This window comes from Acidovorax sp. Q11 (genome assembly GCF_054950075.1).
Genome location: NZ_JBUDZG010000025.1, coordinates 1 through 55365, shown reverse-complemented (window position 1 = coordinate 55365; position 55365 = coordinate 1). Strand labels below are relative to the sequence as shown.

The 55365-nt window shown below is 64.6% G+C and carries 56 protein-coding genes and 1 tRNA gene (1 of these 57 only partly in view); 15 read left to right on the top strand and 42 right to left on the bottom strand.

Features of this window, described 5'->3' with window-relative positions; all coding sequences use genetic code 11:
• From ACYZGB_RS17585 to ACYZGB_RS17515, 15 genes are all read right to left on the bottom strand, one after another.
• Positions 1-411, bottom strand: the 5' portion of a protein-coding gene (locus ACYZGB_RS17585) for a GNAT family N-acetyltransferase (RefSeq protein ID WP_462390138.1). The gene continues 54 nt to the left of window position 1, outside the view; only the first 411 of its 465 coding nucleotides appear in the window; the start codon lies at positions 409-411; its stop codon lies off the left edge, out of view.
• Positions 411-1427: an NADP-dependent oxidoreductase gene (locus tag ACYZGB_RS17580; protein ID WP_462390136.1), complete on the bottom strand. Its 1017-nt coding sequence runs from the start codon at positions 1425-1427 to the stop codon at positions 411-413. The genes ACYZGB_RS17585 and ACYZGB_RS17580 overlap by 1 nt, the downstream gene beginning before the upstream one ends.
• Before the next feature lie 96 nt (positions 1428-1523).
• Entirely contained in the window at positions 1524-1955 is a 432-nt protein-coding gene (locus ACYZGB_RS17575) for a PaaI family thioesterase (protein WP_108617928.1), read from the bottom strand.
• A gap of 151 nt (positions 1956-2106) precedes the next feature.
• The gene (locus ACYZGB_RS17570; protein WP_462390135.1) at positions 2107-2898 is read right to left on the bottom strand and encodes an SDR family oxidoreductase; all 792 of its coding nucleotides are present in this window, start codon (positions 2896-2898) and stop codon (positions 2107-2109) included.
• A 159-nt stretch (positions 2899-3057) separates the two neighbouring features.
• Positions 3058-3258 carry a hypothetical protein gene (locus ACYZGB_RS17565; protein WP_462390133.1) on the bottom strand — a complete coding sequence of 67 codons (201 nt, stop codon included), beginning with the start codon at positions 3256-3258 and terminating at the stop codon, positions 3058-3060.
• Between the two features lie 2 nt (positions 3259-3260).
• A complete protein-coding gene (locus ACYZGB_RS17560) occupies positions 3261-5120 on the bottom strand; it encodes an acyl-CoA dehydrogenase (RefSeq protein WP_462390132.1) in 1860 nt (619 codons plus the stop codon).
• A 51-nt stretch (positions 5121-5171) separates the two neighbouring features.
• Complete coding sequence (locus ACYZGB_RS17555; protein ID WP_462390130.1) at positions 5172-5645, bottom strand: hypothetical protein; 474 nt, start codon at positions 5643-5645, stop codon at positions 5172-5174.
• 307 nt (positions 5646-5952) lie between these two features.
• Complete coding sequence (locus ACYZGB_RS17550) at positions 5953-7128, bottom strand: acetyl-CoA C-acyltransferase (protein ID WP_063460505.1); 1176 nt, start codon at positions 7126-7128, stop codon at positions 5953-5955.
• A gap of 40 nt (positions 7129-7168) precedes the next feature.
• On the bottom strand, positions 7169-9268 hold the full coding sequence (locus ACYZGB_RS17545) for a 3-hydroxyacyl-CoA dehydrogenase NAD-binding domain-containing protein (RefSeq protein WP_462390129.1): 2100 nt from the start codon (positions 9266-9268) through the stop codon (positions 7169-7171).
• 333 nt (positions 9269-9601) lie between these two features.
• On the bottom strand, positions 9602-10297 hold the full coding sequence (locus ACYZGB_RS17540; RefSeq protein WP_462390128.1) for an ABC transporter ATP-binding protein: 696 nt from the start codon (positions 10295-10297) through the stop codon (positions 9602-9604).
• Position 10298: 1 nt separating this feature from the next.
• Complete coding sequence (locus ACYZGB_RS17535) at positions 10299-11084, bottom strand: ABC transporter ATP-binding protein (RefSeq protein ID WP_063460508.1); 786 nt, start codon at positions 11082-11084, stop codon at positions 10299-10301.
• Between the two features lie 2 nt (positions 11085-11086).
• Positions 11087-12409 (bottom strand): branched-chain amino acid ABC transporter permease, encoded by a 1323-nt coding sequence (locus ACYZGB_RS17530; RefSeq protein ID WP_462390125.1) that lies wholly within the window; start codon positions 12407-12409, stop codon positions 11087-11089.
• Between the two features lie 4 nt (positions 12410-12413).
• Entirely contained in the window at positions 12414-13367 is a 954-nt protein-coding gene (locus ACYZGB_RS17525) for a branched-chain amino acid ABC transporter permease (RefSeq protein ID WP_063460510.1), read from the bottom strand.
• A gap of 70 nt (positions 13368-13437) precedes the next feature.
• Positions 13438-14670, bottom strand: a complete 1233-nt coding sequence (locus tag ACYZGB_RS17520; RefSeq protein ID WP_462390123.1) for a branched-chain amino acid ABC transporter substrate-binding protein — start codon at positions 14668-14670, stop codon at positions 13438-13440.
• Positions 14671-14936: 266 nt separating this feature from the next.
• Entirely contained in the window at positions 14937-16580 is a 1644-nt protein-coding gene (locus tag ACYZGB_RS17515; protein ID WP_462390122.1) for a 3-(methylthio)propionyl-CoA ligase, read from the bottom strand.
• 276 nt (positions 16581-16856) lie between these two features.
• Between ACYZGB_RS17515 and ACYZGB_RS17510 the strand changes: the two genes are divergently transcribed.
• Positions 16857-17543, top strand: coding sequence for a Crp/Fnr family transcriptional regulator (locus ACYZGB_RS17510; protein WP_462390120.1), 687 nt, complete (start codon positions 16857-16859; stop codon positions 17541-17543).
• A 34-nt stretch (positions 17544-17577) separates the two neighbouring features.
• Here the strand turns inward: ACYZGB_RS17510 and ACYZGB_RS17505 are convergent, their stop codons facing one another.
• Positions 17578-19257 carry a carboxylesterase/lipase family protein gene (locus tag ACYZGB_RS17505; protein WP_462390119.1) on the bottom strand — a complete coding sequence of 560 codons (1680 nt, stop codon included), beginning with the start codon at positions 19255-19257 and terminating at the stop codon, positions 17578-17580.
• Between the two features lie 217 nt (positions 19258-19474).
• Between ACYZGB_RS17505 and ACYZGB_RS17500 the strand changes: the two genes are divergently transcribed.
• From ACYZGB_RS17500 to ACYZGB_RS17475, 6 genes are all read left to right on the top strand, one after another.
• Complete coding sequence (locus tag ACYZGB_RS17500) at positions 19475-20515, top strand: AraC family transcriptional regulator (RefSeq protein WP_462390118.1); 1041 nt, start codon at positions 19475-19477, stop codon at positions 20513-20515.
• Positions 20516-20585: 70 nt separating this feature from the next.
• Positions 20586-22070: a protein adenylyltransferase SelO gene (locus ACYZGB_RS17495; protein ID WP_462390116.1), complete on the top strand. Its 1485-nt coding sequence runs from the start codon at positions 20586-20588 to the stop codon at positions 22068-22070.
• Positions 22067-22480, top strand: a complete 414-nt coding sequence (gene msrB / locus ACYZGB_RS17490) for a peptide-methionine (R)-S-oxide reductase MsrB (RefSeq protein ID WP_462390114.1) — start codon at positions 22067-22069, stop codon at positions 22478-22480. Before ACYZGB_RS17495 ends, msrB begins: the two co-directional genes overlap by 4 nt.
• Before the next feature lie 23 nt (positions 22481-22503).
• Positions 22504-23043 carry a septation protein A gene (locus ACYZGB_RS17485; RefSeq protein ID WP_462390113.1) on the top strand — a complete coding sequence of 180 codons (540 nt, stop codon included), beginning with the start codon at positions 22504-22506 and terminating at the stop codon, positions 23041-23043.
• A gap of 15 nt (positions 23044-23058) precedes the next feature.
• Complete coding sequence (locus ACYZGB_RS17480) at positions 23059-23325, top strand: BolA family protein (RefSeq protein ID WP_462390111.1); 267 nt, start codon at positions 23059-23061, stop codon at positions 23323-23325.
• 68 nt (positions 23326-23393) lie between these two features.
• On the top strand, positions 23394-24179 hold the full coding sequence (locus ACYZGB_RS17475) for a foldase protein PrsA (RefSeq protein WP_462390109.1): 786 nt from the start codon (positions 23394-23396) through the stop codon (positions 24177-24179).
• 140 nt (positions 24180-24319) lie between these two features.
• Here the strand turns inward: ACYZGB_RS17475 and ACYZGB_RS17470 are convergent, their stop codons facing one another.
• The 4 genes from ACYZGB_RS17470 to ACYZGB_RS17455 form a co-directional block, all read right to left on the bottom strand.
• Positions 24320-25132 (bottom strand): DUF1624 domain-containing protein, encoded by an 813-nt coding sequence (locus tag ACYZGB_RS17470; RefSeq protein WP_462390107.1) that lies wholly within the window; start codon positions 25130-25132, stop codon positions 24320-24322.
• 163 nt (positions 25133-25295) lie between these two features.
• Positions 25296-25372 (bottom strand) — tRNA-Pro (locus tag ACYZGB_RS17465).
• Positions 25373-25580: 208 nt separating this feature from the next.
• Positions 25581-25829: a translation initiation factor IF-1 gene (infA, locus tag ACYZGB_RS17460; RefSeq protein ID WP_063460522.1), complete on the bottom strand. Its 249-nt coding sequence runs from the start codon at positions 25827-25829 to the stop codon at positions 25581-25583.
• A 230-nt stretch (positions 25830-26059) separates the two neighbouring features.
• Positions 26060-27256, bottom strand: a complete 1197-nt coding sequence (locus tag ACYZGB_RS17455; RefSeq protein WP_462390105.1) for an HPP family protein — start codon at positions 27254-27256, stop codon at positions 26060-26062.
• A gap of 470 nt (positions 27257-27726) precedes the next feature.
• Between ACYZGB_RS17455 and ACYZGB_RS17450 the strand changes: the two genes are divergently transcribed.
• The 6 genes from ACYZGB_RS17450 (at position 27727) to asd (ending at position 33378) form a co-directional block, all read left to right on the top strand.
• The gene (locus ACYZGB_RS17450; protein WP_462390103.1) at positions 27727-28914 is read left to right on the top strand and encodes an ABC transporter substrate-binding protein; all 1188 of its coding nucleotides are present in this window, start codon (positions 27727-27729) and stop codon (positions 28912-28914) included.
• A 114-nt stretch (positions 28915-29028) separates the two neighbouring features.
• Positions 29029-29892: a branched-chain amino acid ABC transporter permease gene (locus ACYZGB_RS17445; protein WP_462390101.1), complete on the top strand. Its 864-nt coding sequence runs from the start codon at positions 29029-29031 to the stop codon at positions 29890-29892.
• An 82-nt stretch (positions 29893-29974) separates the two neighbouring features.
• Positions 29975-30973, top strand: coding sequence for a branched-chain amino acid ABC transporter permease (locus ACYZGB_RS17440; RefSeq protein WP_462390099.1), 999 nt, complete (start codon positions 29975-29977; stop codon positions 30971-30973).
• A complete protein-coding gene (locus ACYZGB_RS17435; RefSeq protein ID WP_462390097.1) occupies positions 30966-31739 on the top strand; it encodes an ABC transporter ATP-binding protein in 774 nt (257 codons plus the stop codon). Before ACYZGB_RS17440 ends, ACYZGB_RS17435 begins: the two co-directional genes overlap by 8 nt.
• A gap of 1 nt (position 31740) precedes the next feature.
• Complete coding sequence (locus ACYZGB_RS17430) at positions 31741-32454, top strand: ABC transporter ATP-binding protein (RefSeq protein WP_462390095.1); 714 nt, start codon at positions 31741-31743, stop codon at positions 32452-32454.
• A 72-nt stretch (positions 32455-32526) separates the two neighbouring features.
• A complete protein-coding gene (gene asd, locus ACYZGB_RS17425) occupies positions 32527-33378 on the top strand; it encodes an archaetidylserine decarboxylase (RefSeq protein WP_462390093.1) in 852 nt (283 codons plus the stop codon).
• Between the two features lie 47 nt (positions 33379-33425).
• On the opposite strand, the gene ACYZGB_RS17420 is transcribed toward asd, so the two are convergent.
• The 22 genes from ACYZGB_RS17420 to ACYZGB_RS17315 all read right to left on the bottom strand — a co-directional run bounded on the left by ACYZGB_RS17420 (position 33426) and on the right by ACYZGB_RS17315 (position 53026).
• On the bottom strand, positions 33426-33629 hold the full coding sequence (locus ACYZGB_RS17420) for a hypothetical protein (protein WP_462390091.1): 204 nt from the start codon (positions 33627-33629) through the stop codon (positions 33426-33428).
• A gap of 134 nt (positions 33630-33763) precedes the next feature.
• Positions 33764-34582 (bottom strand): N-formylglutamate deformylase, encoded by an 819-nt coding sequence (hutG, locus tag ACYZGB_RS17415; RefSeq protein ID WP_462390090.1) that lies wholly within the window; start codon positions 34580-34582, stop codon positions 33764-33766.
• A gap of 54 nt (positions 34583-34636) precedes the next feature.
• Positions 34637-36031, bottom strand: a complete 1395-nt coding sequence (locus ACYZGB_RS17410) for a formimidoylglutamate deiminase (RefSeq protein ID WP_462390088.1) — start codon at positions 36029-36031, stop codon at positions 34637-34639.
• Positions 36028-37305, bottom strand: coding sequence for an imidazolonepropionase (hutI, locus tag ACYZGB_RS17405; protein WP_462390087.1), 1278 nt, complete (start codon positions 37303-37305; stop codon positions 36028-36030). The genes ACYZGB_RS17410 and hutI overlap by 4 nt, the downstream gene beginning before the upstream one ends.
• Positions 37306-37394: 89 nt before the next feature.
• A complete protein-coding gene (locus ACYZGB_RS17400) occupies positions 37395-38003 on the bottom strand; it encodes a HutD/Ves family protein (protein ID WP_462390154.1) in 609 nt (202 codons plus the stop codon).
• A gap of 39 nt (positions 38004-38042) precedes the next feature.
• Positions 38043-38933: a phytanoyl-CoA dioxygenase family protein gene (locus ACYZGB_RS17395; RefSeq protein ID WP_462390085.1), complete on the bottom strand. Its 891-nt coding sequence runs from the start codon at positions 38931-38933 to the stop codon at positions 38043-38045.
• Positions 38934-38994: 61 nt separating this feature from the next.
• Positions 38995-39771, bottom strand: a complete 777-nt coding sequence (locus tag ACYZGB_RS17390) for an amino acid ABC transporter ATP-binding protein (protein WP_462390083.1) — start codon at positions 39769-39771, stop codon at positions 38995-38997.
• 14 nt (positions 39772-39785) lie between these two features.
• A complete protein-coding gene (locus ACYZGB_RS17385; protein ID WP_010465675.1) occupies positions 39786-40454 on the bottom strand; it encodes an amino acid ABC transporter permease in 669 nt (222 codons plus the stop codon).
• Between the two features lie 29 nt (positions 40455-40483).
• Complete coding sequence (locus ACYZGB_RS17380; RefSeq protein WP_063460536.1) at positions 40484-41233, bottom strand: glutamine ABC transporter substrate-binding protein; 750 nt, start codon at positions 41231-41233, stop codon at positions 40484-40486.
• A 31-nt stretch (positions 41234-41264) separates the two neighbouring features.
• Positions 41265-42011 carry an IclR family transcriptional regulator gene (locus ACYZGB_RS17375; protein ID WP_462390081.1) on the bottom strand — a complete coding sequence of 249 codons (747 nt, stop codon included), beginning with the start codon at positions 42009-42011 and terminating at the stop codon, positions 41265-41267.
• A gap of 104 nt (positions 42012-42115) precedes the next feature.
• A complete protein-coding gene (gene hutU / locus ACYZGB_RS17370; RefSeq protein ID WP_462390079.1) occupies positions 42116-43840 on the bottom strand; it encodes a urocanate hydratase in 1725 nt (574 codons plus the stop codon).
• A 39-nt stretch (positions 43841-43879) separates the two neighbouring features.
• The gene (hutH, locus tag ACYZGB_RS17365) at positions 43880-45418 is read right to left on the bottom strand and encodes a histidine ammonia-lyase (RefSeq protein ID WP_462390077.1); all 1539 of its coding nucleotides are present in this window, start codon (positions 45416-45418) and stop codon (positions 43880-43882) included.
• A 65-nt stretch (positions 45419-45483) separates the two neighbouring features.
• Complete coding sequence (hutC, locus tag ACYZGB_RS17360) at positions 45484-46296, bottom strand: histidine utilization repressor (RefSeq protein WP_462390076.1); 813 nt, start codon at positions 46294-46296, stop codon at positions 45484-45486.
• Between the two features lie 28 nt (positions 46297-46324).
• Positions 46325-47104: an ABC transporter ATP-binding protein gene (locus tag ACYZGB_RS17355; protein WP_462390075.1), complete on the bottom strand. Its 780-nt coding sequence runs from the start codon at positions 47102-47104 to the stop codon at positions 46325-46327.
• Positions 47101-47937 (bottom strand): ABC transporter permease, encoded by an 837-nt coding sequence (locus tag ACYZGB_RS17350; RefSeq protein WP_462390073.1) that lies wholly within the window; start codon positions 47935-47937, stop codon positions 47101-47103. The genes ACYZGB_RS17355 and ACYZGB_RS17350 overlap by 4 nt, the downstream gene beginning before the upstream one ends.
• Before the next feature lie 23 nt (positions 47938-47960).
• Entirely contained in the window at positions 47961-48926 is a 966-nt protein-coding gene (locus tag ACYZGB_RS17345) for an ABC transporter substrate-binding protein (RefSeq protein WP_462390072.1), read from the bottom strand.
• Positions 48927-49309: 383 nt separating this feature from the next.
• Positions 49310-50701 carry a sensor histidine kinase gene (locus ACYZGB_RS17340; protein WP_462390070.1) on the bottom strand — a complete coding sequence of 464 codons (1392 nt, stop codon included), beginning with the start codon at positions 50699-50701 and terminating at the stop codon, positions 49310-49312.
• The gene (locus ACYZGB_RS17335) at positions 50698-51384 is read right to left on the bottom strand and encodes a response regulator transcription factor (protein WP_462390068.1); all 687 of its coding nucleotides are present in this window, start codon (positions 51382-51384) and stop codon (positions 50698-50700) included. The genes ACYZGB_RS17340 and ACYZGB_RS17335 overlap by 4 nt, the downstream gene beginning before the upstream one ends.
• A 17-nt stretch (positions 51385-51401) precedes the next feature.
• A complete protein-coding gene (locus ACYZGB_RS17330) occupies positions 51402-51737 on the bottom strand; it encodes a hypothetical protein (protein ID WP_462390066.1) in 336 nt (111 codons plus the stop codon).
• A 17-nt stretch (positions 51738-51754) separates the two neighbouring features.
• Positions 51755-52222 carry a Spy/CpxP family protein refolding chaperone gene (locus ACYZGB_RS17325; RefSeq protein WP_462390064.1) on the bottom strand — a complete coding sequence of 156 codons (468 nt, stop codon included), beginning with the start codon at positions 52220-52222 and terminating at the stop codon, positions 51755-51757.
• 145 nt (positions 52223-52367) lie between these two features.
• Positions 52368-52646 carry a hypothetical protein gene (locus tag ACYZGB_RS17320; protein WP_462390062.1) on the bottom strand — a complete coding sequence of 93 codons (279 nt, stop codon included), beginning with the start codon at positions 52644-52646 and terminating at the stop codon, positions 52368-52370.
• Positions 52647-52765: 119 nt separating this feature from the next.
• Complete coding sequence (locus ACYZGB_RS17315) at positions 52766-53026, bottom strand: hypothetical protein (RefSeq protein WP_199865945.1); 261 nt, start codon at positions 53024-53026, stop codon at positions 52766-52768.
• 653 nt (positions 53027-53679) lie between these two features.
• Between ACYZGB_RS17315 and ACYZGB_RS17310 the strand changes: the two genes are divergently transcribed.
• Both ACYZGB_RS17310 and ACYZGB_RS17305 read left to right on the top strand, forming a co-directional pair.
• Positions 53680-54888, top strand: a complete 1209-nt coding sequence (locus ACYZGB_RS17310) for a tyrosine-type recombinase/integrase (protein WP_462390060.1) — start codon at positions 53680-53682, stop codon at positions 54886-54888.
• Between the two features lie 2 nt (positions 54889-54890).
• Complete coding sequence (locus ACYZGB_RS17305) at positions 54891-55154, top strand: ogr/Delta-like zinc finger family protein (protein WP_462390058.1); 264 nt, start codon at positions 54891-54893, stop codon at positions 55152-55154.
• Positions 55155-55365: the final 211 nt, after the last annotated feature.

Here is a 55365-nt window from a genome sequence, read left to right as displayed (position 1 = left end):
TTCCAGGTATTCGTCGGACACGGCCTCAAAGCCCAGGCTGCCGTAGAAGCCCTGCAGATGGGCCTGCGCGCTGATGCGGATGCCCCGGCCGGGCCAGGCCTGGGCGCAGCGGGCAATGCCCTCTTGCATCAACGCCCTGCCCGTGCCGTTGCCTCGCGCTTCCTTGGCGGTGACGACGCGGCCAATGGAGGGCTCGGGGTAGTTCACGCCCGGGTCCACCACGCGCAGACAGGCCTGCGCCACCCCGGCCTCGTCGTATCCCAGCAGGTGGTAGGACTGCTTGTCCGCCCCGTCCGGGTCCTGGTAGGGGCCCTGCTCCAGGATGAACACCTTGCAGCGCAGCGCCAGCGCATCGTGCAGGGCGTGCACGCCCAGGTCTTCAAAGCGGGCCCAGGTCCACGTCAGCATCATCAGATCAGCTTGACCAGTTGCTTGCCAAAGTTCTTGCCCTTGAGCAGGCCCAGGAAGGCTTCGGGCGCGGCGGCAATGCCATGGGCAACCGTTTCGCGCGGGCGCAGCTTGCCGGTGCCCACCAGGGTGCCCAGCTCCTTCAGCGCCTCGGGCCAGACTTCCATGTGTTCGCTGACGATGAAGCCTTCGATCTTCATGCGGTTGATGAGCATGAGCGCAGGGTTGGCCATGGGCAGCGGTGCACCGTCGTAGCCCGCGATCATCCCGCACAGGGCCACGCGGCTGAAGGCGTTCATGCGCAGCATCACGGCGTCCATGATCCAGCCGCCCACGTTCTCGAAGTAGCCGTCGATGCCGTTGGGGCAGGCTTCCTTCAAGGCCTTGGACATGGCTTTGACATCGCTGTGTTCCTTGTAGTCGATGCAGGCGTCAAAGCCCAGTTCGTCCACGGCGTATTTGCACTTGTCGGCCCCACCCGCAATGCCCACCGCGCGGCAACCCCGGGCCTTGGCCAAGGCGGCAAAGGCGCTGCCCACGGCGCCGGTGGCAGCGCTCACCACCACGGTGTCACCCGCCTTGGGGGCAATGATCTTGACCAGGCCGTACCAGGCCGTCACGCCCGGCATGCCCACGGCGCCCAGGTAGTGCGACAGCGGCACATGGGTCGTATCGACCTTGCGCAGCGCGCCGGGCTGCTCGGCATTGACCACGCTGTACTCCTGCCAGCCGCCCATGCCCACCACCTTGTCGCCCACGGCGTACTTGGGGTGCTTGCTTTCGGCCACCTCGCCCACGGTGCCGCCGATCATGACTTCGCCCAGCGCCTGCGACGCCGCATAGCTCTTGCTCTCGTTCATGCGGCCGCGCATGTACGGGTCCAGGCTCAGGAAGTGGTGGCGCACCAGCACTTCACCGTCCTTGAGTTCGGGGGTATCCACCGCCACCAGCTTGAAGTTGCTGGCCACGGCCTCGCCGTGGGGGCGGTTGTCGAGAACGATTTGTTGGTTGCGTGGCATGAGAGGCTCCTTCAGAGTGAAATTACTATCAATTTAATAGCTACAAGCGCTTATCCATTGCGCGGAAACGGCCATTTTTATTCAAAAATGGAGGACTCAATCGGTGGAAATCACCTTGAGCCCATTGGTGCTGCGGTTGTCCACCGGCAAGCGCCGCACGTACTTGAACGTGCCCGTGGCATGGCTGCAGATGCGGCCCTGCGCGTCGTACACCGTTCCCTCGGTAAACGCCATGGTGGCCGTGCGGTGGATGAGCCGCCCCTTGGCCACGAGCGGTCCACGCGCGGGTTGCATGAAGCTGGTCTTCATCTCGATGGTGACCACGCCCATGTCCGGCGTCTCGCTGCGCGCGGCCGTGGCCATGGTCACATCCAGCAAGGTCATCGACGCACCGCCATGGGTCACGTCAAACGAGTTCAGGTGCTCGGGTTTGGCTTCGTAGCGCAGCTCGGACTCGCCACCTTCCATGCGGTGCAGCGTGAAGCCGAGGTGGCTGACAAAAGGGATTTCGACACCAAAACTTTTCACGGCATGTCCTCAGTACACAAACTCAAAACTGGCGCGGCCCCACCAGGGCAGCCTAGCAAGGGCCGCCCCGCAGCGAGGGCTGCGTCCCCCTTCCCGAAACGCGCAGCGATTCGAGAGAAGGGGGAAGGCGCAAAGCGCCTCAGGGGGATGATCATCCTCCCGTAACGATGCTCACGCCCCCATCCACCGCCAGCCACTGGCCGGTGATGTGTTTGCCCGCGTCGGATGCGTACAGCGCGCACAGGCCCTTCAAGTCCTCGTCATCGCCCAGGCGGCCCAGCGGAGCGTGCGCAGCCAGCGCTTCCTCGCCCATCGCCTTGAGCGTCCCCACCGTCATCTTGCTCGGGAAGAAGCCCGGGCAGATCGCATTGACGCGGATGTTGTACGCGCCCCATTCGGCGGCCAGCGCGCGCGTGAAGTTGATCACTGCGCCCTTGGAGGTGTTGTAGGCAATGGTGTTCATGCCCTTGGGGTTGCCGCCCAGGCCGGCGATGGACGCCACGTTGATGATGCTGCCGCTGCGGCGGCCAATCATGCTGTGCTTGGCGATGTGCTGGCTGAGGATGAAGTAGCCGCGCACGTTCAGGTTCATCACCTTGTCCCAGGCTTCCACCGGGTGGTCTTCAGCGGGCGCGCCCCAGGCGGCACCCGCGTTGTTGATGAGGATGTCCACATGGCCCAGGCGCTCCAGGGTTTCATCGGCCAGGCGGCGGATGTCGGCTTCGTTCGCGCAGTCGGCGGCGATCCAGCGGGCGTCGATGCCTGCGGCCTGCAACTCGGCGGTGGCTTCTTCCAGGTCGGACGCCTTGCGCGAGCTGAGCATGATCTTGGCGCCTGCTTCGCCCAGCGCATGCGCCAGTTGCAGGCCCAGGCCGCGCGAGCCACCGGTCACAAGGGCGGTCTTGCCGGTCAGGTCAAACAGTTGTTGGATGGTGCGTGTCATGGTGTCTCGTCTCCTTGGGTTTATCGGAACATTCTCGGCGCCGATCGTCAACCGGGCCGGTGTTTGCAGCAGCCATTGTGCGGCGCAACGCGGGGCCATTGTGTCGCCCCGGTGTCGGCGCCACTTTGGCACAGCTTCGGCGCCACTTCGGCAGCAAGCTCAGTCTGTTTTCAGGCGCGAGCGCACGGCAATCAGCACCACGCCCGCGGCGGCCGCCAGGCCACCGCCCAGCACCAGGCTCCAGCCCAGGGCGGCATCGCTGCGCTCCGTGGCCAGGCCCAGCACCAGCGTAAGCAGGCCGCCGTAGATGAGCACCCAGATCAGCTTGTGCAGTCGCTGCAATGTATGGGGCGCAGCCATGGTCAGAAAGCGTCCTCGGGAAAGCTCGCGCAGGTGGCATCGCGCGTGCTCACCACCTGCAGCCAGGCGCCGATTTTGGGCAGCTCGTAGTGGAAGAAGTAGCGCATGGAGCCCATGCGGCCCACACTGGCGGGCTGCGCCAGTGCGGCATCATCTGCCAGCGTGGCCAAGGCCAGGTCCAGCCACACCCAGGCCAGCACCGTATGGCCAAAGGCCTGCATGTAGGGCACGGCATTGGCCAGTGCATCGGCGGGCTGGCCCGTGGCCCAGGCGGCCTTGGTGGCCGCGCCCACCTGCTGCAGCGCCGCGCCCAGTGCGTTGGCATGGGCCGCCAGTGCGGGCACCTGGATCGCACGTTCGATGGTGGCGTTGATGCGCCCGGCCAGCAGTTGCAGGCCGCGCCCGCCTTCCATCAGCACCTTGCGGCCCAGCAGGTCCATGGCCTGGATGCCATGCGTGCCCTCGTGGATCATGTTCAGGCGGTTGTCGCGCCAGTACTGCTCCACCGGGAAGTCGCGCGTATAGCCGTAGCCACCGTGGATCTGGATGGCCAGTGAATTGGCCTCCAGGCAGAACTCGCTGGGCCAGCTCTTGGCGATGGGCGTGAGCACTTCGAGCAGCAGGCGCGCTTCATCGGCGGCTGCAGCGTCGCCCGTGTGCTGCTCGTCCACCAGCTTGGCGCAAAACAGGTTGAGCGCCAGCGCACCTTCGCCATACGACTTCTGGGCCAGCAGCATGCGCTTCACATCCGCGTGTTCGATGATGCGCACCTGGGGTTGGGCAGCGTCCTTGACCACGGCCGCAGCGCCCGCCGCATCCTTGGGGCCCTGCACCGGGCGGCCCTGCGGCCGGTTCTTCGCGTAGTCCAGGCTGGCGTAGTAACCCGCCAGGCCGAGCATGGTGGCCGCCATGCCGATGCCGATGCGCGCCTCATTCATCATGTGGAACATGCAGTGCAGGCCCTTGCCGGGCTGGCCCACCAGGTAGCCCACGGCACCTGCCTGGCCGTCCACCGGAAACTTGCCTTCCCCAAAGTTGAGCAAGGTGTTGGTGGTGCCACGCCAGCCCAGCTTGTGGTTCAGGCCCGCCAGCGCCACATCGTTGCGCGCGCCGGTGAGCTGGCCCTGGGAATCCACCATCTTCTTGGGCACGATGAACAGCGAGATGCCCTTGGTGCCGGGCACCAGCTTGCCGTCAGGCCCGGGGATCTTGGCCAGCACCAGGTGCACGATGTTCTCGGTGAGCTCGTGGTCGCCCGAGCTGATCCACATCTTGTTGCCCGTGAGGCGGTAGCGCGGGCCCAGCGGGTCGGATTCGAAACCAGCCCCGTCGGGCACTGCCCGCGTGGCAACGTCCGACAGCGACGAGCCCGCCTGGGGTTCGGACAAACACATGGTGCCCGACCAGCGGCCATTGAATTCATTGAGTGCAAACACCTCTTTCTGCAGCGCCGTGCCATGCGCCATCAGCAGGTTGGCATTGCCCGAGGTGAGCAGGTTGGAGCCGATGCTGATGGAGGCCACCGCAAAGAAGCTGTTGGCCGCCGCCTCCACCGTGTAGGGCAGCTGCATACCGCCAATCTCGTAGTCCTGCGCGGCTGACAGCAGGCCGGATTCTGCGTAGGCCTTGCGGGCCTCATACGTCGCCTGGGGCAGGATGACCTTTTCGCCGTCGAAATGCGGCTCTTCGGTGTCTACCGTGCGGTTGAAGGGGGCGTATTTCTCGCGGGCGATGCGCTCGCAGGTGTCGAGCACCGCATCGAAGGTTTCACGCGAATGGTCGGCAAAGCGCGTGCGGGCCGGAAGGGCCTCGGCACCCAGCCAGTCATAGAGCAGGAAATCGAGCGTGGAACGCAAGGTCATGGGGTCTCCTTGTTGCTGGCATGCCCGGGCTCCTCCTGCTCTGCGCGAGGATCAGCGTGCGGGCAGCACGATGTTCTTGAAACACCAGAACTCCATGTCCAAATCGGGCCTGGGCTGGCAGCTGGCCTCTCCCAGTTGCAGGCGCGTGGCACCTGCGGGGAGCGGCGGGAAAGTGATCTTCAGAAACTTGCTGCGGCCGGGTTTGACCACATCCATCTTCACATTGCACAGCGTCAGCCCCCCAATGGACTGCTGCTGCAGCACCGTGCCACTGCCCAGGTCCTTGAGGGTGAAGGCGTCCGGCGAGCCCGTGGGCTGCGCGCAGGCCTCGAAGGCCTCGTTGGTGCTGTTCTTCACCAGCAGCGTGACGCGGGTCTGCTTGGCATCGGCCACCACCTCCTGCAGCACCACGTCCGGGTCGGACTCCAGCGGCAGCTGAAGCTTGAAGCTCTGGGCATGGGCACTGCATGCCACAGCGAGGGCGGACAGTGCAGTAACAAGGCGAAGGGAGGACGTGCAACGCATGGGAGGTACCGTGTGGGGAAAGAAGGGAATGGAGCCGTGGACCGGGCACCGCGCTGGGCGGCGACCGCGCCGGATTCTGCCCGCGCAACCACTGCCCACAGGCACTGACCGAATTCCACAAGGCAACAATTTGTAGCCTGTTGTCCTTCCCCCTCCCCTCATGGCCCCTGGCCGCAGTCACCCGGCCACCAGGGGCCTCACACCCAAAAAGGGCAGACCGCGAACATCCGGTACAGAACACCACCTGCGCGCACCGGACAGACCTCGGGCGAGGCCCTGCCGGTGGCGAGCCCGGGTGCCGCCGGGGTCAGAACACCTCGAAAATGCCCGCAGCGCCCATGCCGCCGCCGATGCACATGGTCACGCACACGCGCTTGGCGCCACGGCGCTTGCCTTCGATGAGCGCATGGCCCGTGAGGCGCTGGCCCGACACACCATAGGGGTGGCCCAGGGCGATGGCGCCGCCGTTCACGTTCAGGCGGTCAGCCGGAATGCCCAGCTTGTCGCGGCAGTACAGCACCTGCACGGCAAAGGCTTCGTTCAGCTCCCACAGGTCGATGTCTTCCACCTTCAGGCCCAGCTTCTTCAGCACCTTTGGCACGGCGAACACGGGGCCAATGCCCATTTCATCGGGCTCGCAACCGGCCACCGCAAAGCCGAGGAAACGGCCCAGGGGCTTGAGGCCCTTCTTGCTGGCGTAGTCTTCGCTGGTCAGCACGCAGGCACCGGCGCCGTCTGAGAACTGGCTGGCGTTGCCGGCCGAGATCAGGCCGCCAGGCAGCGCCGAGCGCAGGCCACTGATGGCCTCCACCGTCGTGCCTTCGCGCGTGCCTTCGTCCTTGCTCACCGTCACTTGCTTGGTGATCAGGCCCAGCGTCTTGTCGGCCACACCGGCCGTCACCGTGATGGGGGCGATTTCTGCGTCAAACAGGCCGTTGGCCTGCGCAGCGCAGGCCTTTTGCTGGCTGCCCGCGCCATATTCGTCCATGGCTTCGCGGCCGATGTTGTAGCGCTTGGCCACCTGCTCGGCGGTCTGCAGCATGCTCCAGTAGATCTCGGGCTTTTGCTTGGCCAGGGCCAGGTCCTGGATCATGTGCAGGTTCATCTCCTGCTGCACGCAGGAGATGCTCTCGACACCACCGGCCACGAACACATCGGCTTCGCCAGCGATGATGCGCTGGGCGGCCATGGCAATGGTCTGCAGGCCTGAGGAGCAGAAGCGGTTGACGGTAACGCCGGAAGCCGTGATGGGCAGGCCTGCCTTCAGAGCGATCTGGCGCGCGATGTTGCTGCCGGTGGCGCCTTCGGGCGTGGCACAACCCATGATGACGTCGTCTACGTCAGCGCCATCGATACCAGCGCGCTGTACGGCGTGCTGCACGGCATGGCCGCCCAGGGTGGCGCCATGCGTCATGTTGAACGAACCCTTCCAGCTCTTGGCGAGCGGCGTGCGGGCGGTGGAAACAATCACTGCGGAGGTCATGTGAATTCCTTTGATTCTGTAGAGGGGTGCACGCGGCTATTTACTGGAAGGCCTTGCCTTCGGCGGCCAGCTTGGCCAGCAGCGGAGCGGGCTTCCAGAACGCTGCGTCATCCAGCGGGTTCTTGGCAAAACGGTCCATGGCCTGCACCACGTTGAACAGACCCACTTCGCTGGCGTAGTGCATGGGGCCGCCACGGTGGATGGGGAAGCCGTAGCCGGTCAGGTACACCATGTCGATGTCGCCGGACTTGCTGGCAATGCCGTCTTCCAGGATGTGCGCGCCTTCGTTGACCAGTGCGAACACCAGGCGCTGCACGATTTCTTCGTCCGAAATCTTGCGCGGCGTGATGCCCAGCTCCTTGCGATGGTCTTCGATCATCTTGTTGACCAGGTCGCTCGGGATCGCGTCGCGCTTGCCGGCCTGGTAGTCGTACCAGCCTGCGCCGGTCTTCTGGCCGAAGCGGCCCAGTTCACACAGCTTATCGGCGGTGCGGCTGTACTTCATGTCGGCACGTTCGACGGAGCGGCGCTTGCGGATGGCCCAGCCAATGTCGTTGCCCGCCAGGTCGCCCATGCGGAACGGGCCCATGGCGAAACCGAACTTCTCGACAGCCTTGTCCACCTGCTGGGGGGTGCAGCCTTCGTCCAGCAGGAAGCCAGCCTGGCGGCTGTATTGCTCGATCATGCGGTTGCCGATAAAGCCATCGCACACGCCAGAGACCACCGAGGTCTTCTTGATCTTCTTGCCGATGGCCATCACCGTGGCCAGCACGTCCTTGGCGGTCTCCTTGCCACGCACCACTTCCAGCAACTTCATCACGTTGGCGGGGCTGAAGAAGTGCATGCCCACCACGTCCTGCGGGCGCTTGGTAAACGCTGCGATCTTGTCCACGTCCAGCGTGGAGGTGTTAGAAGCCAGAATGGCGCCGGGCTTGGCCACAGCGTCGAGTTGCTTGAACACGGCTTCCTTGACGCCCATTTCTTCAAACACGGCTTCGATGATGAGGTCGCAGTCCTTGAAGTCGTCGTAGCTCAGCGTGGTGCTCAACAGGGCCATGCGCTGCTCGTACTTGTCTTGCTTGAGCTTGCCCTTCTTGACCTGGGCTTCGTAGTTCTTCTTGATCGTGGCCACGCCGCGATCCAGGGCTTCCTGCTTCATCTCCAGAATCTTGACGGGGATGCCTGCGTTCAGGAAGTTCATGGAAATGCCGCCGCCCATGGTGCCCGCGCCAATCACACCGACCAGCTTGATGTCGCGCTTGGGGGTGTCGGATGCGACATCAGGGATTTTGCTCGCCGCACGCTCGGCCATGAACAGGTGGCGCAATGCACGCGACTCGGGCGTCCACATCAGGTTGATGAAGATCTCGCGCTCGACCAGCATGCCTTCGGCAAACTTCTTCTTGGTGGCCGCTTCGACCGCGTCCACGCACTTGGCGGGCGCGGGGAAATTCTTGGCCATGCCCTTGACCATGTTGCGCGCGAACTGGAAGTACGCGTCGCCTTCGGGGTGCTTGCAGGGGAAGTTGCGCACCAGGGGCAGCGGGCGGGCATCGGCCACGCTCTGGGCAAACGCCAGGGCTTCTGCGCCCAGCGACTCGGCCGAAGCGGCCATCTTGTCAAACAGCTTCTGGCCGGGCACGGCACCGATCATTTCGCTCTTGACCGGCTCGCCGCTCACGATGAGGTTGAGCGCAGCTTCGACACCAATCACGCGTGGCAGGCGCTGCGTGCCGCCCGCGCCGGGGATCAGGCCCAGCTTGACTTCTGGCAGTGCAATCGAGCAGCCAGGCGCCGCAATGCGGTAGTGGCAGCCCAGGGCCAGCTCCAGCCCGCCGCCCATGGCGACGCTGTGCATGGCAGCCACGACGGGCTTGGCCGAGTTTTCAATGGCGGCAATCACCGACAGCAGATTGGGTTCTTGCAGCGACTTGTCGGTGCCGAACTCCTTGATGTCGGCGCCGCCAGAGAACGCACCACCGGCACCGGTGATCACGATGGACGTGACCGCTGCATCGGCATTGGCACGGCCAAGGCCGTCCACGATGCCCTGGCGGGTCGCCAGACCGAGTCCGTTGACGGGAGGGTTGGCCATGGTGATCACGGCAACGGAGCCGTGGACTTTGTATTCAGCGGTCATGGTGCTGTTGTTCCTTGGAAAGTGAAAAAGAACGATCGTGCGTTTTTATTGTAGAGACTTCAAACCAGTTTGGCGTGTCAATTTGTCCCGGGCGGGACAAGGGGGTTTCAGACATTCGCTGAAGAGCACACTCCGACAGGCAAAAAAAAGAGGCACCACCGAAGACAGGGCACCTCTGCAGATCGACGTGGGAGCAGCTTCTCAGGCTTCACCATGACCGCAGTCGGTGAAACTGGCGCGCCGCAGGTCAGCGCCCCCGCGCAAGTGCCGCCCCGCCGCGCTGGGGCGTCCCCCCCATGGGGGGAAGGCGCCGCCAGGCGACTCAGGGGGGCTTCACACCTCAAGCCATTCCTTGCGGATGTAGTTGTCGGCCCGCAGGCTGTCCGGCGTGCCCTGGAACACGATGGAGCCGTGGCCCATCACCAGTGCGCGGTCTGAGATCTTCATCGCGATGGTCAGCTTCTGCTCGATCAGCAACACGGAAATGCCGCGCGACTTGATGGTCTGCAGGTACTGCCCCACCAGCTCCACGATCTTGGGAGCCAGACCCTCGGTGGGCTCGTCGATGATGATGAGGTCAGGGTCACCCATGAGCGTGCGGCAAAGGGTCAGCATCTGCTGCTCGCCACCCGACATCACGCCCGCCTCGGTGTGCTGGCGCTCTTTAAGGCGCGGGAACATCTCGTACATGTCGTCAAACGACCAGCGGCTGTTCTTGCCGCTGCCCTTCTGGCCCAACATCAGATTCTGGTGCACCGTGAGGTTGGGGAACACGTCGCGGCTTTCCGGCACGTAGCCCACCCCCAGGTGGGCGATCTCGTAGGCCTTCTTGCCGTTGAGGGCCTGCCCCTTCCAGTTCAGTGTGCCCTCCCAGTCCACCAGGCCCATGATGGCCTTGGCTGTGGTGGAGCGGCCCGAGCCGTTGCGCCCCAGCAGGGCCACGATTTCACCGGGTTGCACGTCAAAGGTCACGCCATGCAGCACATGGCTTTTGCCGTAGTAGGCGTGGAGATTCTCGATTTTCAGCATGTCAGTGTCCCGCCCCTTGCTCGTCTGCAACGACCGAGCCCAGATAGGCCTCCTGCACGCGCTGGTTGGCGCGCACTTTTTCGGGTGTATCGAAAGCAATCACTTCGCCATACACCACCACGGCAATCTTGTCGGCCAGGCCAAACACCACGCCCATGTCGTGCTCCACCGTGAGCAGCGTGCGGCCCTCGGTCACCTCCTTGATGAGGTGGATGAAGCGGGTGGTTTCGGTCTTACTCATGCCGGCTGTGGGTTCGTCCAGCAGGATCACGTTGGCCCCGCCCGCGATGGTGATGCCGATCTCCAGCGCGCGCTGCTCGGCGTAGGTGAGATTCATCGCCAGCGTGTCGCGCTTCTTGTCGAGCTTGATCATCTCCATGAGCTGCTTGGCGCGCTCGTTGGCATCGTGCAGGTTCGACAGGAAACGCAGGAACGTGTACTTGTAGCCCATGCTCCAGAGCACGCCACAGCGCAGGTTCTCGAACACGCTCAGCTTGGGGAAGATGTTCGTGATCTGGAAGCTGCGAGACAACCCCCGGCGATTGATCTCGTACGGCGCCATGCCATTGATGCGCTGGCCGTTCAGGATCACGTCTCCGCTGGTGGGCGCAAAGCGTCCGCTGATCAGATTGAACAGCGTGGACTTGCCAGCACCATTGGGGCCGATGATGGCCACCCGCTCGCCAGGGGCCACCGCGAGGTTGGCACCACGGATGATCTCCGTCTTGCCAAAACTCTTGCGCAGGTCGCGCAGTTCGAGCGCGTATGTTGCGTTGTCAGCCGCCATGGTTACACCGCCTCCCCGCGCTTGATTTCATGTTCTATTTCTTCCTGGATCTTGCCCCACTGGTGCACAAACTGGCGGCGGCAAAGCTCGAAGAGGCCAAAGCCCGTCACCATCACGAAGATGGCACCAAACCAGCTGGCAAAGCCCTTGGCATTGAGCGTTGCGCCCAGGAACGTCAGCTCGGAGCCCAGCGCTGCATTGAGCTGCAGGTGGTAAGTCATCTCGATCATGCAGGCCGCGCCCAGCACCCCCACCAAGGCAGTACCGCCCAGGCCCAGGTACGACGTCCAGAGCTGGCGCAGCTTGCCAAACTTGGCCAGGCGCAGGTTCATCATGATCAGGCTGGCCACGCCGCCGGGCGCATACATCACCATGAACAGGAACACCAGGCCCAGGTACAGCAGCCAGGCCTTGGACAGCTCGGACAGCAGCACAGAAGCCAGCACCAGCAGCACGGCACCAATGATGGGACCGAAGAAGAAGGTGGCACCGCCCAGGAAGGTGAACAGCAGGTAGCCACCCGAGCGCACCACGTTCAGGCTGTCGGCACCCGTCACGATCTCGAAATTGATCGTGGCCAGGCCACCGCCGACGCCCGCGAAGAAGCCCGCAATGATGAATGCAAAGTAGCGCACGCGCTGCGTGTTGTAGCCGATGAACTCCACGCGCTCGGGGTTGTCGCGCACGGCATTCAGGATGCGGCCCAGCGGGGTGCCGGTGAACGCAAACATCGCTGCCGTGCAAACGAAGCAGTACACGGCAATCAGGTAGTACACCTGGATTGCTGGCCCGAAGCTGATGCCGAAGAACGACTGGCCGTAGACACGATCGGTGGTGATGCCGCCTTCGCCCCCGAAGAACTCGGGGAACATCAGCGCCATCGAAGCCACAAGCTCGCCAATACCCAGCGTGATCATGGCAAACGTGGTGCCCGACTTCTTGGTAGTGACAAAACCCAGCAGGATGGCAAAAAACGCCCCGGCCAGGCCACCCACGATGGGGATGAGCACCAGCGGAATGTTGAAGCTGCCCTTGCCCGCCATGTTCATCGCATGTATGGCGATGAACGAACCGAGCCCGGTGTAGACCGCATGGCCGAAGCTCAGCATGCCCCCTTGCCCCAGCAGCATGTTGTAGGACAGGCAGATGATGATGAGGTAGCCGATCTGCGAAAGCATGGTCAGCGCCAGGCTGCTGCGAAACAGCATGGGCGCAACGATCAAGGCAATCGCAAACAGCGACCAGATGACGATCCGCCCGACATTCCAGGGCTTGAACCGGTAGTGCGCCGTGGCGCTTGAAGCAGTGTTGGTCATCGAATTCATGGCATCAGTCCTCCCGGGTGCCCAGCAGGCCCTTGGGGCGGAAGATCAGGATCAGCACGAGGAACAGGTAAGGCAGGATGGGTGCGACCTGGGAAATCGTGAGCTTGAGCAATGGGTAGCCAAAGGTCTGGTCGGTGACCGCCACGCCCACTGCCTTGAAGACGTGGATCAGCGAGTAGTCGAGCGCCACCGCAAAGGTCTGCACCACACCGATCAGCAGCGAGGCGATGAAAGCCCCTGCCAGCGAACCCATGCCCCCCACAACCACCACCACGAAGATGATGGAGCCGACGGACGCCGCCATGGCGGGCTCGGTCACATAGGTGTTGCCACCGATCACGCCTGCCAGCCCCGCCAGCGCAGCGCCACCGCCGAACACCAGCATGAAAACGCGCGGCACGTTGTGGCCCAGCGCTTCCACCATCTCGGGGTACTTGAGAGCGGCCTGGATCACCAGACCAATGCGTGTGCGCGTCAGCAGCAGCCACACGGACACCAGCATCAGCAGGGCCACCAGCATCACAAACGACCGCGACTTGGGGAACTGCGTGCCATACAACGAGAACAGCGGGCCTTGCAGCTGTTCAGGCAGGCCATAAGGCACCGTGGAGCGGCCCCAGACCAGTTGCACTACTTCCAGGATCAGGTAAGAGAGCCCGAAGGTGACCAGCAGCTCTGGCACATGGCCAAACTTGTGCACGCGGCGCAGTGCGTAACGCTCGAACGCGGCCCCGAGCACAAACACCGCCAGCGGCGCCAGCACCAGCGCAGGCCAGAAGCCCACCACCCCGGAGATGGTGAAGGCGAAATAGGCACCCAGCATGTAGAAGCTGGTGTGTGCGAAGTTGAGCACGCCCATCATGCTGAAGATCAGCGTGAGGCCGGAACTCAGCATGAACAGCAGGAGCCCGTAGCTCACGCCGTTCAGCAAAGAGATCACGAAAAACTCAGGATTCATTGGAATTTTTCACTGCAGGGGTAAAAAAAAGGCCCGAGCCAGGTCGGGCCTCGAAGCGGTCACGCAGGACTTACGGACGCTTCATCTGGCACGACGTGGGCGTGCTGGCCACATAGGGCTCGTAGTACTTCACGGGCACAAAGGTGTAGCCAGTGTTTTCAGAGTCGATAGGGAACTTGCCACCGGCCTTCTCCCACTTCGAGATGAACAGACCTTGCTGCAGTTGGTGGTCGGTCTTGCGCATCTCGACCTCGCCGTTGAAGCTCTTGAACTTCATGCCTTCAAAGACGGCCGCCACCTTCACAGGGTCGGTGGACTTGGCCTTGGCAAAACCCTCCGACAGCATCGTGAACGCGTGGTACACGGCGCCTGTGTACATGTCGTCGTTGAACTTCTTCTTGTAGTCCACCACGATCTTGTTCAGCTCGCCCGGCAGGTTCATGTGGGCGTAAGCCACCATGTAGACGCGGCCTGACGCAGCGGCGCCCATGGCCGTGGGGCTGCCCGTGACGGAGCCGTAGTAGGTGTAGAAATTGACGTTGTTCAGGCCCGCGTCGTTGGCCGCCTTGATCAGCAGCGCGAGGTCCGAACCCCAGTTGCCAGTGATCACGCTGTCGGCACCCGAAGCCTTGATCTTGGCGATGTAGGGCGCAAAGTCGCGCACCTGGGCCAGGGGGTGCAGGTCGTCGCCGACGAACTGCACGTCGGGGCGCTTGCGCTGCATCATTTCCTTGGCGAACTTCGAGACCTGGTGACCGTGCGAATAGTTCTGGTTGATCAGGTAGACCTTCTTGACCTCGGGCAGGTCCTTCATATACGCCGTGAGCGCTTCCATCTTCATGGAGGTGTCTGCATCCAGGCGGAAGTGCCAGTAGCTGCACTTGCTGTTGGTGAGGTCTGGGTCCACGGCCGCGTAGTTCAGGAACAGGACTTCCTTGCCGGGATTGCGTGCGTTGTGCTTTTCCAGCGCGTCGATGATGGCCAGGGCCGGGCCAGAGCCGTTGCCTTGCACCACATAGCGCGCGCCTTGGTCCATGGCCGAGCGCAGTGCGCTGGTGGTCTCCTGCGGGCTGAGCTTGTTGTCGATGCCGATGATCTCGAATTTGACCCCTGCGGCGTTCTTCTTGTTGAACTCTTCGGAGATGAACTGGAAGCTCTTGAGCTGATTCGTTCCGACGGCTGCCATCAGGCCCGACAGCGGGTCCAGCCACGCGATCTTCACCGTCTCACCCTTTTGAGCGAACGCCGCGCCAGCGCTTGCCAGTATTAACGATGCCGCTACAGCCTTAATAGCAAATTTCATGGTTTTGTCTCCTAGTGAATCGACACAACGCAGCGTACCGCGTTGCAACAATGCGATGCTCAGGGATTGCCCCTACCAGCGTCGCACACGTGACTGAACTCGGTGTCACCCCCTGAGGCGCTGCGCGCCTTCCCCCTCTCCTTCGGGAGGGAGACGCACCCGGTGGCCTGGCAAAGCCAGCTCCACGGGTGCACTGGCCTGGGCCGCGCCAGTTTCGAAAGCCGCGAGGGCGATCAAGAGGGCTGGCGGGGCCAAGGACGCAGCTTTTACAAGCCTGGGAGCTTGTAATCCTTGAGCTGTTCGCGCAGTTTTGTCTTGAGCATCTTGCCGGTGGCACCCAGTGGAATGGCATCAACAAACACCACGTCATCCGGGATCTGCCACTTGGCGGTTTTGCCTTCGTAAAACGCCAGCAGCTCATCGCGTGTGACCTCGGTGCCCGGGCGCTTGACCACAGCCACGATGGGGCGCTCGTCCCACTTGGGGTGCGGCATACCCACACACGCTGCCATGGCAATCGCGGGATGCGCCATCGCAATGTTTTCGATGTCGATGGAGCTGATCCACTCGCCGCCCGACTTGATCACGTCCTTGCTGCGGTCTGTGATCTGCATGAAGCCGTCGGCATCAATGGTGGCCACGTCGCCCGTGGGGAACCAGCCACGGCCCTGCTTGTCCTTGACGAGCGGATGACCGCCTTCACCCTTGAAATAGCTGTCCACGATCCACGGGCCCTTGACCAGCAGGTCGCCGTAGGTCTTGCCATCCCAGGGAAGCTCTTCGCCATCTCCGCCGACGATCTTCATGTCCACGCCATAGATCGCGCGGCCCTGCTTGAGCAAGACCTTCATCTGCTCTTCCTTGGGCAGCGACAGGTGCTTGTTCTTGAGGGTGCACAGCGTGCCCAGTGGGCTCATCTCGGTCATGCCCCAGGCGTGCAGCACTTCCACGCCGTAGTCTTCCTTGAACGCGTGGATCATGGCCGGTGGGCAGGCCGAGCCGCCGATCACCGTGCGCTTGAGCGTGGAGAACTTCAGGCCTGCGGGCTTCATGTGGCCCAGCATCATCTGCCACACGGTCGGCACACCCGCGGCGTAGCTCACCTTTTCGGATTCGATGAGTTCGTAGATCGACTTGCCATCCATTGCCGGGCCGGGGAACACCAGCTTGCAGCCCGTGAGCGCCGCCGAATACGGGATGCCCCAGGCATTGACGTGGAACATGGGCACCACGGGCAGCACCGAGTCGCGGGCCGAGAGGCACATCACATCGGGCAGCGCGGCAGCATAGGCATGCAGCGTGGTCGAGCGGTGGCTGTAGAGCGCGGCCTTGGGATTGCCCGTGGTGCCGCTGGTGTAGCACATGCTCGATGCCGAGTTCTCGTCAAATTCGGGCCAGGCGTAGTCGGCCGAATGGGCGCCAATCCAGTCTTCATAGCTCGCCAGCCCTGGAACCCCGGAATCTGCAGGCAGCTTGTCGGTGTCGCACAGGGCCACCCACTTCTTCACGGTGGGGCATTTGGCGTGCACGGCCTGCACCAGGGGCAGGAAGGTGAGGTCAAAACACAGCACCTGGTCTTCGGCATGGTTGACGATCCAGGCGATCTGGTCGGGGTGCAGTCGGGGGTTGACGGTGTGCAGCACACGGCCCGAGCCGGAGACGCCGAAGTACATCTCCATGTGGCGGTAGCCGTTCCAGGCCAGCGTGGCCACGCGGTCGCTGAACTGCAGTTGCAGATCGTCCAGCGCGTTGGCCAGACGGCGTGCACGTGCCGCCAGGTCGCGGTAGGTGTATCGATGAATGTCACCCTCTACCCGCCGGGAGACGATTTCGGCGTCGCCATGGTGGCGTTCTGCGAACTCGATCAGCGACGAGATCAGCAACGGTTGACTTTGCATCAGGCCCAGCATGGGTGCTCCTTGAATGTTGTAGTGAAGGGAAAGATCATGGTAGCGCGAGGCATTGGCCCCCGGTGTCTCCAAAGTCATGCAACCAGGCCACTGAAATCCATCGAACCACCAGGCGCCGCGCCACCCGCCAGCGGCTTTGCCACGCAACGCCTGGCTCCCCACGGCAGGCCGCCAGTGTGCGCCGCACACGCGCGGCTGCCAACACCTGTCGTCCCATTGACAAAGCCCAAGGGATTACCCTGAACCCGGCGCCACAGTGCAGCGACAATCGCGCACATGCTCAGCACCCTGCCTCCTGCTCCGCGCTTCATTTCGGCCCAGCCCTGGTTTGCCAGCGTGCCAGCCGCGTTGCAGGAGCGTCTGCGCGACGAGGTGTTTGCCGTGCAGGGCGACAAGGGCGCCGTCATGATGCCTGCGGGCAGCGCGGTGGAGGGCTGGCATGCGGTGCTGTCGGGCCTGGTGATGCTGCAGAGCCCCGCCAGCAAGGGGCGGTCGTCGGCCTTCATCGGCGTGCCGGACGGCGAGTGGTTTGGCGAGGGCTCGGCCATGAAACCCGAGCCACGCAAGTACAACGTGGTGGCACTGCGGCCCACCACGCTGCTGTGCCTGCCGCTGCCACTGTTTGCCACGCTGCGCGAGAGCAGCCTGGCGTTCAACCAGTTCCTGGTGCAACACCTGAACATGCGGCTCGGGCAGGCCATGACCATCATCGAGGCCGGCCGCACGCAGTCGCCCGAGCACCGCGTGGCCCTGTACCTGAGCCGGTTGTTCTGGCGCAGCACGCGCAGGCTCAACCTCACGCAGGACGAGCTGGGCCAGTTGGTGGGCCTGTCGCGCCAGACGGTGAACCGCGTGCTGCGCACGCTGGAGGAACTGGGCATCGTGTCGCTGGATTTCGGCAAGGTGGCCATCGTGGACGACGAGGCGCTGGGTGCATACCTCACGGCCACGGCTGCAGCATGAACAGACATGGGAAACAGCATCAGGCGCTGGGTCTTCACTGAACGCTCAGGCGCGTGGCCTTCTGGTCCGCATCGAAGATGAACTTGCGCGGCCAGGGCTGCCACTCCTGGCCCAGGCCGGCGTGGTTGGGGTTGCCGGTGTGCACGAAGGCGCGCACGCTGTCCATCATCACGCCAGAGAGCGCGAGGCGGCCGGTCTGGTTGGCCGTGCTGTTGGCGGCCTTGGCCAGCAGGGACGGGCCGAAGTTGCCAAAGACAAAGGGCAGGTCAAAGCCATGGGCAGCACCGTACACATCGTTCCAGGGTGCAGGCTGCTGGGCCCAGTTGAACTGGTAGCTCCACACGTTGGCTTGCTGGGTGCGCAGTGTGCCCAGCAGGTTGTCGCGGCTGGGTTCAAAGAACACGCTGCCCAGCAGTTTCATGCGTGCGTTGTAGCCCGTGGATGGCGCCGCGATCGGCAGGTACGAAGGGTCAATGATGTCGGCCACCGTGAGCGTGGTGGGGGCATCCGGGTTGAAGCCCTGCGTCATCGCAAAACGCTCCGCATCGCTGATCTTCAGGCCCGGCTTGCCACCCAGCAGCGCCAGGAAAGGCGCGAAGAGCTTGGCCTCGTCCTGGGTGTAGCCCGAGAGCACGGGCACCTTGTGGTAGCGGCCCGCTGCAATCTCCGCGATGGGGTTGGTCGGCACCACCACACCGTCAGGAATCGGCCCCGACCCCGTGAGCCCCTTTTGCAGAACTGTCTGCAGCACCACACGGCCGTCCTTGCCGCGCAGGTAGCTGGCGGTTTGCGCAGGCGTCCAGCCCGCCACCAGCGTGGCAGCGGCGGCAGCATCGGGCGCCAGGCCGTCGGCCAGCGCCAGCGCGGCCAGCAAGGCCCCTGACTGCGCTGCGTACTTCGATGCCGGATTGAGCGTGGGGATGGAGCCCGCTGGCAGGTTGCTGGCCAGCGAGATGCCTCCGCTGATGGGCACGATCTTGTGGAAAAGGCCTGCGGCCTGGGGCGCGGTGAGCAGCGCCAGGACGTTGATGGCGCCCGCCGACTGCCCCATCAGCGTCACATTGGCTGCATTGCCGCCAAACTTGGCGATGTTGCGCTGGATGAAGGTCAGCGCCTGCACATTGTCCAGCAGCGCATAGTTGCCCGTGTACGCCTGGCTGCCGCTCTGTAGTTGCGGCAGTTGGAGAAAGCCCAGCACATCCAGCCGATAGTTGGCCGTGACCACCACGGCATTGGCCGCGCGCGCCAGTGTGGCGCCGTCGTACACCGGGTCGGCCGTGTAGCCCGAGATGGCACTGCCGCCATGCAAGAAGAGCAGCACCGGCAGGTTGTCCTGATTGGTCGCAGGGCGCCAGATGTTCAGCGTCAGGCAATCCTCGTTGCCCACGGGCGTGCCCAGGGTCTGGCCAATGGTGTCGTCAAAGCGGTTGTTGGCCCCGGGCCCGTACAGGCGCCCCATCTGCAGGCAGGCATTGCCAAAACGCGTGGCGCTGCGCTCACCGGCCCAGGCAGCGGGCTCCACAGGTGGCTGCCAGCGCAAGTCCCCCACGGGTGGCTTGGCAAAGGGCATGCCCTTCCAGGCATAGGTGCCCGTCACGGCGCTATCGTCCACGCCGCGCACGGTGCCGTACACCGTCTCACGCACCTCGGGCGCAGAGCCCGAGCCACCACCACAACCAGCCAGGGCCAGCACGACACCACCGCCCCCAGCCATGGCACACGCTTGCGCACATCGATCATGTCTTGTCTCCTGTGAGTTCTAGAATGGATCTGGCCTCAGCGAAGCGTCACACTTGCGGCAGGGCCCGACCTCGGCGACGATTGTGTGAATGCATCGCCGCTGGCCCACTATCGCAACCACGCCAAAACAGTGACTTCAGAACACCACCCTCGCGTTAACCCTGAGTGGGAAGCCTGCCCATGAACCACCCATGACCCAGCGCACCAGCTCCGCCGCATGGGTGCGTGGCATTGCGGACATGTTTGCGGCAGAAGGGCTGCCAGCGGCCGACCTGTGCACCGAAGCCGGTATCGACCTGCCGGGTCTGCAGCAGCAGCCTCAGACCCGCGTGGATGTGGACCGCGTGAGCCGGCTCTGGGAAGCCGCAGCGACGCGCTACGGCCAACCCGGCCTGGGCCTGGAGCGGGACCTGGCAGCGCGGTACGGCAATGTGGACCTGGTGGGCTACGCGCTGGCCTCCGGCCCCAACCTGCTGATCGGCTTTGAACACCTGCAGCGGCAGATGGCGCTGATCTCGGACGCCACCACCTTTGAAATGAAGCGCGACCCGCGTGGCCAGGGCTACTGGCTGGTGCTCAGCCACATCGGCGCCACGCGGCCCATTCCGCGCCAGCGCATCGAGTTCGCGGTGCTCACCCTGTTCACACTGTGCTGCTGGCTGACCCGGCGCGATCTGGTGCCCCTGGCTGTAGAACTGATCACCCCCCCACCTGGCGAAGACGGTCGGTATCGTGCCGCGTTTGGCGTCACGCCGCTCTTTGGCCAGCCCGCCAACCGTTTCCTGCTCTCCGAAGCCGATCTGCGCGCCCCCATCCCCACCCACAACCCCGGTCTGTGGACATTGCACGAACGGCTGGTCGAAACCGAGCTGGACCAGCTCGGCCAGACGCTGGCCAGCACCCGCGTCCGCACCGAAATCGCGCGCGTGCTGCACCTGGGCGAGCCCCGGCGCGAGGACATTGCCGCACGCCTGCACCTGACCGACCGCACCCTGCAGCGGCGCCTGCAGGCCGAGTCGGTGAGCTACCAGCAACTGCTGGACGACACCCGCCGCGAACTCGCGTGCCAGCACCTGAGCGATGAGCGCCGCAGCCTGGCCGAGATTGCCGACCTGCTGGGTTTTGCAGACCAGAGCAACCTGTTCCGCGCCTGCAAGCGCTGGTTTGGCATGCCGCCTGGGCAGTACCGCACACAGCTGCTGGCGGAGCCGGAGGCAGCGCCCACCTCCTGAGAATCCATAGCGGCAACGCCCCATGGCCTTGCCAGCCTTGCGCCATCCACGGTGCGAGACAATTGCGGCCATGAACCTGAGCGCCGACCACAGCGAAACCGCCGCCGACCTGGGACTGGCCTGGAACCACCGCTTCGCCGACCTGGGGCCCGCCTTCCATACCGAACTGCGCCCCACCCCACTGCCCGCCCCCCACTGGGTGGGCACCAGCCCCGATGTGGCACGGCTGATCGGGCTCGACCCATCCTGGCTCGGTAGTGACGAAGCCTTGCAGGCCTTTACCGGCAACACGCTGCTGGCGGGCTCGCGCCCCCTGGCCAGCGTGTACAGCGGCCACCAGTTCGGCGTCTGGGCCGGGCAACTGGGCGACGGCCGGGCCATCCTGCTCGGCGAGACGGCCAACGGCCACGAAATCCAGCTCAAGGGCGCGGGCCGCACGCCCTACTCCCGCATGGGCGATGGCCGGGCGGTGCTGCGCTCCAGCATCCGTGAGTTCCTGTGCAGCGAGGCCATGCATGGGCTGGGCATTCCCACCTCGCGCGCGCTGTGCATCACCGGCTCGCCAGCGCCGGTGCGGCGCGAAGAGATCGAGACCGCCGCCGTGGTCGCACGCGTGGCGCCCAGTTTTGTGCGTTTTGGCCACTTTGAGCACTTTGCCGCCAACGGCCAGGAAGCCCCGCTGCAAAAGCTGGCCGACTATGTCATCGACCGCTACTACCCCGAATGCCGCGATACCACGGAATTCAGTGGCAATGCCTACGCCGCCCTGCTGCAGGCTGTGAGTGAACGCACCGCGCGCCTCATGGCCCAGTGGCAGACCGTGGGCTTTTGCCATGGGGTGATGAACACCGACAACATGAGCATCCTGGGCCTCACGATCGACTACGGCCCGTTCCAGTTTCTGGACGCTTTCGTGCCCGGCCATGTGTGCAACCACAGCGACACGCAGGGCCGCTATGCCTACAACCGCCAGCCCAATGTGGCGTATTGGAACCTGTTCTGCCTGGCGCAGGCACTGCTGCCACTGATCGGCGACGAGGAACTGGCCAAGGCGGCACTGGAGTCTTACAAGACGGTGTTCCCGCAGGAGTTCATGGCCCTCATGCGCGCCAAGCTGGGCCTGACCACGGTGCACGAAGAGGACGCCACACTGATCGACGGCATCTTGTTGCTTCTCGCAAAAAATGGCGTGGACTACACCATCTTCTGGCGCCGGCTCTCGCATGCCGTGGGCAGCGGCGATTTCGAGCCGGTGCGCGACCTGTTTGCCGATCGCGCGGCCTGCGATGCATGGTTGCTATCATATTCAGAGCTACAAAAGCATGATGATCGAGCGGCAGCGGCCAATTTAATGCTCGAAACCAACCCCAAATTCGTGCTGCGCAACCACCTGGGCGAGCAGGCCATCCGCGCGGCGAAACTTGGCGACTTCAGCGAACTCCAAACCCTGCAGCGGCTGCTGGAGCGCCCCTTCGACGAGCACCCCGGCCACGAAGCCTACGCCGCCTTTCCGCCCGACTGGGCGTCTTCCATCGAGATCAGCTGTTCATCATGACCCATCCCATCCAAAAGACCGACGCCGAATGGCAAGCCGTGCTGCGCGAAAAAGGCGCCGAGCCTGTGGCCTTCCAGGTCACACGCCACGCCGCCACCGAGCGCCCCTTCACCGGCAAGTACGAGACCCACTGGGCCGATGGCAGCTACCACTGCATCTGCTGCGATGCCAAGCTGTTTGACTCGGACACCAAGTTCGACGCAGGCTGCGGCTGGCCCAGCTTCTCCCAGGCCATCCCCGGCGCCATCACCGAAATCGTGGACCGCAGCCACGGCATGGTCCGCACCGAGACGGTGTGTGCACAATGCGGGGCCCATCTGGGCCATGTGTTCGAAGATGGACCGGCCCCCACCGGCCTGCGCTATTGCATGAACTCCGCGTCGCTCGATTTCGAATCCGACCAGGGCTGACCGCCGAGAATTTCCCCGACTCCATGAAAATCCTGATCGACTTCTTCCCCATCCTGCTGTTCTTCGGGGCCTACAAGTTCTATGGCATCTACGTGGGCACGGCCGTGCTCATGGCCGCCACCGTGGTGCAGATGGGCCTGATCTACGCCATCGACCGCCGCCTGCAGACCATGCACAAGGTCACGCTGGTGCTCATCCTGCTGTTTGGCACGCTCACGCTCGTGCTGCAGGACGACCGGTTCATCAAGTGGAAGCCGACGGTGCTTTACGGTGCCATGTCTCTCGCGCTGGCCGTGGCCCTGTGGGCGATGAAGAAGAACTTCCTCAAGATGCTGCTGGGCAGCCAGCTGGAGCTGCCCGACCGGGTGTGGTTGCGGCTCAATGTGGCGTGGATCGTTTACTGCGCCTTCATGTCCGCCATCAACGCCTATGTAGTGGTCAACTTCAGCACCGAGGCCTGGGTGGACTTCAAGCTCTGGGGCTATGCCTTCCCGCTGGTCTTCCTGATCGGCCAGGGCATCTACATCGCGCCGCACCTCAAGGGCGACGAGCCCGCAGCCTGAGCCCAGGAGATAGCCATGAACTCCCTCTCCATCGCCCAGCAGATGCACCAGGCCCTCATCCAGCGGCTTGCCCCCACCGCCCTCGAAGTGCTGGACGAAAGCGCCGCCCATGCAGGCCACGCCGGGGCCAACGGCACCGGTTTTGGCACGCATTTCCGGGTCCGCATTTCGTCACCTTTGTTTACAGGCAAGCCCCGCGTGGCACAGCACCGCCTTGTGTATGATGCGCTGCAAGAATTTATTGACCAAGGCGTACACGCCCTTGCCATTGAAGTTCTCTGAACCGGCCTCAGATAGCAAATCGCCGGATTTCAGCTGGCACAAAACAACCTCTCATTTTTGGATTTCGCATGAAGAAACAGCTCCTGTCCGGCCTCGTGGCCGCTGCCGTGCTGGGCTCGATGGCCCTGCCCGCTTCCGCCCAGAACGTTGCCATCGTCAACGGCAAGGCCGTGCCGAAAGAGCGCGTTGAGGCGCTCAAGCAGCAGGTGGAACGCTCGGGCCGCCCGGTGACGCCCGACATCGAAGGCCAGATCAAGGAAGAAGTGATCGCCCGCGAAATCTTCATGCAGGAAGCGCAAAAGCGCGGCCTGGAAGCTTCGGCCGACTACAAGGCCCAGATGGAACTGGCCCGCCAGAGCATCCTGATCCGCGAACTGTTCGCCGACTACCAGAAGACCAATCCGGTGACCGACGCCGAAATCCAGGCCGAATACGACAAGTTCGTGGCAGCCAACGGTGGCAAGGAATACAAGGCCAGCCACATCCTGGTGGAGAAGGAAGCCGACGCCAAGGCCATCATCGCGTCCATCAAGAAGGGCGCCAAGTTCGAAGACATCGCCAAGAAGCAATCCAAGGACCCAGGCTCCGGCGCCAAGGGTGGTGACCTGGACTGGGCCAACCCTGCCAGCTACGTGAGCGAATTCACCGAAGCCCTGGTCAAGCTCGAAAAGGGCAAGATGACCGACGCCCCCGTGAAGAGCCAGTTTGGCTACCACGTCATCCGCCTGGACGATGTGCGCCAGGCTCAGTTGCCCAAGCTGGAAGAAGTCAAACCCCAAGTGGCGCAACAACTGCAGCAGCAAAAGCTGGCAAAGTTCCAGGAAGACCTGCGCGCCAAGGCCAAGGTCGAATAATCAGGCTCGGCCCGCATCCGCAGGGATGCCCCCCAAAAAAAACGCGGCCCAGGCCGCGTTTTTTTATGCCCGCTGGAAACGATTTGCCACCAGCAACTCACTCACAGAGCCGCCTGTTCTCGCCATCAGCCAGTCGGAAGCTACGACCGGCCCAGCCACCAGGCCACCGCCATCAACAGACCAATCATCACCGGTTGGTGAAGCATGTAGTAACTCAGGCTCCAGCGCCCCAGAACCGACAAGGGCCGAACGATGCCGGGCAGTGACCGCGAAAGCAGCACCGACTGGCGAGCCAGCATCCACTGGCCTGCAGCCAGCCCCCACCACATCACGCCCAACCAAGGGAACACAGGCACATAGTCTTCAGTGAAAGGTTTGCGGGACACCAGCCCCAGCCAGTTGAAGGCCCGGCCGTTGAACCAGGGCGCCGCCTCCGACCAACTGCCCGCCAGCAGATGCTGCGCCAAGGGCGGCAGGACCACAGCCACCAGCCCTGCCAGCCACAGCCACCGCCCCCAGCCAGATGTGCACCGGGCAACGAGCAGCATCACGGCCATGCCGTGCAAAACCCCGAAGTAAATGAAGCTCTGCGGAAACATGGCAAACGAGCCCAGTGTCACCAGCAGCGCACAGCCCGCGATCTGCATCCAGCGGCGCACGAAACGCTGCCACCCCTGCCCCTGATGCCACGCTATGGCCTGCCCCAGCCCGGCACAGAAAAGAAAAAGGCTCACGATGAAGGTGCGCTGCGTGGTCCAGAACGGGTCCACGCGGAAGTTCTGTGGCCAGAAACCAAAATGGCTCAGGTCAAAACAGAAGTGGAAGGCGGTCATCCACACCATCGCCAACCCTCGCAGAGCATCCACCGCGTCATAGCGCTGGCCGGTGGTGGTCGGGGTGCCCGTCCAAGGGCTTGAGGCGGAAGACGGGGAGACAGGCAGAGGACGTTTCATGGCGTGGCCGGTCGGGCGGGCGATTGAACGGATGCGCCTCAGGCTTCCGCGCCATCCGGGACGCCCCGATGGTAAGGATTTTTTCCCCTGTCGCTCACCTGCCCGGAACCCCAACAGGCAAGAAAAAAGGCCTTGCAGCATGTGCTGCAAGGCCTTCAAACATTGGTCGGAGCGGCGGGATTCGAACTCGCGACCCTCTGCTCCCAAAGCAGATGCGCTACCAGGCTGCGCTACGCTCCGACAGCTCGTATTCTAACCCGCCAATTTCCTGTTTTTTGGTTCGATGCCTGCTTTTTTCATTTTTTTGAAAAGCAGCTGGCACTCCCAGCAAACCGAAAATCCACAGCCCCTGGCAAAGCCGTGCGAGGACGAGAGAACAACAAGAAACGGATCAGCCCTTCAGGCTGAAAAAGACCAATGAAACCGATGAATCAAGCCAGGCGATGGCTTAGCGGCTGCTCGGGCCGGGGCCACGGCCAGCCAGATGGCGGAAGGTGATGCGGCCCTTGGTCAGGTCGTAGGGCGACATTTCCAGGGACACCTTGTCACCCGCCAGGATGCGGATGTGGTGCTTGCGCATCTTGCCGCCGGTGTAGGCGATCAGTTGGTGACCGTTGTCCAGCGTGACGCGAAAGCGCGAGTCGGGCAAGACTTCCGTGACGGAGCCTTGCATTTCAATGAGTTCTTCTTTGGCCATGTTCTTTATCTCTTCAAAACTAATATTCTGCGATCAGCGCCTGAACGCTTGGTGCATACACCACGGCAGCTACGACGTGGTCGGTGCTCGACACACGGTGCATTGCGGGCGGTGGGAGTCGCTGCACCCGGGGCGCAGATCAGGCAGACGGCCGGGGGAGACGGCTTCAATGGACAGGCAAAAGCGCTGTGCAAAGCCTGTCGATTGTACCGCGATGCGCCCTGTTGTGCCTATCGGCGCGTTTGGGCGGTAGCGGGTGGGCCGTCGCGCCCCTGCACAGCCACGGCCAGCGTGCGCACCAGATCCGTCTGAGTGATCACGCCCACCAGGCAATCGTCTGCGTCCACGATGGGGATGTGGTGGTGGCCCCCTTGGGAAAACAGCGGCACCAGATCCATGGCGTGCTGCTCCACACGGGCCACCTGCACGGGGTGGGACATGATCTCACCCACGCTCTGAGGCTGGCCGCTGCGCCCCATGACCAGGGTCCGCAGGCGCTGCCCCAGTCCTTCATGCACATCCAGGTTGGCCAGGCGCATGAAGTCCGCCACGGTCACGATGCCCACCACCAAGCGCTGCGCATCCACCACAGGCAGCGCCTTGATCTGCTCAGCACGCATCAGGGCCCAGGCCTCCTTCAGCGAGATGCCCGCCTCCACCGCCAGCGGAGGCCGGGACATGATGTCCGAACAGCGCACCTCCCCCAGCGTCCGCTGGAACGCTGCGCGGCCTGCCAGGTGCAGCAACCCCTCCAGATCGGCGCGGCTCACGTCCAGCACCTGGTTGTAGTGCGCCAGCGCCGCATCCACGTCCGATGCCGTGAAGGCACCCTGGGCCACATCGGTGCGCGCCACCATACGCTGCGGGTGGGGGTAGCGGCGCCCGGTCAGGCCGTTGTAGACCACGGCAGTCACCAGCAACACCACCACGTTGAACAGAATCGGAAACGCCGCCAGGTGCCAACCATCGCCCGCCGTGAGCACCACATACAGCGCCATGGCACCGCCCGGTGGGTGCAGGCAGCGCAGCGGCACCATGAGCGCAATGGCCAGACCCACAGCCACCGCCCCGGCCCACACGGGATCGGGAATCAGCGCCGCACAGAGCCCGCCCACCAAAGCGGACAAAGTGCTGCCACCCAGCACAGGCCAGGGCTGGGCCAGCGGGCTCGACGGCATGCCAAACACCAGCACCGCACTGGCCCCCAGCGAAGCCACCATCCAGGGCCCCGCACCGCCACCACCCGCCCACCAGCGACTCAGCCAGGCGGTCAACAGCACGCCGACCACCGCCCCTGCGATAAAGCGCAGCCGCTCTCGGCCATCAATGCCCAGTGGTGCAGGCCAGAAATGGCGCAGCCAGCGGGCCATGCGCGTGCGTGCTGGCAGGGCCGAAGAAGACGGGGGTGGTGGAGCGGAAAAAGACATGAACAAAGAGGAAGCGCAGCCGCGCCCCATTCGGCAGCAAAACAGTCGGTGCCCAAGAAGCGCGCAGCGCGCTATAGCTCTTAAGTGTCGCCGAGGTCGGCATCAAGCAAGACCCGGGCCTCACAAGCCCTCACACCACGGCCCCGCAGCCGCACCCGATCATCAGGGACAGGGAGGGGCTACCTATGCTCGAAACTACTGATATTGGGGGCTACAAACAGCCTGCACGGCCTCAAAATCATGATCTATACTGCACAAAACACCGATAAATGCACTTTAGTTCATGTTTGTTTGTACGATGGCCAACATCCAGCCTCCTCGACCTGCAGGTCGTGCTGGGATGGGCAATCGTGGCCACTGTCGCATTGGTAAGGCACGACCCGTTCGCCCCGGTACGGGTAACCCATAGGTATTCACCACGGAATGCTTGAAGTAAATTACTTTAAGCCTAAACAAAGGAGACCCATCCCATGACCACCCGCCGCCTCGTCATCAGCCGCAGCGCCGCCCTTGTGGGCGCAGCATCCACAGGGCTGCTGCTGCCCTCCATCGTGCGCGCCCAAAGTGGCAAGGTGCGTGTGGGTTTCATGCTGCCCTACACCGGCACCTTTGCCCAACTGGGCGTGGCCATCGAGAACGGCGTACGCCTGGCGATCGACCAGCAAGGCGGCAAGCTGGGCGGCCGCGAGATCGAGTGGTTCAAGGTAGACGATGAGTCCGAACCCAGCAAGGGCGTGGAGAACGCCAGCAAGCTGGTCCAGCGCGACAAGGTGGATGTGCTGATCGGCACCGTGCATTCGGGCGTGCAGATGGGCATCCAGAAGGTGGCGCGCGACACCGGCGTGCTCAACCTCATCCCCAATGCAGGCGTGCATGCTGCCACCCGCGCGCTGTGCGCCCCCAACGTGTTCCGCACTTCGTTCAGCAACTCGCAGCCTACGCTGGCGCTGGGCAAGGCGATGGTCGAAAAGGGCCACAAGAAGGCCGTGTGGATCACCTGGAAGTACGCAGCCGGCGATGAGGCCTTTGAAGGCTTCAAGCAAAGCTACACCGCTGCGGGCGGCACCATCATCAAGGAGCTGGGCCTGCCCTTCCCCAACGTGGAGTTCCAGGCGCTACTCACCGAAATCGCCGCGCTCAAGCCCGATGCCGTGGCCTGCTTCTTTGCCGGTGGCGGCGCGGCCAAGTTCATCCGCGACTACGCTGCTGCGGGCCTCAAGGACAAGATTCCTCTGTACGGCTCGGGCTTCCTGACCGAAGGGGTGCTTGAAGCGGCAGGCCCTGCGGCCGACGGCATCATCACCACCATGCACTACAGCGACTCGCTGGACACGCCGCGCAACAAGCAGTTCCGCCTGGAATATGCCAAGACCTTCCGCAGCCAGCCCGACGTGTATGCGGTGCAGGGCTACGACACCGGCCTGCTGCTGGTGCAAGGCGCCAACGCGGTCAAGGGCGATCTCTCTGCCAAGGCTGCCGTCATCAAGGCCATGGAAAGTGCCACCATCGACAGCCCGCGCGGCAAATGGACCATGAGCAAGGCACACAACCCTGTGCAGGACATCTACCTGCGCCAGGTGGAAAACAAGGAAAACAAGGTGATCGGCGTGGCAGCCAAGGCATTGGCTGACAGCGGCGCTGGCTGCAGGATGGGCTGACCCGCTGCAAGCGGGGCATCCCATCCGTCCACCCGCCCGGCCACTGTGCCGGGCGCCCTGCTGTCGGCTGCGCGCCGAACAGCCTGATCTTTTGCACCCCGACCACGGCACCCGATGGACTTCGCCACCTTCCTGATTCAGTTGCTCAACAGCGTGCAGTACGGCCTGCTGCTGTTCATGCTGGCGGCCGGCCTCACGCTGATCTTCGGGATCATGGGCGTGGTGAACCTGGCGCATGGCAGCTTCTACATGCTGGGGGCTTACCTCGCTTATTCGCTGTCGGGGCACTTCGGCAGCCTTGCGCTTGCCATCCTGGGCGGAGCCCTGCTCTCGGTGGTGTTTGGGCTGGCGCTGGAGTGGCTGCTGTTCCGCCACTTCTACCACCGCGACCACCTGGACCAGGTGCTGCTGACCTTCGGCCTGATCTACATTTTTGAAGAGCTGCGCTCCATCCTCTGGGGCGACGATGTGCACGGTGTGCCCATTCCCAAGGTGCTGGATTGGTCGATTCCGCTGACCGACACACTCTCCTACCCGGTCTACCGGCTGTTCATCTCGGGCGTGTGCATCGCCCTGGCCGTGGCGCTGTACCTGTTGATCTCCAAGACCCGTCTGGGCATGAAGATCCGCGCCGGGGCCTTCAACCGCGACATGGCCGAGTCGCTGGGCGTGAACATCAAGCTCATTCATGCCATTGTGTTTGCGCTGGGCGTGGGCCTGGCGGCGGTGGCGGGCATGGTGGCGGCGCCGGTCTCCAGCGTCTACCCCAACATGGGCTCGTCGGTGCTCATCATGTGTTTTGTGGTGGTGGTGATCGGCGGCATCGGCTCGGTGCGTGGTGCGCTCATTGCTGCACTGCTCGTGGGGCTGGTGGACACCTTTGGCAAGGTGCTGCTGCCATCGATGGCCGGGATGCTCGTCTACATGCTGATGGCAGCGGTGCTGCTGTGGAAACCTGAAGGCCTTTTTAAGCAATGATTACCCCCACGCTCGTCACTTCGTGTATTTCGCTGCCCCCCAAGGGGGCCTTCGCTGCCTTGGGGCGGCCCGGCGGCAACTCATGAGCACCCCCCGCGCCAATATCGAAGTGCTGCCCCGCAGTGTGCAGTTTGCCCTGGCACTCGGGCTGGCTGCGCTGCTGCTGTTCCCCGTGGTGGGCAGCGACTTCTACGTGCAGATGGTCACACGCATGATGATCATGGCCATTTTTGCGATGAGCCTGGATCTGCTGCAGGGCGTGACCGGCCTGGTGTCGCTGGGCCATGCCGCCTACTTTGGCGTAGCGGGCTACGCGCTGGCCTTTCTCACGCCCGCCGACACGCCAGTGAGCCTGTGGTGGTCGCTGCCGCTGGCCGTTGCCGGTGCCGGGCTGGTGGCGCTGGTCATCGGCTTTTTTGTGGTCCGCACCCACGGCATCTACTTCATCATGGTCACGATGGCGTTCGCGCAGATGGTGTTCTACCTGTTCTTCGACAACAAGGTGCTGGGCGGCTCGGACGGGCTGTACATCAACTTCCGGCCCGATGCCTCCATCTTTGGATGGCTGCCTTTTGACCTCGAAGGCCGCAAGACCTTCTACTACTTCACGCTGGCGCTGGTGGTCATCGTCTATTTACTGCTGCGCCGCCTGCTCTGGAGCCCACTGGGCCGCGCACTTTCGGGCATCCGCATCAACGAGCACCGCATGCGCGCCATGGGTTTTGGCACGCAGGGCTACAAGCTCACTGCATTCACCGTGGCGGGTGCGCTGGCAGGCCTGGCGGGCTACCTGTGGGGCGCACAGACGGGCTACGTGAACCCTGAGCTGATGGGCTTTCACATGAGCGCGCACGCCATCATGATGATCATCCTGGGCGGCATGGGCAATTTTGCGGGAGCCATCGTGGGAGCGTTCGCGTTCGAGTACCTGCTGCATGTGTTCAAGGACATCACCAAACACTGGCAGCTGCTGATGGGCAGCTTCATCGTGCTCGTGGTGTTGGCCGCACCGCGCGGGCTGTTGGGCATGCTGGGGCAGCGCCGGGCCGCCAAGGCGCAGGAGGACTCTCACCATGGCTGACGCTCTGCTCTCGGCCCGCCAACTCACCAAGCGCTTCGGCGGCCTGGCTGCCGTCAATGGTGTCTCGGTGGACCTCTCGCGCGGCCAGATCCACGCCGTGATCGGCCCCAACGGCGCGGGCAAGTCCACGCTGACCAACCTGCTCTCGGGTGACCTGCCCCCCACCTCAGGCCAGGTGCTGCTGGGCGGCACCGAAGTGACGGGCTGGGCGCCCGAGCGCATATCGCGCCAGGGCCTGGGCCGCAGCTACCAGAAGACCAACATCTTCCTGCCGCTCACCGTGCACGAGAACGTGCGCCTAGCCGCCCAGTCGCGCGATGCGCAGCAGCCCTGGAACCCGCTGCGCTGGTGGCAGGACACGCGTGCAAACACTATCAAAAACAGAGCTACCAACGCCCGTCTGGAGGGCGCAATCGAGCTTTCGGGCCTCAAAGACCGGCGTACAGCGATTGCCGGGGCCATGAGCCACGGTGAGCAGCGCCAGCTGGAGATCGCCATGACCCTGGCCACCGAGCCCCAGGTCCTGCTGCTCGACGAGCCCCTGGCCGGCATGGGCGTGGCCGAGGCCGAGCGCATGGTGGACCTGCTGCAGCGCCTCAAGCCCGCCCACGCCATCATGCTGGTGGAGCACGATATGGATGCCGTGTTTGCGCTGGCCGACCGTCTCACGGTGATGGTCAACGGCGAGGTGATTGCGCATGGCACACCGCCCGAGGTGCGCGCCGATGCCACCGTGCAGGCGGCCTACCTCGGAGAGGACCACTGAGATGACCACTCCATGGATCGATGCCAAGGGCATCCACACCTTCTACGGCAGCAGCCACATCCTGCACGGCATTGATTTCGCCGTGGGCCAGGGCGAGACCATCGGCCTCATGGGCCGCAACGGCATGGGCAAGAGCACCCTGCTCAAGTCTCTGATGGGCCTGGTCAAGCCCCGCTCGGGCAGCGTGGCCGTGGCGGGCCGCGACGTGACGGGCAAACCGCCCTACGAGGTCGCTCGCCTGGGCATTGCCTACGTGCCCGAAGGCCGTGGCATCTTTGGCAACCTCAGCGTGGTCGAGAATTTGCAGATGGCCGCACGCGCTGGCACACGCGGCCAGCGCGACTGGACTTACGAGCGCGTGCTGGAGACCTTCCCGCGCTTGAAAGAGCGTCTGGGCCATGGCGGCCAGCAGCTCAGCGGCGGCGAGCAGCAGATGCTGACCATCGGCCGTGCGCTGATGACCAACCCCGACGTGCTCATCCTCGACGAGGCTACCGAGGGCCTGGCGCCGCTGATCGCCCGCGAGATCTGGCGCATCTGCAGCCTCATCAAGGACAGCGGCATCAGCAGCGTGATCGTGGACAAGAACTGGAAGCACGTCACGCAGATCACCGACCGCAACATCATCCTGGTCAAGGGCCAGGTGGTGTTTGAGGGCAGCTCGGACGCACTGCATGCACAACCGCAGTTGCTGGAGCAGTACCTCGGCGTCTGACCCTGTGCGGGCGGCAGCGGCCCCACCGTGCACCGATAGAATCATTCGCTTTCGTCTTTGAGGGGTTCGCCCGTGTCCGATCGCCTGGCAGTTCTGCCGCAATACCTGATGCCCAAGCAGGCAATGACCGCCCTTGCGGGCAAGTTCGCATCGGCCCGGCTGGGGGGGCTCACCACTTCGGTGATCCGCTGGTTTGTGGGCCGCTACAACGTGAACATGGGCGAGGCGGCCAACCCTGACATCACAAGCTACACCAGCTTCAACGACTTCTTCACGCGGGCACTGAAAGACGGCGCGCGCCCGCTGGCCGATGCCGACCTGATCTGCCCCGTGGACGGCGCTATCAGCCAGTTCGGTCCCATTGCCAAGGACCAGGTCTTCCAGGCCAAGGGCCATTCGTACTCCACCACCGCCCTGGTGGGCGGCGATGCCACGCTGGGTGCGCGCTTCGAGAACGGCCACTTCGCCACGCTGTACCTGAGCCCGCGCGACTACCACCGCATCCACATGCCCTGCGCGGGCGAGCTGACGCGCATGATCTATGTGCCTGGTGACCTGTTCTCGGTCAACCCCACCACCGCGCGCGGCGTGCCCGGCCTGTTTGCGCGCAACGAGCGCGTGGTCTGCGTGTTCGAGTCGGCCCAAGGGCCGTTTGTGCTGGTGCTGGTGGGCGCCACCATCGTGGGCAGCATGGCCACCGTGTGGCATGGCCAGGTGAACCCACCCCGCCCCGGCACACTGCGCCAATGGGACTACGCGCCCGGCCAGGTGCGCCTGCAAAAGGGCGAAGAGATGGGGCGCTTTCTGCTGGGCTCCACCGTGGTGATGCTGTTCCCGGAGGGTCCGCTGCAATTCAACCCGCAGTGGACGCCCGCACGGTCCATTCAGCTGGGTGAAGTGATGGCCCAGCGGGCGGCGGACTGACGAGAGGGGCTTGCTGCCGGGCTGCTGCGCGGCAATGCAGCACGGACTTACGCCGGCACCCGGCTGAGCTGAAACGCACTGGGCTCCAGCTGGAGCGTGTCGGGGTGCACGGGGGCCTCACGCCCCACCAGGTGCACCATCAGGCCACCGCGCCGCACCACCACATGGCTCACCGTTTCGCGGCTACCCCCCAGGTGGACGACCGCGCCAGGCTTGAACAAAGGCATGTAGTAATAAGCCGCAGTTTCCATAAGGATGCGGCTCCTTCCGCACAGGTGGCCAGGTGGCACACCGCACGGCCTGCAAAAAAGCTGAGGCCGTTCGAACCATCCTAGCACCGATCCCCGACCCTACCGCGCTATCGGAAGGTAAAGCCAGGGAGGGATCAGCCCTGGACTTGCGCCTGCGCAAACCCCAGTGCGGCCTGCAGCAAGCGCTGCAGGTGCGGCTGCACCCCCGCTGCCACCTCGGGCAGGTAGTCAAAGGGCAGAACCTCCTGCATGTAGCTGCACTGGGTCATCTCCAGCTGCACCGCGTGGATGTTCTGCGCGGGCTGGCCGTAGTGGCGCGTGATGTGGCCGCCCTTGAAGCGGCCATTGAGCACACCGGTGTAGCCGGGTGCCGACTGCGCAATGGCCAGCAGCGCCTGCGCCAGTGCCGGGTCGCAGCTGGCGCCGTCGGCCGTGCCCAGGTTCAGGTCGGGCAGCTTGCCCTCAAAAAAGCGCGGCAGCACAGAGCGGATGGAATGCGCATCCCACAGCACCGCCACGCCGTGCTGCGCGCGGATGCGGTCCAGCTCGGCACGCAGCTGGGCGTGGTATGGCGCCCAGACCGCGTCGCGGCGAGCAGCGACCTCCGCATCGTCCGGCACATCGCCTTGTGCATAGATAGGCGTGTCGTCGAAGGTGTCCACCGGGCACAGGCCCGTGACGCTCTGGCCGGGGTACAGGCTCGCACCATCAGGCGGACGGTTCAGGTCCACCACATAGCGCGAATGCGTGGCCACAAGGATGGATGCGCCCATGTCTTTGGCAAACGCATACAGCCGCTCCATGTGCCAGTCGGTATCGGGCACCTGGCGAGCTTCGCCGGTGAAGCGCGCAGCCAGCGCGGGCGGCACGTAAGTTCCCGCGTGTGGCATGGAGATGAGCAAGGGCGCGGTGCCCTGGTGGAAGGTGAACGGTGGGGGAGCGGTATCGGTCATGGCAAAGAAGAAAGTGCAGGCAGAACGGATTGAGTCAGTCAGTCAGTCAGTCAGTCAGTCAGCGGCAATGGTGGCCGAGCGCGCAGCCAGGAAAGCCTGCGCCCCCGTGTCGTGCAGGGCATGGCGACCTTGCGACACACGCTGCACACCGGCCACCCAAAGGCTGTCGATGGCGGACGTGCGGTGGCTGCCAAACACGTGCGCCGACAGCATGCTGGGTGCGGGCAGGCCGCCCAGGGCCACATGCTGCGCATCCAGCACCACCAAGTCGGCCTGCTGGCCCACCGCCAGGCCATGGATGGCGCGGCCCGATGCCTGCGCCCCGCCCGATACGGCCTGCAGGGTCATGGCGGTGGCCACCTCGGGCTGCGACGCCGTAGCCAGCACATTGCGCTGCCGCAGCGACAGGCGCTGGCCATACTCCAGCATCAACAGCTCCTCGGCCGCGTTCACGCAGGCGTGGCTGTCCGACCCCACGCCCCAGCGCCCGCCGTGCTGCAGCCACAGCGGCATGTCGAAGATGCCGTCGCCCAGGTTGGCCTCCGTGGTGGGGCAGATACCGGCCACAGCACCCGTGCGCGCGGCATCGGCATACTCCTGCGGCGTCATGTGCGTGGCATGCACCAGGCACCAGCGTTCGTCCACGGGCGCGTGCTCCAGCAGCCATTGCACGGGGCGCTGACCGCTCCATGCGATGCAGTCCTCCACCTCTTGTGTCTGCTCTGCGATGTGGATGTGAATGGGGGCCAGGGGGTTCAGCGCCGTGAGGCCCTGTACGGCGGCAGCCAGGCTATCAGGCGGCACGGCGCGCAGTGAATGCGGGGCTAGGCCCAAAACACCGCCCTGCGCCCGCGTGGCGGGCGCCAGCCGCTCCAATAATGAGAGCATGTTGTCGGTGCTGCGGATAAAGCGGGCCTGGTCGGCACGCGGCGGCTTGGCGCCAAACCCGCTGGTCTGGTAAAGCACCGGCAGCAGCGTGATGCCGATGCCCGCGTTGTGTGCCGCACGCAGCAGCGCCAGCGACAGCGTGGCGTCGTCGGCATACGGCGTGCCGCCCTGGTCGTGGTGCACGTAGTGGAACTCGCACACGCTGGTGTAGCCCGCCTCCAGCATCTCCACATACAGCCAGGTGGCAATGGCCTCCAGCGATTCGGGCGTGATGCGCGCGGCAAAGCGGTACATCAGGTTGCGCCAGCTCCAGAAGCTGTCTTGGCTCTCGCCCCGGTATTCCGTGAGCCCTGCGAATGCACGCTGAAACGCGTGCGAATGCAGGTTGGGCATGCCGGGCAGCACGGGGCCGGGTGCCACGGCAGCGCCGTTCGGCTGGGCGTTGGGTGTGACGGCAGTGATGCGCCCTGCCCCGTCCCAGGCCACGAGCACATCGCGCGCCCAGCCGGTGGGCAGCAAAGCATCGACTGCGAAAAGCTGGCGTTGAAGCGGCTCGCTCATGGCATGACTCCGTGGATGCGCCCCTGCCGCACGATGGTGCAGGCGGGCTTGTGGCCAAACCAGTAGGCCAGCTCGGCCGCCTCGCCCACGGGCCACAGCACGAAGTTGGCGGGTCGGCCCGATGCAATGAGGCCGTGGGAATCTTGCAAGCCCAGCGCGCGCGCGGCATGGGTGGTGATACCGGCCAGCGCCTCGGGCACCGTCAGGCGGAACAGCGTGCAGGCCATGTTGGCCATGAGCAGCAGGCTGAGCGCTGGCGATGTGCCCGGGTTGTGGTCAGTGGACACCGCCATGGGCACACCGGCCTCGCGCAGCTGCGCAATCGGCGGCAGGTGCGTGTCGCGCAACGTGTAGTAGGCGCCGGGCAGCAGCACGGCCACGGTGCCTGCGGCCTTCATGGCAGCGACGCCGTCGGCCGACAGGTGCTCGATGTGGTCGCACGACAGCGCGCCATAGCGTGCTGCCAGTGCCGAGCCGCCCATGTCCGACAGCTGCTCGGCATGCAGTTTGACGGGAATGCCCAGCTTTTGCGCAGCCTGGAAGACTTGGCTTGTCTCGGCCAGCGTGAAGGCGATGCGTTCGCAGAACACATCCACCGCATCCACCAGGCCCTCGGCGGCCAGCGCGGGCAGCATCTCCTTGCAGACCAGGCCGACATAGGCTTGGCTGCGGCCTGCGTACTCGGGCGGCAGGGCGTGCGCGCCCAAAAAGGTGGTGCGCACCGTCACGCCAAACGCCTCGCCCAGACGGCGGGCCACGCGCAATTGCTTGCGTTCGTGCTCCAAGGCCAGGCCGTAGCCGGACTTGATCTCGATGGCGCATACGCCTTCGGCCAGCAGGGCCTGCAGGCGCGGCGCGGCCTGGTCAAAGAGTTCGTCTTCGGTGGCAGCGCGCGTGGCCTTCACCGACGAGACGATGCCCCCACCCGCCTTGGCCACTTCTTCATAGGTGGCACCGGCCAGGCGCATGGCGAATTCGTTGGCACGCTGACCACCATAGACCAGGTGCGTGTGGCAGTCCACCAGCCCGGGGGTGGCGAGTGCGCCCCGCGCATCATGGCGCGGCAATGCCTGGTAGGCGGCAGGCAACTGCGCCTCGGGCCCCACCCAGGCCATCTGGCCTTGCTGCACCACCACGCAGGCGAGATGGCCCTCGGGCACGGGCACATCGGCCACCCACAGGCCGGGCGCGGGTTTCAGGTTCTGCCACACGCCATCGGCGTTCTGGCTGGTGGCCCATCCATTGGGGTGACTGGGGTTGTCCTTGTGTTGCATCTGCCTGCCCACCCGTGGGCTCCATGTTGTATGCTATACAAATAATAGCTACCAGCGCTTATCCATCAGGCGGTGGCGGCCATTTTTATTCAATTTTTGGGGTCTGCACCGCGCTGCAAGGCGATCCAGACCAGTGCGGGCGCATCGGCGTCGGCCCCCGCATGCAGCGGCTCCAGTTGGCCCGGCGTTGCACCGCCCTCACCCGCCCACCAAAAGCCCTGCCCTGCCGCCAACGCACGCGGCCCGGCGCCCTGCGCCACCCATTGCCAATCGCCCTGCAGCACCAGGCACAGGCCTGCGGGTGTGTCGCCGGGCGACTGCGCATCGCTTACCACCTGCAGCGGGCCCTGCCACAGGCCCCTCCGTTGCATGAGGTTGAAGTCCTTGGAGGTGCCGCCCAGCATGGCGCCATCCACTGCGTCATCGCCCGAGAACGCAAACGGTTGCCAGCGCTGCTCCAGCCGGTGCTCCCAGCCAGGGCTGCGCAGGTGCAGGCCGTCACCGCCCAGCAGCATGATCTGGCGATCAATGGCCGGGAAGACCGAGAACGGCCCGGGCCGGTCCACCGTGGCCAGGCTCACGCGCCACTCAAAGCTGTTCATGTCTGCGCCGGGGGGCCAGCAGGCCAGCTCCTGCGTGCTGCCGCCGCCGTTTTTCCAGGGCATGCTGGGCGTGGTGACCAGATCAAAAAATTGCATTGCCATCGGTGTCGTTGTCGTTGTCGTCGTGTTCATCAATCAGGATGTTGCGGCAGTCTGCCCCGCGCCCGTCGCCAGCAGCGGGAACAGCGGATGGTCCATCTCCGCGCCAGCGGGCAACTCGTCGGCCAGGCCCGGAAACTCGGGCGAGGTCTTCCACCGCCGGGGCGCATGGCGCGTGTCGTCGCCGAGGAACCGCACCGAAAACACGCGGCGGCGGTTAGTGCCCTCTACCCCACCCGCCGCATGCAGCGTGAGCATGTGAAAACACACCACGTCACCGGGCTCGATCTCCCAGCCCACGATGGGGAAGGCATCGCGGTCAGCCTCGACATCGGGCAGATCCTGCAGGCTGCCTTCGGGGAACCACTTCGCCTGGTTGTCCATGAAGGTGCGCGGCATGAGCCATGGGCCTTTGTGTGAACCCGCCACGAACTCCAGCGTGGCCGCACGCGACACCGGGTCCACCGGTATCCACATGCTGATGTTCTGCATGCCGTCGATGTTGTAGTAGGGCTGGTCCTGGTGCCAGGGCGTGCGCTGGCGCGTGCCCGGCTCCTTCACCAGCACATGGTCGTGGTACAGCCGCACGGTGCGCGACTGCATCAGGCGCTGCGCAGCCAGCGCCAGCGGTGTCTCGCGCACAAAGCGGCCAAACTGCGGGATGTCCTGCCAGTTGCAGAAGTCCTCGAAGAAGCGGCCCGGGTCATCCGGCCTGCTGGCCACTTTGGCGCGCGGGCTGGGCGCGGCCAGGTTGGCGTCGATGCCGTCGCGCAGCAAGGCCACTTCATCGGGCGTGAGCAGCTGCTTGATGCACAGCGCGCCATCGCGGTCAAAGCGGGCAATGTCGTCTGGGGTCAGGCGCTCCTGCAAGCGCTGCTGAAAGCGTGCTGGCAAGGGTGTGTCCAAGGCAGATGAAGGCTGGGGCATCGGGGTTGTCTCCTTGATTGATATTGACCATGGTGCACCACGCCGCTCCCAGCCTCAGGCCTCAGGCGCGCGTGAGCACGGCTTGCAGGAAAGAGCGCGTGCGCTCCTGCGTCGGGTTGGTGAAGATGGTGGCAGGTTCACCGGACTCGATGATCCCGCCGCCGTCCATCACCACCACCACGTCGCCCACCTCGCGTGCAAAGTCCATTTCGTGCGTGACCACCATCATGGTCATGCCTTCGCTGGCCAGCAGCTTCATGACCTGCAGCACCTCGCCCACCAGCTCGGGGTCTAGCGCTGAGGTGGGCTCGTCGAACAGCATCACGCGCGGCTCCATGGCCAGCGCGCGGGCAATGGCCACACGCTGCTTCTGTCCGCCCGACAAGCTGGCGGGCATGGCCGTGGCTTTGTGCGCCAGGCCCACCTTGGCCAGCAGGGCCTGGGCACGCTCCTCGGCCTCCTTGCGCGACAGGCCGTGCAGCTTGCGCGGGCCCAGCGTGACGTTATCGAGCACCGACAAGTGCGGGAACAGGTTGAACGACTGGAACACCATGCCCACTTCTTCGCGCAGGGCGTTCAGGTCATGGTCAGGCAGCATGCGGCCGTCCTGCACCAGTGTGCGGCCACAGATCTCGACCGTGCCGCCTTCGGGCTGCTCCAGCCCGTTGCAGCAGCGCAAAAAGGTGCTCTTGCCCGAGCCGCTAGGCCCGATGACCACCACCACCTGCGACGGCAGCACGTCAAAATCGATGCCGTTCAGCACCACATGGTTGCCAAACGACTTGCGCAGTCCGCGAATGCGCACGATGGGCTCGGCGGAAGGGCTTGCTCCGGTCATCACAGAATTTTTCTTCATTGCACCATCCCCCCGGCACGCAGGCGCAACTCCATGCGGCGCAGCACCAACGACGTGACACCCGTGAGGATAAAATACACCACCGCAATTGCCAGGTACACCTCCAGCGAGCGGTACGACACACTGATGATCTTCTGCCCTTCGTGCATCAGGTCGTGGATGGTGAGCAGCGACACCAGCGCCGAGTTCTTGATCAACGCGATGAACTCATTGCCAAGCGGCGGAATCATGCGTACCACGGCCTGCGGCAGAACCACCGTGCGCATGGCCAGGCCCGAGGACATGCCGATGGAGCGCGCCGCCTCCATCTGCCCCTTGTCAATGGACTGGATGGCGCCGCGCACCACCTCGGACACATAGGCGCCCGAGTAGATGCCCAGGCCGATCACGCCGCACACAAAAGCGGGCAGCAGGATGCCGAACTGCGGCAGGCCAAAGAACAGGATGAACAACTGCACCAGCAGCGGCGTGCCACGGATCGCGGCCACGTAGGCGGTGCACAGGGCGTAGACCACGCGGCGCTTGGGGTTCAGGCGGCCAATGCCCACCAGCAGGCCCATGACGCAGCCCAGCAGCAGCGAGGCAGCCGTGATTTCCACAGTGACCAGCGCACCCGCCAGCAACTGGGGCAACCCGGCCCAGACAGGAGAAAAATCGAGTTCCATGGCTCAGTTCGGCAACGTGTGGCTGCGGTTTACTTGGCAGCGCTGTTGCTGAACCACTTCTTGACGATGGCCGCATAGGTGCCGTCGGCCTTGAGCTTGGTGATGGCACCGTTGACGGCCTTCGTCAGCTCCGGCGTGTCTTTGCGCAGGGCCATGCCGTATTCCTCGGTGGTGAGCTGCTCGTCGAGCACGCGCAGACCCGGGCGGGTGCGCACATACTGGAACGCGGCGGGCTTGCCGGTCACGGCGGCGTCGGCGCGGCCGATGTCCACCAGGTTGAACATCTCCTGGTTCTTCTCGACCTCAACGCGCTGCACCTTGGGGAATTTTTCGGTCAGGTACGACACCGACTTGGTACCCACCTGCACGCTGACCTTTTTGCCGTCCAGGTCGGCGAGCTTGTTGATGGCCTTGTTGTCGGCCTTCACCATCACCACCAGGCCACCGGCGTAGTAGGAGTCGGTGAAGTCCACCACCTTCTTGCGCTCGTCGGTGATGTAGATGGCCGACACCGCCATGTCAAAACGCTTGGAGATCAGGCCGGGAATCAGGCCCTTGAAGTCGATGTCCACCCATTCGACCTGCTTGCCCATGGTCTTGGCAATGGCCTCCACCAGCTCGATGTCGAAGCCCGTGCGTTTGCCGTTCTCGACAAACTCCATGGGCGGAAACGTGGCATCGGTGCCCACACGCAGGACGTTGTCCTGGGCCTGTGCACCCGTGGTGCAAAAGGCTGCGGCGGCCAGGCTGGCCAAAAGAAGGTTGCGACGAAGGTTCATGGGAAAAACTCCTGAGGAGGGGTGAGGGAAATCAGGGAGAAATGAGCTGGCGGGAGATGCGCGCTGCTGCGACGACGGCCATGCCGGTGAGTGCGGCCTCCTGCCCCTGGGCTCGCAAGATCGGGGCCATCAGGGTGATGGCCCCTGCCGCCTGCCGGGGAGAACCGAACACGGGCACGCTGACGCCCCAGACACCGGCATCCACTTCGCCGGAGCTGACTGCGTAACCCGCCTTGGCAATGCCCTCCAGCTCGGTCAGCGCCGCCTGGCGCTCAGCAGTGCCTGCACCGTAGTGCAGGTCCAGAATGGCATTGCGCGTGGCCGGGGCCACATGGGCGAGCAGGCACTTGGCGGAGGCGCCCGCACGCAACGGCACGCTGCGTCCTTTTTCAAACGAGCAGCGCAGGGCCTGCGTGCTGTCCACCATGTCCAGGCACACCACACTGTCGTTCACGGCCACCACCAGCCCCACGCTTTCGTGGGACTGCCGGGCCAGGGCCTGCATGTCCGGCCGCGCGTGGTGCACCAGGTGCGACGCCATGTCAAAGCCCAGGGCCAGTTGCAGGCTGAGCGGCCCGGGCGCGTAGTGCCCGCTGCTCTCCAGCACAAAGCCCCACAGCTTGAGCCGCGCCAGCTGCCGGTACAGCGTGCTGCGTGCCAAGCCCGTGGCCTCCACCAGCTCGGCCGCCGACATGGGCTGCCCGTGCTGCGCCAGCACCGCCAGCACGTGCAGAACACGGTCGGCGGCAGCAACGGAGGTTGGTCCACGGGTGGGCATGGACTCAGTATCAAAGTATTGCAGCGACATTCCTACCCTGCATTCCCATTTGATGGGAATGCAGTTCCCTTTTTCACATTCCTGTCATTCCCTCATTCTTCGGACTACTTCACCATCGGCAGCTTCAGCCCCTGCTTCTTCGCAGTCTCCACCGCCAGTTCGTAGCCCGCGTCGGCATGGCGCATCACGCCGCTGCCGCAGTCGTTGACCAGCACATTGGCAAGGCGCTGGGCCGCAGCTTCAGTGCCGTCGGCCACGATGACCATGCCCGAGTGCTGCGAGTAGCCCATGCCCACGCCGCCGCCGTGGTGCAGGCTGACCCAGGTGGCGCCGCCCGAGGTGTTGAGCAGCGCGTTGAGCAACGGCCAGTCGCTCACGGCGTCGGTGCCGTCGCGCATGCCCTCGGTCTCGCGGTTGGGGCTGGCCACGCTGCCGGTGTCCAGGTGGTCGCGGCCGATGACGATGGGGGCCTTGAGTTCGCCGTTCTTCACCATCTCATTGAAGGCCAGGCCCGCAATGTGGCGCTCGCCCAGGCCCAGCCAGCAGATGCGCGCGGGCAGGCCCTGGAAGGCGATGCGCTCACCCGCCATGTCGAGCCAGCGGTGCACGTGCTTGTTCTCGGGGAACAGTTCCTTGATCTTGGCGTCGGTCTTGCGGATGTCTTCCGGGTCGCCTGACAGCGCCACCCAGCGGAACGGGCCCTTGCCTTCGCAGAACAGCGGACGGATGTAGGCGGGCACAAAGCCGGGGAAGTCGAATGCGTCCTTCACGCCTTCGTCGAACGCCACCTGGCGGATGTTGTTGCCGTAGTCCACCACCGGGATGCCCATGTGCTGGAAGTCGAGCATGGCCTGCACATGCACGGCGCAGGACTTGGCAGCGGCCTTCTTCAGCACCTCGTGTTGCGTCACGTCCTGCTGCGCGGCGCGCCATTGCTCCACCGTCCAGCCGCTGGGCAGGTAGCCGTTGACGAGGTCGTGGGCCGAAGTCTGGTCGGTGACCAGGTCGGGCTTCAAGCCGCCGGCCTTGGCGCGTTTGACCAACTCCGGCAGTACATCCGCCGCGTTGCCCAGCAGCGCGATGGAGATGGCCTCCTTGGCCGCCGTGTGCTGCTGGATCAGCTCGAACGCATGGTCGATGTCGCGCGCCTGCTTGTCCACGTAGCGCGTGCGCAGGCGGAAGTCGATGCTGCTTTGCTGGCATTCGATATTGAGCGACACCGCGCCCGCAAAGGTAGCCGCCAGCGGCTGCGCGCCGCCCATGCCGCCCAGGCCTGCGGTCAAAATCCACTTGCCTTCGAGCGACCCGCCGTAGTGTTTGCGCCCGGCTTCGGCAAAGGTTTCGTAGGTGCCCTGCACGATGCCTTGCGTGCCGATGTAGATCCAGCTGCCCGCCGTCATCTGGCCGTACATGAACAGGCCCTTCTGGTCCAGCTCGCTGAAGTGCTCCCAGTTGGCCCACTTGGGCACCAGGTTGGAGTTGGCAAGCAGCACGCGCGGTGCGTTGGCGTGGGTCTTGAACACGCCCACGGGCTTGCCGGACTGGATGAGCAGGGTTTCGTCGTCGTTCAGGTCCTTGAGCGAGGCGAGGATCTGGTCATAACACTCCCAATTGCGCGCAGCGCGGCCGATGCCGCCATACACCACCAGGTCTTGCGGGCGCTCGGCCACCTCGGGGTCCAGGTTGTTCTGGAGCATGCGGTAGGCCGCTTCGGTGAGCCAGCTCTTGCAAGTGAGCTGGCTGCCGCGCGGCGCGCGGATCACGCGGCTGGCGTCGTGGCGGGGGTCGGTGTTGGAGGCGGCGGCGATGATGGCGTCGTTGGCGTTCATGGTGGGCTCCTGTGAATCAATGGGTGTGAATAGAAAAAATCAGGCGAAGCTGGGCAGGCACTGCGTGAGCGGCGCAGGCCATGCGGACTGCTGGGCCCATGCGCGCATGGCTTCGATGTCGGGGGCGAGGTAACGGTCTTGCTCCAGGTAGGCCACGCGCTCGCGGATGGCGGCGAATTGCGCTTCGATCAGCGGAGAGGATTTAAGGGTGCGGTCGAATTCCATGCCTTGCGCAGCGGCCATGGCCTCGATGCCGACCATCACGGCCGCATTGCGCACCATGTCACCCAGGCGGCGTGCGCCGTAGGTGGCCATCGACACATGGTCCTCCTGGTTGGCCGATGTGGGCAGGCTGGTTACGCTGCTGGGGTTGGCCAGGCACTGGTTTTCCGCCGCCAGCGCGGCGGCGGTCACCTGGGCGATCATGAAGCCTGAATTCACGCCGCTGTCGCGGATCAGGAACGCGGGCAGGCCTGACAGGCCGGGGTCCAGCAACAGAGACAGTCGGCGTTCGGAAATCGCACCGATCTCGGCCACCGCCAGCGCGATGATGTCGGCCACAAAAGCCACGGGCTCGGCGTGGAAGTTGCCGCCGGAGATCACATCACCGTTATCGAACACCAGGGGGTTGTCCGACGCGGCGTTCGCCTCGATGGTGAGCACGCGCGCGGCGTGGTGCAGGTTGTCCAGGCACGCGCCCATCACCTGCGGCACGCAGCGGATGGAGTACGGGTCTTGCACGCGGCCGCAATTCGGGTGCGAAGGGTCGATGGCGCTGCCGTCCAGCAGCGCGCGCACGGCGGCCGCCACGGCGATCTGCCCGGCCTGGCCGCGCGCTTCGTGGATGCGTGCATCAAAGGGTTTGACAGAGCCCTTGATGGCTTCGAGCGACAGGCAGCCCGCAACCAGCGCGGCGGCAAAGACGCTCTCGGCACCAAACAAACCGGCCAGCGCGAGCGAAGTGGACACCTGCGTGCCGTTGAGCAGCGCCAGCCCTTCTTTGGGGCCCAGCACAAACGGCTGCAGGCCGATGGAGCGCATGGCCTCTGCACCCGGCACCACCTTGCCGTCCACCTTGGCCTGCCCTTCGCCAATCAGCACGCAGGCCATGTGCGCCAGCGGCGCCAGGTCGCCCGACGCGCCCACCGAGCCCTTGGCCGGAATCACCGGCAGCACGTTGGCGTTGGCCAGGGCCAGCAACGCATCCACCAGCTCGGGGCGCACGCCAGAGTGGCCACGCGCCAGGCTCACGGCCTTGGTGGCCAGGATGAGGCGCACCACCTCGTCGGGCAGCGCATCGCCCGTGCCCACACTGTGCGACAGCACCAGATTGCGCTGCAGCTCGGCCAGGCGCTCGTGGGCGATCTTGGTGCTGGCCAGCTTGCCAAAGCCGGTGTTGATGCCATAGACGACTTGGTCTTCATCGACGATGCGCTGCACCGTGGCCAGGGACTTCTGCAAACCCGCGCGGGCGGACGCATCGAGCACCAGTTGCACGGGGCCCGCGTGGATGCGGCGCAGCTCGGCCAGCGTGACGCGGCCAGGGTGCAGGGTGAGGGATGAGGCGTTGTGTGTCATGGCATTGATCCTGTATATACAAGTAAGTACAAGCGAAAAAATTCTGAGCTTTTGGCGAAAAACTTTCAACCGGCGACGGGGTTGCCGTCGGCTCGGAAGCGGCTGCCCAGGCGGTAGCGGGTGGCGGGGTGCAGGCAGCGCACCACGGTAATGGGCTCGCCGCGCGACCAGGTGCGGCGGGTGAGCAGCAGGCAAGGCTCCTGCGGGGACATCTCCAGCAGCGTGGCCTGCTCGGCGGTGGGCATGACAGCATCGACCACATGCTCGATCTGGTCGAAGGGCACGTTGCGCACCAGGTATTCGGAGGGCTGCAGCAGCGTGAAGTCCTGCGCGGCGAACTGGGGCACCTGGCGCGGGTTCACGTGGCGGTCTTCGAGCTGCACGGGCAGGCCGTCTTCGCGGTGGATGCACAGCGAGTGAAACACCGACTCGCCGGTGCGCAGGTCCAGCGCAGCGGCCACTTCCAGCGTGGCGGAGGTGCGTTCCACCGTGAGCACGTCACAACGGTAGTCGTGCCCGCGCTGGCGGATTTCGCTCGCCAGGTTGGCGATCTGCAGGAGCGTGGACTGGGGTTTGTCCTCGGCCACAAAACTGCCAACGCCCGCCACGCGCACGATGCGGCCCTGCTCCACCAGCTCACGCAGCGCGCGGTTCACCGTCATGCGCGAGATGCCGAACTGGGTGACCAGCTCGTTTTCAGACGGCAGGCGGTCGCCCGCGCGCCAGATGCCTTCCTGGATCTTGCGCGAGATGTGGTCCTTGACCTGCTCGTACAGTGCCATGGCCTGCGCGGGCGCAGCCACGGCGACCACCGCCTTGGCGGGCGTGGCGCTGCGCGGTGCTGTGGCTGCAGTGCGGCGGGAAGGACGGGCGCTCATGGGCTGGGTAGGTTCTGGCAGGTTCAGATCAGTGCAGGTCCGCCGCCATGGATTCGGCGCGGATCTCTTCGGTGAGGCGCGCCTTGAGGTCCATGAACTCGGGGCTGGTCTTTACGCGATAGTGGCGCGGGTGGGGCAAGTCCACCGCCAGCTCGGTCTTGATGCGGCCGGGCCGGGCGCTGAACACGGCCACGCGGTTGGCCATGAAGATGGCTTCGTCGATGTCGTGGGTGACAAACAGCACCGTCTTGCGCTCGGCCTCCCAGATGCCCAGCAGCAGCTCTTGCATGAGCACGCGGGTCTGGTTGTCCAGCGCGCCGAAGGGCTCGTCCATCAGCAGGATCTTGGGGTCGTTGGCCAGCGCGCGCGCGATGGCGGTGCGCTGCTGCATGCCGCCCGACAGCTGCTTGGGAAAATGCTGCTCGAAGCCGCGCAAGCCGACCTTGGCGATAAAGTAGGCAGCGCGCTCCTTTTGCTGCGCCTCGGGCATGCCGCGTTCGCGCAGGCCAAAGCGGATGTTCTGCTCGATGGTGAGCCAGGGGAACAACGTGTAGCTCTGGAACACCATGCCGCGGTCGGCGCCAGGGCCTTCCACGGGCACCCCATCCAGCAGCACGCGGCCGCTGGTGGCATGGTCCAGCCCCGCGACGATGCGCAGCAGCGTGGACTTGCCGCAGCCCGAGGGGCCGAGGATGGTCACGAAGTCGTTGTCCCGCACTTCAAAGTCCACCGGTTGCAGCGCCTGCGTGCGCTGGCCCTTGGCAGTCTCGAAAACGCGCGAGACGGCTTGAATGGAAACAGAGCTCATCGCACAAAACTCCAGGCAAACAGACGGTGGTTGAGCGCCTTGAAGGCGAAGTCGGACACCAGCCCGATGAGGCCGATGATGATGATGCCGAAGATGATCTGACCGGTGTTGAGCAGCGACTGGCTGTCGGTGATCATGTGACCGATACCACTGGACGAGCCGATCAGCTCGGCCACGATCACATAGGTCCAGGCCCAGCCCAGCACCAGGCGCAGGGTCTCGGCGATCTCGGGGGCTGCGCCGGGGATGAGCACGCGCGTGACGATGCCCTTGTGGCCCGCGCCCAGCGTGTAGGCAGCCTCGACCAGATCGCGCCGCGCGCCGCCCACGGTGACGGCGACCATGAGCGTGATCTGGAAGACCGAGCCGATGAAGATGACAAGGATCTTCTGCGCCTCGCCGATACCGGCCCACAGGATCAAGAGCGGGATGAAAGCCGACGCGGGCAGGTAGCGGCAAAAAGAGATGAAGGGCTCGAAGAAGGCCTCGATGCCCTTGTACGCGCCCATCGCAATGCCCAGCGGCACGGCAATGATGGCGGCCAGAATGAAGCCGCCGACCACACGCCAGATGGTCATGCCAATGTCTTTGATGAAGCCGTACTCGGTGAACAGCAGCCAGCCTTCCTTGGCCATGGTGATGGGGCTGGCCAGGAAGGTGGGCGACACGAAGCCGCCCAGCGTGAAGAACGCCCACACCAGCACGAACAACACAAAAAAGCCGAAGCCCAGCAGCCAGCGCGCACGGGCGCTCACGGGCTCCAGCGGAGCGAGCGAACGCCGGCGCACAGGTGCTTTCGACTCGGTAACGGACAGGGGTTGCACGGCAGACATGGCGCGTTCTTCTTCCAGTTTTTTTACTTGATGAAGCTCGCGTCGAACGTGACCGCCAGGTCCTCATTCGCCTTGCGGATGATGCCGGCCTCCAGCAGGATGGCTGTGGCGTCTTTCATGAAGGTCTGCAGCTCGCCCGCAAAGAACTTCTGGTTGGCGGCCTTGTCCTGCCAGCGCAGGAACGACGACGACTTGGCAAACTGCTCGCCCGTCTGCTTGACGGCGGCGCCCATGATCTCGTTGGACTTGGTGGGGTCCGCCTTGATCATGTCAAGCGCCTGAAAGTACGAATTGGCCAGGGCCTGTGCGGCCTTGCCGTTGGCCTTGAGCCAGGTGGGGTCGCAGCCCACGGTGTCCATGACCATGGGGTAGTCAAGGGTGGTGGCCAAAATCTTGCCGGCAGCAGGGTTGTCGCGCACGGTGGAGAGGTAGGGCTCGTACGTCATGGCAGCATCGTTCTGACCCGCCACGAAGGCCTGCGCGGCCGCCTGGGGCGACAGCGTGGTGGTCTTCACGTCCTTGAGGCTCATGCCGTTCTTGCTCAGCATCCAGGCCAGGCCGAAGTACGGGGCGGTGCCGGGCGCATCCACGCCAATGGTTTTGCCCTTGAGGTCGGCAAAGCTGTTGATGTTGCCGCGCACCGCGATGCCGTCGGCGCCGTAGGACTTGTCCATCTGGAAGATCTGCACGATGGGCACGCCGTTGGCGTTCCAGGCCACATGTGTTTCGACGGTGGTGGCTGCGCACTGGATGGACTTGGAGGCCAGGGCCAGGTGGCGGTCCTTCTGCGGAATCATCTTGATTTCCACATCCAGACCGTTCTTCTTGAAGATGCCCGCCTTGTCGGCGAGGGTGAGCGGTGCAAAACCCGTCCAGCCGGACATGCCCAGCACAATCTTGGTGTCCTGCGCCTGGGCCGGTGCGGCCAGTGCCATCACACATGCTGCTGCCGCTGCCAGCGACGTCCATTTCACAACCGATCGAGTCATCATCTGCTCCTGTTTGAAAAAAGTACCACCCCAGCCGGTCCGCACCTGCGTTCCGGTCGCCATGATGACACTGGGAGCATACCTGTATATACAGGGTAAACACCAGAAAAACCGGGTCACCGGGCGAGGTGATACGTACACAGCAAAAACGGGGCCAGGCCACGCGGACTTCGCGGGGCCTGCAGCAGAAACACAAATACTACAAAATTAATAGCAATAAATGCTTTACCAGCGCGCGGTAACGGCCATTTTTTGCCATAAACGACCCATGGCTACCAGGCCACGGGCCCACAAGGGCTATCGCACCGCCCCAGTGCAGGCCTGCGCCGAGCAGGCGCCGCACCTACGGGGCAACGCTGCGTCCCTCCCGGGGACACAGAAGCTCACTCCACCACGGGCAGGCGCACCGTGACCGAGAGGCCCGGCTCGGCATTGCGCATGTGCAGCTGCCCGTCGTGCGCCTGGGCCACCAGGCGGCACAGGTACAGGCCCAGCCCCACCCCACCGGTGGTGCGCTGGCGGGCCGTGTCCGGGCGGTAGAAGGCCTGGGCCAGATGCGGCAGGTGCTCGGGGGGCACACCCCGGCCATGGTCGCGTACTTCCAGCTCCACCAAGCGCCGGTCGCCATCCAGCCGCAGGTGCAACTCGGGGGGCAAGGTTCCCGATTCGCTGTGGCGCAGGCTGTTGTCCAGCAGGTTGCGCAGCAGCAGCCGCAGGCGGGAGCGGTCGAGCCGGATGGTGGGCAGGTCTGGCGGCGCGTGCAGCACGATATCGGCGGCGCCCACATGGCGCGAGCCCAGCTCTGCGATCACCTCGCGCGCCAGCTCCGTGAGGTCGGTGGGCTCGCGGTGCAGCGCGGCGTGGCGCCCGGCCAGGCGCTCGCTCTCCAGCAGGTCGGTGATGAGGCCCGCCATTTCGCCCAGGTCGCGCAGCAGGGCCAGGCGCTGGGCCTCAATGTCGGCGGTCTCGGGCAGCAGCTCGGTGTTCAGCCGGGCGCGGGTCAGCGGGCTGCGCAACTCGTGGCTCATGGCCAGCAGCAGGGCACGCTTGGCTTCGAGCATCTGATGAATGTCGTCGCCCATGGTGTTGATGGTGGCCGCCAGCTGCCCCAGTTCATCGGGCCGGTGCGCATGCCGCACGGGGATGGGCTGGGCGAAGTTGCCGTTACCAAAACGCTGGGCGCCCTGGCGGATGTCGTCCAGCGGGCGCAGCAGGTGGCGCACATACACATAGGCCAGCGCCGTCAGCAGCAGAAGCACGGTGAGCGTGCCCCAGGCGATGCGCGGGCGCTTGTCCCACGACAGCGCGTTGAGACCAAACTCGATGTGGTGCCCATCGGCCGTGGTGCGCTGCAGCAGGCCGTGACCGCTCTCATCGCCCGCCCAGTGGTCTTCCTTGCGGAACTTGTCACTGATCCAGTCGGAGCGTTGCTGGTCGGGGTGCGAAGCCCAGTGGATCTGCGGCCCGTCGATGCGCAGCGTGACGGGCAGGCGGTTGGCAATAGCCTGGGCACGTTCGATGCTGGGCGGGCTGCCGATCTCGGCGGTCAGCCTGTCCACATAGTCCATCAACAGAGGGCGGGCCGCTTCTTTCCATCCCACGGCTACTGCCTTCTGCACCCCGCCCATGAAGGTGACGGCCACCGTCACGGCCAGGGCCATGAAGACCAGCACCAGGCGAATGCGCAGCGAGTGCCCCACGGCGTGCCGCGCGCGGCGGTGCCAAGGGCAGTCGGGGTCCTGGGCCGCGAGTGTCTCGCGCACCTTCATCATCATGGCGCGGCCCGCCGCAGGGCCAGCGAATAGCCGGCATTGCGCAGCGTCTTGATGCAGTCGAGCGGCTCCAGTTTCTTGCGCAGGCGGCTCACCACAATGTCCACGGCGCGGGTGTACAGCTCGGCCTCGTGACCACGCAGCTGGTTCAGGATGTCGTCTCGGCTGAACACCTTGCCGGGCTCGCGGGCCAGCAGGTGCAGCAGGTCGAATTCGGTGCCGGTCAGCTCCACGGCCGTGCCCTGGCGCAACACACTGCGGCGGGCCGCGTCGATGGTGAGCCCGTCGAACTCCAGCGAGCCCACGGCCGCGCCCTGCCCCGGCCCGCGCCGGCGGCGCAGCACGGTCTGCAGGCGCGCCACCAGCTCACGCGGCTCAAAGGGTTTGGGCAAATAGTCGTCGGCCCCCAGCTCCAGCCCCACCACGCGGTCCATCACCTCACCGCGCGCAGTGAGCATCACGATGGGCAAGTCGCCCTGCTTGCGGATGGTGCGGCACAGCTCGAACCCATCCATCTCGGGCAGCATCACATCCAGGATGGCCGCATCGAAGCCCCCTGCCCCCAACTGGGCCAGTCCGTCGCTGGGTTTGAGGGCGTGGACCAGCTCCAGCTCGAACCGCTGGAAATAGATAGCCAGCGGGGGCCCGAGCTGGGCGTCGTCGTCGATGAGCAGGATGCGGTGCATGCGCAATTCTCACACCGTCAGGTGTTCACCCATCCGGTGGATGGTTCGCCGCCCTCGCCTTCGCCCACACCGAGCAAGGCGCGGTGCCGCACGATCAAGCGGCGCAGTCGGCCCTGGGCGCCCGCATGGAGCGCATCAAAATGATCGGCCGCGGCCAGCAAGGCAGGCAAGGTGTGGGCCGCAACCTCGGGCTGCCGGGCCACCAGGCCCAGCGCATGTTCGCGGTCAAAGCGCGGCCCCCAGACCAGGGACATCAGCTCATCGTGGGGGTCGGGCATGCCTGCCAGCAAGGCAGGCCCGTGTGTGCGCACGCCCTGCGCCAGGCGGTGGATGGGTTCCAGCGTGGGAGACATGGAAAGGCCCCCTGCCATCAACCGCGTGCCATCCAGCCCTTGCGCCGCTGCATCAGCTCGCGCACCTTTTGCTGCTGCTCGGGGTTCAGGCTGTCGTAGAAATCTGCCATCGCGCTGACCACCTCGGGGCTGTGGGCTTGCACGGCGCGGATTTTCTCGTCCAGCAAGGTCTGCGCGCGTGCACGGTCGAATTTTTCGCCCGCCACAATGGCCTGCACTTCTGCGCGCGGATCGGCCGTCTTGCCAATGAACGCCGTGCGCTGCGCCTCCATCTTGTCAGCCAGCACGTTGAGTTTGGCTTTTTGAGCGTCGTTCAGGTCCAGCTTGCTGCTGACGCGCTCAACCACCTTGCCACGCACTTCCGCCATCTTCTCGGCGTTCATGGGGCCACGGTGATGGTGGCCGCTGGAGCAGGCCGTCAAACCGCCCACCGCGATGGAAGCGCCAAAGATGCCCATCAGGGTTTTCTTGATCCAGGGTTTCATGATGCAGTCCTTTCGAGGACGGTGTTGAACATGACCCTGATGGTGCCGCGCGGCGCGCGCCACGTCGTCTCGACGCAGTTTCGGTTTATTTCATTTTGTTTCGCATGACATATTGGGAGTTACAGGCATTTATGCCCCTCCCCGCTCAGCGGACCACGGCCAACAACACCACCAACCGGTTGGCCAGCAGCGCCGCCTCATCCACCATCTGCGCCAAAGGCTTGGCGCCAATGCTCCACCCGCCATACCAGATGACAAAGGCGGTCACTCCGGGAAACGACTGGCCGCCGTGCGCGCCATAGGCGGCAATGGCTTCGTCAATGCGGGCATGCAGGGTCGCCGCCCCGACCTGGGCCTTGCCATCGAACACCCTGGCCAGGTATTGGTGGGAGCCTTCATGCCGGATATGCAAGGTCAGCACCATCATGGTCCTCCGCACGGGCCCAGCCCCACCAGAGAAGGGCACAACCATGGCCCGCCCCACGGCGCCTGCGTGTGACAGGCCCAGCTCGCAGCATCAGGCCGGAAGCATCGGCACCGCCATCAATCAAATGAGGGTTCCAGATCACACAGTGGTCGAAGGCGCGGCACAGAAGAAGGCCAGCCACCGGCACGCAGGGTGGCCCGCCCCAGACCGGTGATGTACAGCACCTGCGCCCGGGGCTGCGGCGCATCCACGGGTGGCAGTTGCACCTCCACCATGCCCGCCGCGCGCAACACCCGCAGCTTGTCGATGTTGGTGACGTCCGATTCAATCAGAGGCAACTCATCCCGCGCCAGCCCCTGCAGGTACTCCATTGGCATAAGTGGCCTCCGGCTTGAACGAGCGGGCATTGTGCGGCGCTGGGTTGTGTTTATCAAGGGCTGATACACACACCTACAGATGCAGGGGTATTTGCTACACAAAACCGCGCCACGAATGAAAAGGGCGCTCGCTGAAAGTCAGCGAGCGCCCTTGGGCTGGCGGCTACTGAAAGAAGCCCGCGAAACCGCATGAATGCTAGGTTTCCGCAATTCAGTTTTTTCGCTGTACCCCCGCTTGTACCCCCACCCCTGTTTGGCTACCCACCAAACAGGGTGTGGCGTCAGGATAGCGCGCAGGTGCGCCGCCATAGAAAAAACACTTGCTCGCGCATGGACGGTCAGCAAACCCCTCAAAGCCTACAAACCCCACCAGTCGGCCTCGGTGTGCAGGCCGCAAAGCGGGGCTTCTGCCATTTTCACTTGCTCGCGCTTCGACGGTCGGTAAACCCTCCAAAGCCTACAAACCCCACCAGCCCGCCCGGCCTGCGGGTCTGCGAGTTGCCCCGCTGCTTTTTCACTGGCTCGCGTTTCGCCGGAAAAAAACCCCTCAAAACCCACCAAACCCTACCAAGCATCTCCACCCTGATGGCACACTGATACTGTGTTTAATAACAGATATCCCCTGGCGCTGGCCAGGGGGCTGCACGGTATCCATGCCCAAACGAATCCTCGAAAAAACCTCTCTGGAAGTCTCTCGCCTGCGCAGCGATGGCTCCTACGCCGTGGGTGGCGTGTCGGGTCTGTATCTCAAGATCGAAGGCGGCTCGCGCGCCTGGGTGGTCCGTTATGTGCACGATGGCCACCGCCGCCGCATGGGCCTGGGCAGCTATCCGCTGGTCGGCCTGGCTGAAGCGCGCGAGGCTGCCCGCAACGCCCTCAAACTGCGCCTGGGCGGCGTTGACCCGCTGCAGGCCCGGCAGGCCCAGCGCGAAGCGGCCCGGCTGGCAATGGCGCGGCAGGTGCGCTTTGATGACGCGGCCGAAGCGTTCATTGCCGAACACGAAGGCACATGGCGCAGCCTCAAGCATGCGAAGCAATGGCGCAGCACCCTGGCCACATATGCATTCCCCCACATCGGCCACCTGCAGGTGGCAGACATCGGGCAGGCCCACGTGCTGCAGGTGCTGGCCCCCATCTGGAAGACCAAGACAGAAACCGCCTCGCGGCTGCGCGGCCGCATCGAGCAGGTGTTGGACTGGGCCACGGCCCATGGCCACCGCACCGGCCCCAACCCTGCCCGCTGGCGCGGCCAGCTTGAACACATCCTGGCGGACCCGAACAAGCTGGCGCCGGTCAAACACCACGCGGCCATGCCCGTGGCCATGCTGCCCGATACCTACCAGCGGCTGCTGGCCATGGATGGGCAAAGCGCTGGCGCGCTGTGCTTTCTCATCCTCACGGCCGCACGCTCGAGCGAGGTGCGGGGCATGGTCTGGAGCGAGGTCGATCTAGAGGCCGGTCTGTGGACGGTGCCCGCCGAACGGATGAAGTCCAACAGGGAACACCGCGTGCCCCTTTCGAGCCAAGCGCTAGAACTGCTCAGGGCGCAGCCGCGCATCCCATCGGTCGAGCATGTGTTCCCGTCCAACCGAAAAGGCCCGCTGTCCGATATGGCCCTCACGGCCGTGATGCGTCGGCATGAACTGGGCGCAGTGCCCCATGGCTTTCGGTCAACGTTCAGGGACTGGGCTGGGGAGATGACACACCACGCGCGCGATGCAATAGAGCTGTGTCTGGCTCACGCAATCGACACCCGGACCGAAGCAGCCTACCGGCGCGGGGACATGCTGGAAAAGCGCACGGCCATCATGCAGGACTGGGCAGACTTTGCATCTGCAGGGGCAACGGGGAAGGCGCAATGAAGATGAATTGCCCCCACTGCAAGTGCATCGCGCGCCTGCATTCGCTGCACGCGGCGGGCCTCTTGTTCAGGGAGCATGTCTACTGCTGCTCGAACCCTTATTGCGGGCACACCTTCATACTCCGCAGCGAAGTCGGGCGCACCCTCACGCCTTCAAAAATACCTGATCCGAACGTGCACATCCCGATATCGCTGCGCGCGGCCAAGCGCCGGGAGAACAAAGAAAAGCGCGAGATCTTCGCTGCTCTGCGCGGCGCCAACGGCTGAAGCCCTCCGCGAGCGCTTGAAACAAGCTCTTGAGGACGCTGAAGGAAGATGGCAAACGATCATTGTGGATAGCAGCTATTAGACGGGCGGTCTCAAATCTGAAGTGCAACACCGCTGGTTGATATTCAATGAATGGTAGCGGAGCTCTTCTCGGCAATGGTCGTCATGAATTGCTGGAAAGCCTGATAGGGAGAATCCCAGCCGAGCGTCT

Bases quoted from the DNA above. Each gene is read 5' to 3' on its own strand.
- ACYZGB_RS17515 (WP_462390122.1), bottom strand. From the start codon at position 16,580: ATGCTGGGCCTGATGCAAAGTCAACCGTTGCTGATCTCGTCGCTGATC.
- ACYZGB_RS17345 (WP_462390072.1), bottom strand. From the start codon at position 48,926: ATGACTCGATCGGTTGTGAAATGGACGTCGCTGGCAGCGGCAGCAGCA.
- ACYZGB_RS17535 (WP_063460508.1), bottom strand. From the start codon at position 11,084: ATGGCGGCTGACAACGCAACATACGCGCTCGAACTGCGCGACCTGCGC.
- ACYZGB_RS17550 (WP_063460505.1), bottom strand. From the start codon at position 7,128: ATGACCTCCGCAGTGATTGTTTCCACCGCCCGCACGCCGCTCGCCAAG.
- ACYZGB_RS17525 (WP_063460510.1), bottom strand. From the start codon at position 13,367: ATGAATCCTGAGTTTTTCGTGATCTCTTTGCTGAACGGCGTGAGCTAC.
- ACYZGB_RS17325 (WP_462390064.1), bottom strand. From the start codon at position 52,222: ATGAAACCCTGGATCAAGAAAACCCTGATGGGCATCTTTGGCGCTTCC.
- ACYZGB_RS17505 (WP_462390119.1), bottom strand. From the start codon at position 19,257: ATGGCTGGGGGCGGTGGTGTCGTGCTGGCCCTGGCTGGTTGTGGTGGT.
- ACYZGB_RS17310 (WP_462390060.1), top strand. From the start codon at position 53,680: ATGCCCAAACGAATCCTCGAAAAAACCTCTCTGGAAGTCTCTCGCCTG.
- ACYZGB_RS17540 (WP_462390128.1), bottom strand. From the start codon at position 10,297: ATGCTGAAAATCGAGAATCTCCACGCCTACTACGGCAAAAGCCATGTG.
- hutU (WP_462390079.1), bottom strand. From the start codon at position 43,840: ATGAACGCCAACGACGCCATCATCGCCGCCGCCTCCAACACCGACCCC.
- ACYZGB_RS17565 (WP_462390133.1), bottom strand. From the start codon at position 3,258: ATGGCTGCGCCCCATACATTGCAGCGACTGCACAAGCTGATCTGGGTG.
- ACYZGB_RS17320 (WP_462390062.1), bottom strand. From the start codon at position 52,646: ATGGTGCTGACCTTGCATATCCGGCATGAAGGCTCCCACCAATACCTG.
- ACYZGB_RS17380 (WP_063460536.1), bottom strand. From the start codon at position 41,233: ATGAACCTTCGTCGCAACCTTCTTTTGGCCAGCCTGGCCGCCGCAGCC.
- ACYZGB_RS17395 (WP_462390085.1), bottom strand. From the start codon at position 38,933: ATGCCCCAGCCTTCATCTGCCTTGGACACACCCTTGCCAGCACGCTTT.
- ACYZGB_RS17455 (WP_462390105.1), bottom strand. From the start codon at position 27,256: ATGTCTTTTTCCGCTCCACCACCCCCGTCTTCTTCGGCCCTGCCAGCA.
- ACYZGB_RS17470 (WP_462390107.1), bottom strand. From the start codon at position 25,132: ATGAAACGTCCTCTGCCTGTCTCCCCGTCTTCCGCCTCAAGCCCTTGG.
- ACYZGB_RS17495 (WP_462390116.1), top strand. From the start codon at position 20,586: ATGAACCTGAGCGCCGACCACAGCGAAACCGCCGCCGACCTGGGACTG.
- ACYZGB_RS17580 (WP_462390136.1), bottom strand. From the start codon at position 1,427: ATGCCACGCAACCAACAAATCGTTCTCGACAACCGCCCCCACGGCGAG.
- ACYZGB_RS17355 (WP_462390075.1), bottom strand. From the start codon at position 47,104: ATGAGCTCTGTTTCCATTCAAGCCGTCTCGCGCGTTTTCGAGACTGCC.
- ACYZGB_RS17410 (WP_462390088.1), bottom strand. From the start codon at position 36,031: ATGAGCGAGCCGCTTCAACGCCAGCTTTTCGCAGTCGATGCTTTGCTG.
- infA (WP_063460522.1), bottom strand. From the start codon at position 25,829: ATGGCCAAAGAAGAACTCATTGAAATGCAAGGCTCCGTCACGGAAGTC.
- hutI (WP_462390087.1), bottom strand. From the start codon at position 37,305: ATGCAACACAAGGACAACCCCAGTCACCCCAATGGATGGGCCACCAGC.
- ACYZGB_RS17340 (WP_462390070.1), bottom strand. From the start codon at position 50,701: ATGATGATGAAGGTGCGCGAGACACTCGCGGCCCAGGACCCCGACTGC.
- ACYZGB_RS17500 (WP_462390118.1), top strand. From the start codon at position 19,475: ATGACCCAGCGCACCAGCTCCGCCGCATGGGTGCGTGGCATTGCGGAC.
- ACYZGB_RS17530 (WP_462390125.1), bottom strand. From the start codon at position 12,409: ATGAATTCGATGACCAACACTGCTTCAAGCGCCACGGCGCACTACCGG.
- ACYZGB_RS17305 (WP_462390058.1), top strand. From the start codon at position 54,891: ATGAATTGCCCCCACTGCAAGTGCATCGCGCGCCTGCATTCGCTGCAC.
- ACYZGB_RS17430 (WP_462390095.1), top strand. From the start codon at position 31,741: ATGACCACTCCATGGATCGATGCCAAGGGCATCCACACCTTCTACGGC.
- ACYZGB_RS17450 (WP_462390103.1), top strand. From the start codon at position 27,727: ATGACCACCCGCCGCCTCGTCATCAGCCGCAGCGCCGCCCTTGTGGGC.
- ACYZGB_RS17330 (WP_462390066.1), bottom strand. From the start codon at position 51,737: ATGTCTCCCACGCTGGAACCCATCCACCGCCTGGCGCAGGGCGTGCGC.
- ACYZGB_RS17435 (WP_462390097.1), top strand. From the start codon at position 30,966: ATGGCTGACGCTCTGCTCTCGGCCCGCCAACTCACCAAGCGCTTCGGC.
- ACYZGB_RS17350 (WP_462390073.1), bottom strand. From the start codon at position 47,937: ATGTCTGCCGTGCAACCCCTGTCCGTTACCGAGTCGAAAGCACCTGTG.
- ACYZGB_RS17385 (WP_010465675.1), bottom strand. From the start codon at position 40,454: ATGGAACTCGATTTTTCTCCTGTCTGGGCCGGGTTGCCCCAGTTGCTG.
- ACYZGB_RS17390 (WP_462390083.1), bottom strand. From the start codon at position 39,771: ATGACCGGAGCAAGCCCTTCCGCCGAGCCCATCGTGCGCATTCGCGGA.
- hutC (WP_462390076.1), bottom strand. From the start codon at position 46,296: ATGAGCGCCCGTCCTTCCCGCCGCACTGCAGCCACAGCACCGCGCAGC.
- ACYZGB_RS17560 (WP_462390132.1), bottom strand. From the start codon at position 5,120: ATGACCTTGCGTTCCACGCTCGATTTCCTGCTCTATGACTGGCTGGGT.
- ACYZGB_RS17475 (WP_462390109.1), top strand. From the start codon at position 23,394: ATGAAGAAACAGCTCCTGTCCGGCCTCGTGGCCGCTGCCGTGCTGGGC.
- ACYZGB_RS17480 (WP_462390111.1), top strand. From the start codon at position 23,059: ATGAACTCCCTCTCCATCGCCCAGCAGATGCACCAGGCCCTCATCCAG.
- ACYZGB_RS17445 (WP_462390101.1), top strand. From the start codon at position 29,029: ATGGACTTCGCCACCTTCCTGATTCAGTTGCTCAACAGCGTGCAGTAC.
- ACYZGB_RS17420 (WP_462390091.1), bottom strand. From the start codon at position 33,629: ATGGAAACTGCGGCTTATTACTACATGCCTTTGTTCAAGCCTGGCGCG.
- ACYZGB_RS17375 (WP_462390081.1), bottom strand. From the start codon at position 42,011: ATGCCCACCCGTGGACCAACCTCCGTTGCTGCCGCCGACCGTGTTCTG.
- msrB (WP_462390114.1), top strand. From the start codon at position 22,067: ATGACCCATCCCATCCAAAAGACCGACGCCGAATGGCAAGCCGTGCTG.
- ACYZGB_RS17485 (WP_462390113.1), top strand. From the start codon at position 22,504: ATGAAAATCCTGATCGACTTCTTCCCCATCCTGCTGTTCTTCGGGGCC.
- ACYZGB_RS17335 (WP_462390068.1), bottom strand. From the start codon at position 51,384: ATGCACCGCATCCTGCTCATCGACGACGACGCCCAGCTCGGGCCCCCG.
- ACYZGB_RS17555 (WP_462390130.1), bottom strand. From the start codon at position 5,645: ATGCGTTGCACGTCCTCCCTTCGCCTTGTTACTGCACTGTCCGCCCTC.
- ACYZGB_RS17545 (WP_462390129.1), bottom strand. From the start codon at position 9,268: ATGACCGCTGAATACAAAGTCCACGGCTCCGTTGCCGTGATCACCATG.
- ACYZGB_RS17510 (WP_462390120.1), top strand. From the start codon at position 16,857: ATGCTCAGCACCCTGCCTCCTGCTCCGCGCTTCATTTCGGCCCAGCCC.
- ACYZGB_RS17520 (WP_462390123.1), bottom strand. From the start codon at position 14,670: ATGAAATTTGCTATTAAGGCTGTAGCGGCATCGTTAATACTGGCAAGC.
- hutG (WP_462390090.1), bottom strand. From the start codon at position 34,582: ATGACCGATACCGCTCCCCCACCGTTCACCTTCCACCAGGGCACCGCG.
- ACYZGB_RS17400 (WP_462390154.1), bottom strand. From the start codon at position 38,003: ATGCAATTTTTTGATCTGGTCACCACGCCCAGCATGCCCTGGAAAAAC.
- hutH (WP_462390077.1), bottom strand. From the start codon at position 45,418: ATGACACACAACGCCTCATCCCTCACCCTGCACCCTGGCCGCGTCACG.
- ACYZGB_RS17440 (WP_462390099.1), top strand. From the start codon at position 29,975: ATGAGCACCCCCCGCGCCAATATCGAAGTGCTGCCCCGCAGTGTGCAG.
- ACYZGB_RS17315 (WP_199865945.1), bottom strand. From the start codon at position 53,026: ATGCCAATGGAGTACCTGCAGGGGCTGGCGCGGGATGAGTTGCCTCTG.
- ACYZGB_RS17570 (WP_462390135.1), bottom strand. From the start codon at position 2,898: ATGACACGCACCATCCAACAACTGTTTGACCTGACCGGCAAGACCGCC.